Raw genomic sequence first — 57,671 nt, forward strand, 5'->3', positions numbered from 1 at the left:
ATTTCGTTTAACATATTCCCCTCCGTTTTTCATCTCTGGAGGGAATTTTATTGCACAAAGCGATCGCCTGAATCAATAACTAGCAACTTGGGTTATTACGGCGAGTTCACAGTTAGGTGTGAATGGTAATGTGCAAATCAATACCACTGGCATTGATCCAAATTCTGGCTTAGTCGAACTGCCAGCAAATGTAATTGATCCATCTCAGCAAATTGCCACAGGCTGCGCGGGTAGTGAAGGCAGTAGCTTTGTGGCAACGGGACGAGGTGGTGTACCGCAAAATCCTCTTCAGCAAGTGACGAGCGATCGCACCTGGGACGATGTGCGAGATTTATCTGCTTACCGAAAAACTGGCAATGTCATTCCCCAAAGGCATGTATCACCAAAGGTTCTCGTTGAAGCCACTTCTTGGCACCGTAACGCTGATGGCAAAATTGAATTAATAGCAGCTCCATTTCCTACCTACGTACAGCAATCATTAACCTGTGCTGCTTCAGCTAAGAGTTAACTACAAATAAGGTTAATAACAATTCCATTTTGGGAAACCTAAGTACACAGATTGAAATGGAGGCGGAGTGATGAAAGTAATTTCTGCTAGGTTCAGGTTCAGTTTGCTCGGTGGAATGTTAATATGTGGGATTTGGAATAGTTGTGCAAATGCTCAAGTAATTTCCGATGGAACTCTCAACACCACAATATCCCAAAGCGGCAATAACTTCACCATTACCAACGGCAGTCGTGTCGGCAACAACCTGTTTCACAGCTTCAGCCAATTCTCTATTCCTAGCAATGGTTCTGCATTCTTCAACAATGCCGCAGATGTGCAAAATATTTTTAGTCGTGTGACTGGGGGCAATGTTTCTAATATTGATGGTTTAATTACAGGCAACGGTAGTGCCAATCTATTTTTGCTCAATCCCAATGGGATTATTTTTGGAGGCAATGCCAAATTAAATATCGGCGGTTCGTTTATTAACACGACAGCTAATAGTATCAAATTTTCTGATGGGACTGAATTTAGCGCCATTAATCCCCAAGCTAACCCATTACTAAGTATTAATGTTCCCACTGGACTGCAACTGGGTAATAATCCTTCACCAATACAAGTCCAAGGTACAGGACATTTAGATATCGAGAGAGATTTTGCTCCTGTGATTCGCAATCCTAGCCCAACAAGATTGCAAGTACAGGCGGGAAAAACTTTGGCGTTGGTGGGTGGTAATCTGAATCTGAATGGCGCTACCCTGACTGCCGAAACAGGGCATATAGAATTAGGTAGCCTGGGAGGTGCAGGATTAGTTAGTTTAGTGCCAACCACTCAGGGCTATAAATTGGAGTATGGCAACGGGCAAAGCTTTGGTGACATTCAACTAGCACAAAAGTCACTATTAGATGTCAGTGGGGTAAATGCGGGTTCAGTTCAGCTTCGGGGACGAAATATTCGCTTGAGCGATGGTTCGTTAGTTTTAGCGCAGAATTATGGAAATCTTGCTGGTGGAGACATTCGTTTTCAGGCATCAGAAGCCATCGAGATCATTGGCGGAACATCCGCTACCACAATTCGGGGTGGGATTCGCACTGGTTCCTTGAGCACTGGAACTGGTGGGAATATAATTATCATCACTCCCCGGTTAACACTCCAACAGGGTTCAGGGATAGAGAACTCAACATACGGAGCAGCTGACAGTGGCAACATTCAGATTGAAGGCGCAGCAATAGAGATGCCCGGCTTCTCACCCCTGATGTCCATTGAAACAAACATTGTCACTGGCACATACGGTACTGGGTCAGCAGGTGATATCTCTATTAATGGGGATAGATTAGTAATGTCTTATGGAGCTTTATTGTCTTCATTTACGCATAGCAGTGGCTCTAGTGGTAAGGTGACAATTCGCAATCAAAATACCACAGTCACTGGGAAAACCCCTTATGGAATTCCTAGTAATATTAGTCTCACTAGCTTCGCGACCGGAAATACAAAAGATTTAATACTAGATACTGGAAAGTTACAAATCTTAGATGGAGGAGCAGTTGGTTCATTAGTATTGTATGCTGGGAATGGAGGAAATGTCAGCATTAATGCTAGGGAGGCGATCACAATTAGTGGTGGCAGTCCTAACACTTACAGTAGCCTCGCCTCATCTGTCATCCGTCCAAATCCACAATTGCGTCAGATATTGGGCTTACAGAATGTACTGACGGGAAATGCAGGTAGTGTTAGTGTTACCACACCAAACTTGATACTCAAGGATGGCGGTAGTGTGAGTGTTATGAGTCAAGGTACTGGTAATGGTGGCAATCTCAACATCACCGCAGATCGCATCCAATTAAAAAATCAAGGCTCAATCCAAGCACAGACAGAATCTGGTAATGGTGGCAACATTGGCTTACAAGTAGGAAATTTGTTGCTAATAAGCGATCGCAGCAATATTAGTGCCACAGCAGGCGGTAACGGTAATGGAGGTAATATCAATATCAATGCACCGATCATCGCCGGATTAGAAAACAGCGACATTATTGCTAATGCGGTGAAAGGTAGGGGGGGTAATATTCAAATCAGCACACAAGGGCTTTTCGGACTGAAGTTTCGTCCCCAACTGACACCAGAGAATGACATCACTGCTAGTTCCCAATTTGGGGTTAGCGGCACGGTTCAAGTCAATACTATTGGCGTTGATCCAAATTCTGGCTTAGTCGAACTGCCAGCAAATGTAATTGATTCATCTCAGCAAATTGCCACAGGCTGCACGGGTAGTGAAGGCAGTAGCTTTGTGGCAACGGGACGAGGTGGTGTGCCGCAAAATCCTCTTCAGCAAGTGACGAGCGATCGCACTTGGTCTGATATCCGCAACATCTCTGCATACCGGAAAACCCAAAAGGTACAGGCACAAATACCCCCAACCCCGAAAGTTCTTGTCCAAGCTACTTCTTGGCATCGCAACGCCCAAGGCAAAATCGAGTTAGTTGCAGATAAATCTCCTAGCTATGTGCAGCAACCATTAACCTGTGCTGCTGTTACCAAAATTTAATCATGTTATTAATTATGCCCTGAAGGGGAACTCTAATTTTAAATCCGTAAAGGAAGTTTTTGGTGATGAGAGCGATCGCTTTTCTATCTACACTCACAATCGGGTTCTTGAGTTCCGCTCTGGTACTACCAGCCATCGCTCAGGTGACATCGGATGGTACAACCAATACCATTGTCAACCCAAATGGTAATAATTTCACAATTATTAACGGGATTGAAAAAGGTAATAATTTATTTCATAGTTTCAGTAATTTCTCTGTGCCCACTGGTGGTTCAGCTTTCTTTAACAATGCCGCAGATGTGCAAAACATCTTTAGTCGCATCACTGGCGGTACTGTTTCCAACATTGATGGTTTAATTCAAGCCAATGGTAACGCCAATTTATTTTTACTCAATCCCAGTGGAATTATTTTTGGAGCCAATGCCAGATTAAATATTGGTGGTTCGTTTATTGGTACGACAGCCAATACCATCAAATTTGCCGATGGGGTTGAGTTTAGTGCCGTTAATCCCCAAGCCAAACCATTATTAAGCATCAATGTTCCGATTGGGCTGCAAATGGGCAACAATTCTGCTCCCATCAAAGCTCAAGGGGCAGGATATACAAATAGCGGGTATTTTATCACTCGACTTCCCGATTCTACAGAATTACAGGTAAAGCCTGGGAAAACCTTGGCATTGGTAGGTGGCAATCTGCAACTGAATGGGTTTATGTTGACTGCCCCACAAGGACAAGTCGAATTGGGTAGTACAAGCGGAATCGGACAAGTTAATTTAATCCCAAATTCACGAGGTTATACTTTGGGATATGACAATGGGCAAACTTTTGGCGATATTCAACTAACGCAAAAATCGCTCTTAGATGTCAGCGGTGTCAATGCAGGTTCGGTGGAGCTTCAGGGACGAAATATTCGATTCACCGATGCTTCGCTGGTGTTAGCGCAGAATTATGGAAATCTTCCCGGTGGAGACATTCGTCTTCAAGCATCGGCTGCGATCGATATAATTGGTACGACAAGCGATGCAACATTGTCGAGCGGGGTTCGTAGTCAAGCCTTTGGTATTGGAGCTAGTGGAAACATTGGCGTTGTTGCTCAAAAGCTTACCCTCCAACAGGGAGGAGTTTTGAATAACATAACCCAGGGAAATGCTCCCAGTGGTAATATCCAAATCGATGCAAAAACAATTGAAGTGTCTGGCTTTTCGCTCATAAACCCAACTGGCGTTGGTAACGGTGGTGTTAGTAACGTGAGCACTGCTAGCGATGGTTCTGGAATTGCTGGTGATGTCTTCGTCAATGGTGATAGTTTATTATTATCAGACGGAGCCTCATTATCTTCGGTTACATTTGGCAGTGGCTCTAGTGGTAAAGTTACAATTCACAATAAAAATACCACAGTTATGGGAGAAAACCCTTTTGGAGTTTATAGTTCCATTCTTGTAGGTACGTTTGCCACGGGGGATACCAAAGACTTGATACTGGATACTGGTAAGTTACAAATTTTGGATGGAGGAACAGTTGGTTCATCCGCATACTTTATTGGTAATGGGGGAAATGTAAGCATCAATGCTAGTGAAGCGATCGCAATTAGTGGTGGCAGTCGTAACAATAACAGTAGCATTAACTCGTCTGCCATCCGTTTAAATCCGCAATTGCGTCAATTCTTTGGTTTGCGGGATATACTGTCGGCAAATGCAGGTAATCTTAGCATCACTACACCAAATCTGATCCTGACGAATGGTGGTACAGTGAGCGTTACTAGTCAAGGTACTGGTAATGGCGGCATTCTCAACATCACAGCCGATCGCATCCAATTAAAAAATCAAGGCTTAATTCAGGCACAGACAGAATCTGGTAATGGTGGCGACATCGGCTTACGAGTTAGTAACTTGTTGTTTCTGCGCGACAATAGCCAAATCACCTCAACAGCAGGCGGTAATGGGAATGGGGGTAATATTAACATCGATGCACCCATTATTGTCGGATTAAATAACAGCGATATTATTGCCAATGCAGTCCAAGGAAAGGGTGGCAATATTCAAATCACTACTCAGGGAATTATCGGGCTGAAATATCGCCCCCAACTGACTCCCGAAAATGACATCACTGCCAGTTCACAATTTGGGGTCAACGGTACGGTTCAAGTTAATAATATTGGTGTTGATCCAAATTCTGGCTTAGTAGAACTACCAACGAATGTCACAGATTCATCGCAGCAAATAGCCACTGGTTGTTCTACAAACCAAGGTAGTAGTTTTGTCGCAACGGGACGGGGTGGTGTGCCGCAAAATCCCAATCAGCAAATAACGAGCGATCGCACTTGGTCTGATATCCGTGATATCTCTGCATACCGCAAAACCCAGAAGGTACAAGCACAAATGCCTGAATCTCCAGAGGTTCTTGTCCAAGCTACTTCTTGGCATCGCAACGCCCAAGGCAAAATTGAGTTAGTGGCAGATAAATCTTCTACCTATGTGCAGCAACGATTAACCTGTGCTGCTGTTAACAAAATTTAATCATGTTATCAATCATCCCCTGAAGGGGAACTCTAATTTTAAATCCGTAAAGGAAGTTTTTGGTGATGAGAGTCGTACCCTTTCTATTTATATTAATAAGTGGGTTGTTAACTCCAGGGATGATGCGATCGGCGATCGCTCAGGTGACATCGGATGGTACTAGAAACACCATTGTGAACCAAAATGGTAATAATTTCACAATTCTTAACGGTATTGAGAAAGGTAATAATTTATTTCATAGCTTCAGTAATTTCTCTGTACCTACGCGTGGTTCAGCGACTTTTGATTTAATTAACACACCAAATATTACTACCATATTTAGTCGGGTGACGGGTGGAAATATTTCTAATATTGATGGGTTAATTAGGACGCTTAATAGTAGTAATCCGGTGAGTTTGTTTTTGATGAATCCCGCGGGGATTGTGTTTGGGAAAAATGCCCGCTTGAATATTGGCGGCTCGTTTGTGGGAACGACGGCGAGTAGTATTAAGTTTGCCGATGGGACAGAGTTTAGTGCAGTAAATCCAACTGAGACACCATTGTTAACAATGAGTGTACCCATCGGTTTGCAGATGGGGCAAAATCCAGGAGCGTTGGCGCAGCCCAACCCAGGCATCGCAGTGCAAAATACCGGACATCGGTTAACTAGAGGACTTGTAACACCGATAGTTCAAAGCAGCAATCCAGTCGGATTAGCGGTGCAACCCGGCAATACCCTTGCTCTCATTGGTGGAGAAATAAACTTAGTCGGTGGGGTTATTGTGGCACCTTCGGGACACATTGAACTTGGTAGTAGCAAGACAGGGATTGTAAACATCGACACGACATCCAACCAATGGAAGTTTGACTATAGCAATATCTCCAAATTTGCAAACATTCAGTTGTCCCAGCAAGCACTGGTCAATGCGAGTGGTTCACCTGCGGGATCGCTACGGCTCCAAGGACAGGATATTAGGGTGTTAGAGGGGTCTGTTGCCCTTCTAGAAAATTTTGACGGTGCCGGATTAGGCAATTTAGTGGTTAATGCGAGTGGGACATTAGTTATGCGGCAAAAAGGAGTCTATGGGTTCCCGAACAGTCAATTGATTACCGACAATTTAGGCAATGGTAACGGCAACAACATCGCGATCTCTGCCCAACAATTGCAGATTCAAGATGGTGGCGAAATTACTGCGAGAACCTTTGGTGCGGGTATTGGTGGCGACATCAGCGTAAATGTCTCAGATCTGACAACGCTAGACGGATGGTCTGCTTTAGATCCGAGTCTGGTTAGTCTGATCGGTGTGAAAACCTTGGGATCTGGTAGGGGAGGTGATATTACAGTTTCAACCAATCAATTAAGGGCGACCAATGGCGGTGTAATTACCAATACTCCATTAGGCAAAGCGGCGGCAGGAGACGTTACGGTTCATGCCAATGACTGGATTGAGTTGATTGGGGAAAACCCTCTGGCTCGCATTCCGAGTGCGATCAGTTCTATTGCCGTTAGCCAAGGGAATGGGGGCAATCTCAATATTACGACTTCCAGGCTGACGCTGCGCGATGGCGGTGTTGTGAATGCCACTACCATAGAGACCTTCTTTTGCTGCGCCATGAAAGTATCATTACCACTACGGCGGGAGGAAGCGGTAAAGGTGGCAATATTACAATAAATGCACCAATCATTGCTGGCTTTGAAAATAGCGATATTGTTGCCAATGCCTTTCAAGGCAAGGGTGGCAATATCCAAATCATGACGCAGGGCATCTTTGGGCTGAAGTTTCGCCCCCAACTCACAACAGAGAATGACATCACCGCTAGTTCTCAATTTGGAGTTAACGGAAACGTGCAAATTACTAGGCCCAATGTTGACCCCAACTCTGGTTTAGTGCAATTACCAGAGAATATAACCGATCCATCCCAGCAAATTGCTACAGGCTGCGTTGACAGTGAAGGCAGCCGCTTTGTGGCAACGGGACGAGGTGGTGTCCCGCAAAATCCTCTTCAGCAAGTGACGAGCGATCGCACTTGGTCTGATATCCGCGACATCTCTGCATACCGCAAAACAGGCGAAGTGACAGTACAAATACCAGCACCCCCAGAAACTCTTATCCCAGCTACTTCCTGGCATCGCAATGCCCAAGGCAAAGTTGAGTTAGTTGCAGATAAATCTTCTACTCAGGTGCAATCATCTTTAAGCTGTGCTGCTGTCCCCAAAAGTTAATCATGTTATCAGTCATGCCATTTAGGGAACTCTAATAGCATCGGATAAAGCGAGGATTTTTGTATGAAGGCTATTCCCAAAACAACAAGCCTCTGGCTGAACTTATTTCTATCTACACTCACAACCGGGTTCTTAAGTTCCGCTCTGGTACTACCAGCCATCGCTCAGGTGACATCTGATGGTACAACTAATACCATTGTCAACCCAAACGGTAATAATTTTAATATTCTTAACGGTATTCAAAAAGGTAATAATTTATTTCACAGTTTCAGTAATTTCTCTGTACCTACGGCTGGTTCAGCAAGATTCGATTTAATTAACACACCAAATATTACAACTATATTCAGTCGGGTTACAGGTGGGAATGTTTCCAATATTGATGGATTAATTAGCACGCTTAATAGCAGTAATCCGGTGAGTTTGTTTTTGATCAATCCTGCGGGGATTGTGTTTGGGGCAAATGCCCGCTTGAATATTGGTGGCTCGTTTGTAGGAACCACCGCCAATAGCATCAAATTTTCTGACGGGATAGAATTTTCTGCCCAATCTCCCCTCTCTAACCCCCTACTCACCATCAAGATACCAATGGGCTTGCAAATGGGATCAAATCCAGGGGCAATATCCGTACAGGGAACGGGGCATCGTTTGGCTCAACCTTCATTTTATTCCCCGATTATTCAGCAGAACACCCCTACTGGCTTAGGAGTTAGCCCTGGGAATACTCTGGCGCTGATCGGCGGCGCGATCGCCCTAGAAGGGGGTATATTACTTGCACCTTCAGGACAGATTGAACTAGGCAGTCTCAGTAGCGGCAGTGTCGGTATCAACACCGGATTCCCCCGATGGAATTTCGACTATGCTAACGTTCAGCAATTTGCTGACATCCGTCTGTCACAACAAGCTCTAGTTGATGCCAGTGGCGCTCCAGCGGGGTCTGTGCATCTGCAAGGTAGAAATATCAGTTTGTTAGAGGGTTCTGTTGCCCGATTACAAAATTTGGGCGGGGCAGCACTGGGTGATTTAGTCATCAATGCCAGCGGTCTGTTAGAGATGCGGCAAGTGGGAACCTACGGATTTCCGAATAACTTACTCATTGCCGAGAACCTTGGAACTGGCACCGGAAGCAATCTGATCGTTTCTGCCCAACAGTTACAAGTGCAAGATGGTGGAGTCATTACCACAAAAACCTTTAGTGCTGGGGCAGGTGGTAATATGACCATCAAAGTGCTAGATTCTATTGATTTGGATGGTTGGTCTGCCATCGATCCAACCGTTGCCACTGCAATTGGAGCGGCCACTCTGGCGGATGGAGCTGGTGGGAATCTCACAATGGAGAGCAAGCAATTGAGGCTTGCCAATGGAGCCAGTATTTTAAACCTTACAGCTGGAACCGGATTAAGCGGCAATATCACCCTGAATGCCACTGAAAGAATTGAAGCTATTGGAGAAAATCCCATTATTTTTAGAACCAGTGCAATATCAACAACCACTCTGAATCAAGGTAATGGGGGAAACTTGATCGCGACAGCACCTCAAATAATGATGCTGGATGGAGGTGGTATTGGCACGAGTACCTTAGCAAGTGGTAATAGTGGAGATATCACAATCTCGGCTTCAGATGGTATGACAATCAACGGCGTTGCATTTGCCTCTGCTCAACCAAGTCGGATTGTAGCTAAAGCAGAATTGTTACCTGAAATTCAGCGCCAAGCTTATGGTTTACCGTCCTTTCCCACAGGGAATGCTGGAGCATTAATCCTAAGTACCCCACGGTTACAGGTGAGCGATCGCGCGATCATTGGGGTTGATAATCAGGGAGAAGGGAATGCCGGAAATCTGCAAATTAATGCTGATCGGGTGATACTTAATCATCAAGGTGTGATTACGGCTGCAACCAAATCTGGCGAAGGTGGCAATATTACCCTTAACCTGAAAGAGTTACTGTTCCTGCGACATAATAGCACCATCACCACTACCGCAAACGGAATCGGCAATGGTGGCAACACCACCATTAATGCTCCAGTAATTGTTGGTTTAGAAAACAGCGATATCATTGCTAATGCTTTTAATGGTAATGGCGGCAACATCAACATCACTACCCAAGGCATATTTGGACTTAAATACCGCGATCGCCTCACTTCTGAAAGTGACATCACCGCCAGTTCCCAATTTGGGGTGAGTGGCACGGTTCAAGTCAATACTGTCGGCGTTGATCCCAATTCGGGTTTAGTCGAACTACCCGCAAATGTCGCCGATCCATCGCAGCAAATTGCTACAGGTTGTGCGAACACTCAAGGTAGTAGTTTTGTGGCAACGGGGCGGGGTGGTGTGCCGCAAAATCCCAATCAGCAAATAACGAGCGATCGCATTTGGTCTGATATCCGCGATATCTCTGCATACCGCAAAACCGGAGAAGTCACGGCACAAATACCTAAATCTCCAGAAACTCTGGTTCAAGCTACAAGTTGGCGACGTAATGCTGATGGCAAAATAGAGTTAATAGCAGATAAAGTGACTACACAGATGCAACAAACATTAACCTGTGCGGGGATTTCCAGATAACATAATACTGTATTCAATTAGAAATCCCCTAAACAGAGTGATAGCTCTATGTCCTAGAGCGAGTTTAGTCTAGCTAAAGCCAAACAAGCTTTTGGCTTAACTACGTTAGAAAAACGCGATATTTTCGCTGCGGTTGCCGAATTAACTGCCAGTGATTTACTCACAGAGACGCTCAATTATAATCTAGCGATCGTCTTGGGCAGTAATAGTGAAAAAGCCCGTTCTGAATTAATTATTGCGCCAATTTTAGTTGATTTACGCCGACAATTAAATGAGCGTATTAGTTTATTTTCTGGGGTAGATTTTACTGTTGACGAAATCAAAGGATTAAACGGTACTTGTGATTTTATTATTACTAAATCTCCAGAAGTTTTGATTGTGACAGCGCCAGTAATTACGGTCGTAGAAGCTAAAAAAGAGAATATTAATGGGGGTTTGGGTGAATGTGCAGCAGAAATGGTCGCAGCCCAAATTTTTAATCAGCAAGCAGCAATAGAAATTAAAGCAATTTACGGAGCAGTAACAACAGGTAGCCTTTGGCAATTCTTGAAATTAGAAGAATAAATATTAACGATTGATTTGAGTGAATATTATCTCAAAGATGTGAATAAAATTCTCGGTATTTTAGCTAGTGGCATTTTTCTAGAAACACAAGCGACTGATATTTAAGACATTCAAGATGCTCATTCCACAGGTATCCCAAAGGGTAGAATTTCACAAATATGAACTCAGTTGAAAAGGGATAACTAGTACCTTTGGAGCAACTTTCGCTAACATTAAGCTGTGCGATATCTACGACGGGTGTTCGGTGACGCACTTGGTCTGATGCGCGCGATATCTCTATATACCGAATATACCGAAAAACCGGGGAAGTCACAGCCTAAATATCATCATCCCCAGAGGTTCTTGTCCAAGCTACTTCCTGGCATTGCAACGCCCAAGGCAAAATCGAGTAGAAAAGAAGGTGGTCATAGGTTAACCCGGAATGACACAGTGTTTTAATTCTATGCGATCGCCCGCGAGGTGATAGATCCCATTATGAATTGGGCAATATGACTCTATTGATATCTCAAATACTTTGACTGTGAATGTTCAAAATAAAATCTTGGTAATTATTTATGGCTTTCCGAATTAAACAAACTCGTTGGCTATATGTCAGCCTCAGTATTTTAAGTTTGTGTTTAGCATTTACCGTTACACCTGTAAGAGCATCTCCACCAGTAATAACAACAGTTCTCTCTTCTTCCCAACGGACTAACGGGCTAGAACAGGGACGGAACCTTTACCAATCGGGACGCTTTACAGAAGCTGTAACAGCTTGGCAAACGGCAGCACAACAGTACCATACCCAAGGCGATCGCCTTAACGAAGCTCTCAGCTTGAGTTATCTTTCACTGGCACAACAGGAACTTAATCAATGGCAAGCAGGCCAACAGTCTATTGAGCAAAGTCTGAAACTATTGCAAACCTCTATTCCCTCTGCTGATGCCATTCTTTGGGCACAAGTACTCAATACGCAAGCAAGTTTGCAATTGCACACTGGCAAAGCTGAAACCGCCCTCGAAAGTTGGCAACAAGCTGAAAAATTTTATGAGCAAGCAGGCGACAAAATGGGAAGCTTGGGTAGTCAAATCAACCAAGCACAAGCTTTGCAAAGTTTAGGATTTTACCGCCGTTCTAAACAACAGTTGGAGGTGCTGACTCAAAAACTCCAAGGGATGCCGGATAATGAAATCAAAGTTAGCGGATTGCGATCCCTTGCTTTAGCCTTGGAAATGATTGGCGACTCTGGCAACAGTCAACAGATTTTAGAGCAAAGTTTAGCAATCGCTGAGAAAGTTGCAGCTAAACCCCAATTAAGTTCTATCCTTACAACCCTGGGTAAAACTGCCGTTGACTTGGAAAATCCAAATGCGGCATTTGATTACTTTGAACAGGCTCAACTCTTAGCCACCAACCCAGGCGATCAGTTACAAGCGCGTTTAGCTCAGTTCAAACTTTTCCTAGATTACGATAAACCTGAGTTGGCTACCCCACTTGCACCGCAACTACTCCAACAACTTCGAGAACTGCCCACCAGTCACACCTCCCTCTACGCCGCGATCAATTTTGTTGCCACCCTGAATCGCCAGTCAAATCCTGACCAAATCCTACCGATGAAAGATTTGGCGCAACTGATGGCAGTCACAGTCAAGTCTGCACAGCAAATCCAAGATGCTCAAGCAGAAGCTTATGCACTGCATCAGTGGGGAAAACTCTATCTTCGTACACAGCAGGTATCTGAAGCACAGCAATTAGCTCAGAAATCTCTCGATATTGCCCGTCAACTCCAAGCTAACGATATCATTGCTCAATCTGCTTGGCAGGTGGGACAGTTGTATAAGCAACAAGGCGATCGCTCCAAAGCAATTACTGCGTATACAGAAGCAGTCAATGCCTTAAAAGCACTGCGGGGGGATTTGGTGGCTATCAACCCTGATGTCCAGTTCTCTTTTCGCACCAGTGTAGAGCCTGTCTACCGGCAACTGGTTGATTTACTTCTAGAGAATCAACCGAGTCAAGCAGAACTGATCCAAGCTCGTGAATTGATTGAGGCACTGCAAATTGCGGAACTCGATAACTTTTTTCGGGAAGCCTGTTTAGATAGAACTCAACAGATTGATCAGGTTGATCCCACTGCAACCATCCTTTATCCGATCATCCTGCCAGATCGTTTAACAGTAATCCTCTCGAAAGCAGGGCAACCACTGCGTTCGTATGTGACTCACAAATCTCAAGCTGAAATTGAGCAGACTTTAGACAATTTTTTGGTTGCTCTTAACCCTGTCTCGGATTCCAAAGACCGCAATCGATTCTCCCAACAGATTTATGATTGGTTGATTCGTCCAGCCGAAGCAGATCAAGCATTCATTGATACTAAGACATTGGTGTTTGTTTTGGATGGTCGATTGCGGAACATTCCCATAGCAGCTTTATATGACAGTAAGCAATATCTGATCGAGAAGTATGCTGTGGCGCTCTCACCAGGATTGCAACTGATGGCTACGCGATCACTTAATCAAAATCATCTCAGTGCGATCGTCGGTGGCATTAGCCAAGCTCGTGCTGGCTTTAGTGCTTTACCCGCAGTGGAATCAGAAATCAAACAAATCTCCAAGGCGGTGCCGTCTAGGATGTTGCTGAACCAGCAATTCACCAGTCAAGCCCTTGCTGAACGGGTGAAATCCAGTAGCGCCAGTATTGTCCACCTAGCAACCCACGGACAGTTTAGTTCTCGCCTGGAAGATACCTTCTTGCTCACTTGGGATGGGCAAATGAACGTTAAGGAGTTATCTGAACTCCTGAAAAATCGGGGTAGCGATCCATCGAAAGCCATCGAGTTACTGGTACTAAGTGCTTGCGATACAGCAGCAGGAGACGATCGCGCCGTCCTGGGACTGGCGGGTTTGGCTGTCAAATCCGGCGCTCGCTCAACGATCGCCACTCTATGGCCTGTTAAAGATCAGGCAGCCGCAATCCTCATGACTCGCTTCTATGACCAACTGCGACAACCCAAAATTACTAAAGCCGAAGCATTAAGACAAGCACAAATTAGCCTAATTCGCCAAACTGATTTCCACGATCCGTTCTTTTGGTCTGGCTTTGTTTTAATCGGTAACTGGAGTTAAGTACGTAAAAGCACGGTTTCTATCACAGAAAAATAATGCTGTTTTTTTACATCCTATTCGCTAAGGTTCGCCTATACTACTAGTATAATGTTCCCTGATTTGACTCTTGCCTGGACTTATTCTTTGAGCTTCTGGCCAGAGTCAAAGGAAAGGTCTTTTGTATCACATTTCAATTAGATTAGGTCAGACATCATGAAACGTCGATATTTAGCTACTACATTTAGCGTCATCGCTCTGATCACTAGCAGTGCCTGGACTAGTGCCGATGCTATTACATTTACCCCGCCCACCAACAGCGGCTCTCCTAGTCAAGCAACGGGAGGAGCTTCTCGCGGTAGTATGTTTACTCCTAGTGCCGGGCAAGGTGCGCCCAGACAAGCAACGGGAGGAGCTTCTCGCGGTAGTATGTTTACTCCTAGTGCTGGGAAAGGTGCGCCCAGACAAGCAACGGGAGGAGCTTCTCGCGGCGACCTCTTTACACCTGCTGCTGGGAAGGGGACACCTCAACAAGCAACTGGAGGAGCTTCTCGCGGCGACCTCTTTACACCTGCTGCTGGGAAGGGGACACCTCAACAAGCAAGTGGGGGTGCTTCTCGCGTGGGTACTTACTACTTGAATCCATCGACTGTAAGTACAACACAACCAGCAGCACTAATCGCCCTGTTGCCCCAAAACTTCTATGGCACAACAGTATCTGAACGTCCCACAATTCTGGTGTATCTCCCGGCTTCCAATGCCCAAGAAGCCGTGTTCAGCCTCAAAGATGAAGCTGGCAATATGCAACATCAGATGAAAATCCCAGTTGGGGGGAAAGCTGGGGTAATTGCGATCAAATTACCAGCCAATGCACCTGCTTTAACAGTTGGCAAAAACTATCAGTGGTTCCTAGCAGTGAAAGTAGATGGACAACTCAGTCCGAGTACGCCTTACGTCGATGGTTGGGTTAAGCGCATCCAGCCCAGCCCTGAGTTGGCAACAGCAATGCAAGAGCAAGATGCTCTGAAGCGGGCTACTATTTTGGGTAAAAATGGTGTTTGGTATGACTGTGTGGCAACACTTGCAACGGTATATACCGCCCAACCTAGCAATCCAACCCTCCGCAAACAATGGGAAGAACTTCTGTCCTCAGTGAGTTTGAAGGAGATTGTAACAGCGAACTTATTAGCATCTACTAACTAATGTCAGGTTAATCCTAGTCAACGTTGACCGAGATAACTGTATGGCAAAAATATGTGGGTGGCGCAGATTCCAGGCTTTTATCCAACGCACTCGTAGCGTTTTGATTATTACTCCCAGCGTTGCCTTGACGGTTATGGTTGGGCAATCGTTGGGACTTTTCAATTTACCGGAATGGAAAATTCGTGACGAATGGGTTCGTCAGCGATGCCAAGGGCGGGCTACGCCAACGCCCCTGACGATCGCTAATGAGATTGTGATTGTCACAATCGATGAGCGCGATATCCAATCGGTGCATAAATGGCCAATTCCAGACTGGGCGCTGGCACAATTACTAGAAAAAATCCGGGCGCAGCAGCCTAGAGCCATCGGATTGGATCTCTATCGAGATTTACCAGAAGGAAATGGACATGAGCAACTTGTTCAAGTCTTGGGCAACACTCCTAATTTAATCGGAGTTGAGAAAATTACCGGTGAACGCGTCAATCCCCCACCGGAATTGAAAAAAAAGGATCAGGTAGGATTAGCAGATTTAGTGTTGGATGGCGATCGCTTTGTGCGTCGTGCGCTCCTGACAGCTGAAGATGCCAAAGAGCAAAATACCATTAAAGCCGGACTGGCAACCCTTGTAGCCCTTAAGTACCTCGAATCTGAAAGAATTAGCTTAGAAAGCATTGACCCCAAAAAGCAAAAGTTCCGGTTGGGCAAGGAAATTTACCTGCCACTGCAAAATCAAGAAGCAGGTTATACCGATGCCGATTTAGGAGGCTATCAAATTCTGCTCAACTGGTACGGAACGGATGCTGCATTTCGGACAGTTGCCATGCGCGATGTGTTAACAGGGAGAATTCCGGCAGATTTGATGCGCGATCGCATGGTATTTATTGGATCAATCGCCTCCAGTACCAATGATTTCTTCAGCACACCCTTCTCTTCTTGGGTATCTGCTCAAAAACCGACTCCAGGTGTGGTTATTCATGCCAATATTGCTCATCAACTAGTACAAGGGGCAAAAACCGGAAAATCCAGCCTACACGGTGTTTCTGGCATTTCTCTATCACTCTGGATTGTTTTTTGGTCTATCATCGGTTCTGGGGGCAGTTGGTGGTTAGCTAGTGCGCGTACCGGGCGACGGATTCCCGGCGGCAAAATTCTTTGGGCAACTGTAGGCATCAGTGGAGCCTGTGTATGGGGTGGCTATGGGATGTTTTTGCATGGTGTTTTAATTCCGGTAACACCCGCCTTAGCCGCGTTTATTGCTAGTGTGATTGCGACAACGAACGCCTATAAACAGCAGAAGTTAGAACAAATAAATCGCCAACTGGAAATTGCCAACAGTCAACTATTAGATTATTCCAAAACCCTGGAGACAAAAGTCGAAGAACGAACTCATGAATTGGTTGAGGCAAAGCTTGCTGCCGATGCTGCCAATCAAGCCAAGAGTGAATTTCTCGCCAATATGAGCCATGAACTACGCACACCTCTCAATGGCATCCTTGGTTTTGCCCAAGTACTAGAACGATCGCCAAACATGACAGCTAAAAACCTGGAAGGAGTCGGCATTATCTACCAATGCGGATCACACCTGTTGATGCTGATCAATGACATTCTCGATCTCTCGAAAATAGAAGCGAGAAAATTGGATTTGGTTTTAACCAATGTGCATCTGCCCAATTTCTTACATGGTGTGACTGAGATTTGTGGTATCCGGGCCCAACAGAAAGGGATTGGATTTAATATCTTAATTAGCGATCGCCTACCACTTGTGATTGAAGTCGATGAAAAACGGCTGCGGCAAGTGTTGATTAACTTGCTGGGCAACGCGATCAAATTTACAGATAGCGGTGGCGTAACGTTCAAAGTAGAGTTATTAGAGACTGGGCAAGAATCTTCCCAATCTCCAATCGCCAAGATTCGTTTTCAGATTGAAGATACAGGTATTGGGATGTCACAAGACGAACTTGAAAAAATCTTTTTGCCCTTTGAGCAAGTGGGTGAAGCAAGACAACGATCTGAAGGTACTGGCTTGGGATTGGCGATTAGCCACAGAATTGCGGCATTGATGGAGAGCCAAATTCAGGTGCAGAGTCACCTGGGCGAAGGAAGTCTGTTTTGGCTAGATTTGACAGTAGCAGTCCCACTTGTTCATGACTGGCATGGAGAAGCGATGTCTACGACGGGCGTAGATGCAGCCCCAATTCCCCAGAAAATTACCGGGTTTTGGGGTAGTGCGCCTCAGATTCTCATTGTTGATGACGATTGCACCCACCGTTCCATGTTGACCAGTATGCTGCAAGAAATTGGTTGTCGAACCCTGGAAGCGATTGATGGCAAAGATGGTCTACAGGTGGCAACTGAACACAATCCAGATGTGATTCTGCTCGATTTAGCTATGCCCAATATGGATGGTTTTGAGCTAATGGTTCACCTGCAAGGGAATCCGCAAACCCGTTCTATTCCCATTATCGTCTCTAGTGCCAACGTCTCTGAGTCAAATCGCCATCGGAGTGTAGAGGCAGGGGCAACAGCATTCCTGCCCAAACCCCTCCAGATCGAGGAACTACTCAATAAATTGCGATCGCTGTTGAAAGTAGAGTGGATATATGCCCAATCTTCGCCTCAGCAGCCGTCTCCCAAAGGTGAGCAGGTAACTGGTAGTGAATGGGTTCTACCATCCCAGGATGTTTTACAACAACTCTATCATCTGGCAATGATGGGGGATATCTCGGCGATCGAGGGAATGTTAGGAGAGCTAATTGAGCAAAATAGTCAGCTAGCTCCCTTCGGGGCAGAGTTGAGTAAACTCACTGCCAGTTTCCAAACCGGAAAAATCCGTAAGTTCCTCAAATCATTTGTCACAACGGAGTTAAGTCCATGATCACTGTTCCTCTCTCCAAGCCCATATATATTTTGTTGGTGGATGACAATCCTAATAATCTCAAGGTGCTATATGAAGCGATTCAGGGGTGTGGCTGGAAAGCGCTCATGGCAACAGATGGAGAGTCAGCGATCGAACAAACAGAATATGCCCGTCCCGATCTCATTCTCTTGGATGTGATGATGGCAGGTATTGATGGATTTGAAACTTGTCGCCGGCTAAAAACTAATCCCATCACTCAGAATATTCCGGTAATTTTCATGACTGCCCTCTCCGATTCTACAGACAAGGTGGCAGGACTGGAAATAGGTGCAGTTGACTACATTACCAAACCGTTTCAACAGGAAGAAGTCATTGCCCGTTTAAAGTTACACCTGAAAATTTCCCTTCTCACCCGCACATTAGAAGAACGTGTGCAAGAGCGCACCGCAGAATTAACTCAATCTTTACAGCAGTTACAACAAACCCAACTACAACTGATCCAGAGTGAGAAAATGTCCACTATCGGGCAGATGGTTGCAGGTATTGGTCATGAGATTAATAATCCGGTTGGTTTTGTGAGCGGAAATTTATCCTATATTGAGGAATATGTAAATAATCTGCTTCGGCTAGTGAGCCTGCAACAGCAGAAACTACCGCAGCCAGACCCGGAAATTCAAGAGCTTGTTGAAGAAATCGACTTGGAATATCTAGTAGAGGATCTGCCGAAACTAGTGGCATCAATGCACCAGGGAATTACGTGTCTTAAAGATATCAGCCTCTCTCTGAGAACTTTTGCTCGCACAGATATCGCATCTCAGGTGGAGTTTCAGATTCACGAAGGAATCGATAGCGCCTTAATGCTGTTGAAACATCGACTCAAAGGCAAGGGCGATCGCCCTAAAATTGAAGTTGTAACACAATATGGTGAGTTACCTGCAATCAGTTGCTATCCCGGACAACTGAACCAGGTGTTCATGAATATCATCGCCAATGCCATTGATGCATTTGATGAACTCAATCAAAACCACTCTTATCAAGAGATTGCTGCTTACCCGAACATCATCACCATTATCACATCGGTTGATCTTCAGCAACAAACCGTCACAATATGCATCCAAGATAACGGCCCCGGTATGCTTGCTGAGGTGCAAGCTCGAATTTTTGAGCAATCTTTCACAACCAAGGCTGTGGGCAAGGGAACGGGGCTGGGATTAGCTATAAGCTACCAAATTATTGTCGATAAACACAATGGACAAGTAAACTGTTTGTCAATGCCTGGCGAAGGAACAAAGTTTATTATTACTCTGCCCATGTAACATCTGCATACACTGATTTTTACCACCTCATAATAGCGAGTAATGGCTTTGCCAAAACTTACCCCACGTTAACCTTGATCTTAATTCTAAGACTCAAATATCTTTATTTAACTATTAAATCTCATCTAAGTTGAGAACCGTAGTTTTTGCCCTCACCCAAAATCCCTCTCCCAGATATGGGAGAGGGATTTTGAAATTCTGGCTTCCCTTCTCCCAGATTTTGGAGAAGGGGTTGGGGGATGAAGGCAAATCCTTTTATTTCAAAATGTTGAGCTTTATTTAGCGTTAGAGAATTTTTTGGCTCGCTGGGAATGCTAAAGATAGCACCTCATTGTCCTTTTATTTGACAGTGGTGGATACTACCTATTAGCTTCATGTCCACTTCACCCTACCACTCAGTCCTAGAAAAATGATACCTGTCCTTCCCGGTTACAACTTTATTGAAGCTCTGCATGAAGGTGTCAATACCGTTATTTATCGCGCTTCCAAGCAGTTAGATCAAACCCTTGCGATCATTAAAGCCTTTAAAGCCGAGTATCCCAGCCTCGAAGAACTAACCCGACTAAGACATGAATATAAAATATCACAGATAATAGTAGATATAGAAGGAATTGTCAAGTCCCTAGCTTTAGAAAATCATCATAATGGTTTAGCCCTAATTTTGGCAGACTTTGGTGGAGAATCTCTGAAAAAGTATATTAGCGATCGCCAATTGTCATTAACCGAATTTCTCACAATAGCCATTCAGCTAGCGTCCACTCTCACTCAACTGCATCAAGCCAAGATTATTCATAAAGATATTAAACCTGACAATATCGTTATTAATCCAGAAACCGGGCAAGTTAAAATCATCGACTTCAGTATTGCATCGCGTTTAGAAAAAGAAAATCAAAATATCAGCAATCCCAATTTACTAGAAGGCACTCTCGCCTATATGTCACCGGAGCAAACCGGACGAATGAATCGGTCAATTGACTACCGTACCGACTTCTATTCTTTAGGCGTTACCTTTTATCTAATGCTAACAGGTTCGCTACCCTTTAATGCCGCTGACCCTCTGGAATTTGTTCATTGCCATATTGCAAAAACACCAATACCGCCTCAAGAGTTAAATCCCAAAACTCCCTCAGCAGTTTCTGACATTGTAATGAAATTGTTAGCTAAAACTGCTGAAGATAGATATCAAAGTTCTCTAGGACTAAAAGCTGATTTAGAAACCTGTCTGACTCAGTTGCAAACGGATGGCGAGATTTCCCACTTTATTGTCGGTCAGCTAGATTCATATAGCCAATTTTCCATCCCGCAAAAACTCTATGGACGGGAAATAGAAGTTGCTACTTTGTTAGAAGCATTTGATCGCGTCAGTTCTGGGACTACGGAAATGATGCTAGTTTCTGGTTACTCAGGTATCGGTAAATCATGCTTAGTTCACGAAGTTCATAAACCGATTGTGCGCCAGCGAGGTTATTTTATATCCGGGAAATTTGACCAGTTCAAGCGGAATATTCCTTTTGCTTCCTTAATTCAAGCATTCCAAGATTTGATGCGTCAGATGCTAACGGAAACCAATGACCAAATAGCTGTTTGGAAATCAAAACTAATAGATGCCCTCGGCATCAACGGTCAAGTAATTATCGATGTTATTCCCGAAGTAGAACGGATTATTGGCCCGCAGCCAGCAGTTCCTCAATTAGGTCCATCTGAATCAGAAAACCGATTTAATCGGGTGTTTCAACGATTCATTCATGTATTTAATCAACCCGAACATCCGCTAGTTTTGTTTCTGGATGACTTACAGTGGGCGGATTCAGCTTCCCTGAAGCTTATCCAGTTAATTATGACCGACCCAGATAGCCAATATCTATTGCTAATTGGTGCGTATCGAGATAACGAAGTAAGTACCACTCATCCCTTGATTCAGACCTTGGAGCAGATTCAACAGACTGGTGCGATCGTAAATAACATTATCCTTCAGCTTTTGGATATCGCTCATGTCAAGCAGTTAGTGGCCGATACTCTTCGCACTGAAATTTTAAAGGCAAAGCCACTGGCTGAGTTAGTTTTTCTAAAAACCCAAGGCAACCCATTTTTCTTAACTCAGTTACTCAAATCTCTTTATCAGGATAGCTTGTTATCGTTTAACTTTGAGCGCGGTTTTTGGGAATGGGATATTGAGGTTATTAAGGTAGTTAATATAACTGATAATGTTGTTGAATTGATGGTCAGTCAAATTCAAAAGCTATCTGCTAAAACGCAGAATGTGTTAAGGTTTGCCGCCTGCATTGGAGACAAATTTAGTTTAGATATGTTGGCGATTATTAATAAAACATCTCAGTCAGAAACAGCAGCAGATTTGTGGTCAGCTTTGGAGTCAGGTTTGGTTCTACCGCTAAACAATTCATACAAAACACCGCTCGTTTTTGACTGCGAACAAATGGAGACTGAGAACAGGCCATCGCCCATTACTCATAACTCATCACCCATCACCTATAAATTTTTACACGACCGGGTGCAGCAAGCTTCTTATTCTCTCATCCCAGATGACCAGAAAAAACAGACTCACCTAAAAATTGGTGAATTACTACTAAAACATACCTCAGAAACGGACATTGAAGAAAACATCTTTGAGATTATCAACCAACTAAATATTGGTGCTGAATTCATCACTCAACAGCCTCAAAAAGATAGACTGGCTCAACTCAATCTTATAGCTGGACAGAAAGCGAAAGCAGCAACAGCATATGAATCATCTGTTAAGTATTTAAATGCAGGTTTGGGACTCCTTGCAGCAAATAGTTGGGAGTGTCAGTACAACCTAACACTCAACCTCTATGCAGAAACAGCAGCAGTAGAATTCCTCAACACCAACTTCGAGCGAGCAGAAATGCTTTCTGATGTAGTTTTGGTACAGGCAAAAACCCTGCTTGATCGAGTCCAGGTATCCGAGACAAAAATGCAGTTTTATATTGCTAAAAACCAAATGCAAGCCGCGTTAAATACCGGGCTGCAAGTGTTGAAAATGCTAGGGTTACCTTTATCAGTTAAACCCCCAAGGAGATTGACGAGATTGAATTTAGGAGGGAAACAGATTGAGGATTTAGCAGAATTACCAGAAATGACTGATGCTTATAAATTAGCTGCACTGCGAGTCTTGATAAATCTGATTCCTCCGGTTTATATTACAGCTCCTGAACTTTATCCACAGGTTGTTTTTAAAATGACCAATCTCTGTCTCAAAGATGGAAATTCTCCTTTATCAGCTTATGCATATGTACTTTATGGAATGTTCCTATGTGGCGCTTTTGAAGACATGGATTCTGGCTATAAATTCGGTCAGCTAGGCTTAAAGCTATTGAATCAATTCAATGCTAAGGAAATGACGGCGAAAATCTATGAAACATTTAATTATTTTATCAGGCATTGGAAAGAGCCAGCTATTAATACTATAGAACCGTTGCTTGAGGGTGTCCAAAGAGGGTTGGAAACAGGAGATTTAGAATATGCTTCTTATTCGGCTTGTTTTTATTGTACGCATTTGTTTTTTATAGGTGAAAATCTAGAAATAGTTCTCCAGAGACAGGCACACTATATCGCTTTAATGCAAAAAAACAAGCAAGAGTTTCAAACAATTTATGCTAAGATAATTCGACAAACAGGTTTAAATTTAATTAAAAAAGCGGCGGAACCATATCGATTAATCGGCGAAAGTTTTGATGAAAATCAAATGTTGCCAATTCTGATAAATAGCAATAATTATATGGCTATTTATCCTATCTATGTTTCTAAATTGATTCTAGGTTATTTATTTAAAAATTACGAGCGCGCTGCTGAGGATGCCTTGCTGGCAGAAAAATACGAACAAGGCGGACGAGGGCTGATGTACAAAGCCGAACACAAGTTCTATTCCTCTCTGACTCTTCTGGCTTTATATCGCACCGCATCAAAAAGCGATCGCCAACAATATCTCAGCCAAGTGGCAGCGCATCAGAAAAAAATGAAGCAATGGGCGTTGCATTCTCCTGCCAACTATCAGCATAAGTACGATTTAGTAGAGGCAGAAAAAGCGCGAGTATTAGAACAAGATATCAAAGCGATCGCGTTTTATGACCGAGCAATAAATGGAGCCAGAGAACATGGATATATTCAGGAAGAAGCCCTAGCCTCGGAACTAGCAGCAGAGTTTTATTTTGCATCTGGCAGAGAGAAACTTGCTAATATCTATCTCAACGATGCCTACTATGGATATGGTCGCTGGGGAGCAAAGGCAAAAGTCAAAGACTTGGAAAAAAGATATCCTCAACTATTTCGGATATCAAAGCGAGAAATCGTCAGTACGGACGTGACTCGGATAATTAGCTCTACGGCTGAAAGTGCTTCAGATTTGCTAGATTTAGCCACAGTTATCAAAGCATCTCAAGCCCTTTCTGGAGAAATACTTTTGGGCAAGTTGCTATCTAAATTAATGACAATTGTGCTAGAAAATGCTGGCGCTCAAACAGGCTACCTAATTTTAGAAAAATCAGGAGAGTTGCTGATAGAAGCATCAGGAGGAGTAGACAAAAACGATATAACTGTGCTACAAGGAATCCCAGTATCAACTAGTCAGCAGCTACCAATTTCCTTGATTAACTATGTAGCCCGAACCAGAGAAAATGTTGTACTAAGCGATGCGACTTGTAAGGGAACATTTACTACAGATACATACATACTTTCTCATCAACCCAAATCCATCTTATGTACACCGCTCATCCATCAAGGAAAACTTAGTGGTATCCTTTATTTAGAAAATAATCTCACTACTGCCGCATTTACATCAGATCGCTTAGAAATCTTACAAATGTTATCTTCTCAAGCGGCGATTTCTATAGATAATGCTCGTCTTTATAAAGACTTAAAATTAGCCAACACTAACTTAGAAGCCAAAGTACAAGAGCGAACTCTAGAGTTACAGGAAAAAAATGTGCATCTGCAAAAAGCAGAAGAAACTGCACAATCTGCCAACCGGGCTAAGAGTGATTTCCTCGCTAACATGAGCCATGAACTGAGAACACCACTCAATGGCATTTTGGGTTACGCCCAAATCCTCAAACGAGACAAAAGTTTAACCAACTCACAAAAAGATAATGTGGGTATTATTTATCAGTGTGGCGACCACCTCTTGAACCTAATCAATGACATTTTAGACCTCTCAAAAATTGAAGCGAGGAAAATGGAACTCCATCCAACGGATTTCCATTTTCCAGAATTTCTACAAGGCATTGCCGAAATCTGCCGTATCCGCGCTGACCAAAAAGGTATTTGCTTAATTTTTGAACAAATTACTCAACTTCCTACAGGTGTCAAGGCTGATGAAAAACGGTTGCGTCAAGCTTTGATTAACTTACTGGGCAATGCCGTTAAGTTTACCGAAACTGGAGGCGTAGCTTTCAAAGTCGGCTATCACGAAGATAAAATTCGCTTTCAGGTGGAAGATACAGGAGTTGGTATGGCACCAGAGCAATTAGAAGAGATATTTTTACCGTTCCAGCAGGTAGGAGATCACAGTCGCAAAGCAGAAGGAACGGGATTGGGACTGGCAATTACCCGCCAATTAGTTCAGATGATGGGTGGCAAAATCCAGGTGAAGAGTACTTTCGGGAAAGGGAGCATTTTCTTCTTTGATTTAGATTTGCCTGAAGTTTCTCAATACGCTGATATTCTTAAAGAAGAACAACGAAATATCAAAGGTTTTAACGGTTATAAACGGAAAGTTATCGTGGCAGATGACAGACCAGAAAATCGCTCAATTTTGGTCAAGATGCTGTCGCCTTTAGGATTTGAAATTGTGGAAGCGATAGATGGTCAAGATTGTTTGAATAAGGCATCTGAATGGAATCCAGATTGTATCTTAATGGACTTGATGATGCCTCAAATGAGTGGCTTGGAAGCTACTCGTCGGCTGAGGCGATCGCCTCAGCTAAAGAATGTGATCGTGATTGGTACTTCTGCCAGCGTTTTTGATTTCGATCTCAACAAAAGTAAAGAGGTAGGTTGCAATGATTTTCTACCTAAGCCAATCCGGATAACAGAGCTTTTAGAAAAGCTACGGCTTCACTTAGAACTGGAATCGATTTATGAAGAGGGTGAAAGTCAAGTATCTACAGGGAATAAACAAGAAAATTCTCAACAATCATTGCTAGCTCCCTCGGCGGAGGAAATTGCCGCTCTATTGAATTTAGCAATGAAAGGCGATCTCAAAGGTATTGTGGAGCAAGTTATTCACTTGGAAGAATTGGATGTTAAATATGCACCTTTTTATTTAGAGTTGCGTCAATTAGCTAAAGGTTTTCAAGTTAAAAAAATTCGTGAACTTCTAAAAAAGGTAGGGGCAAATTAATGAGTATTTCAAACATTGAAAATGGTATTATCCTAATAGTTGATGACAACCCTACCAATTTAGGAGTGTTATTCGATTTCTTGGTTGATTCTGGCTTCCAAGTATTGGTGGCACAGGATGGCGAGGATGCAATTGAGCAGATCGAATATGCTCTTCCCGATCTAATTTTGTTAGATGTACTCATGCCCGGAATGGACGGGTTTGAAACTTGCCAGCACTTGAAAGCTAAAGAATTAACTAAAGACATCCCCGTGATTTTTATGACGGCGCTTTCTGAGACGGTGGATAAGCTCAGAGGGTTGAATCTTGGGGCAGTGGATTACATCACTAAGCCGCTTCAACATGAAGAGGTTTTAGCCCGTGTCAAAATCCATTTAAGTATCCGAAATCTGAGTAAGAGACTGCAAGAGCAAAATGTGCATCTGGAGCAGGAGATTCAAGAGCGAACTAAAGCAGAGAACGCTTTTTTAAAACTGACATCTGAGTTAGAAGAACGGGTGGAAGAAAGAACGGCTGCACTTGGGCAATCTAATCAGCTGCTGCAACAGGAAATCCAAGAGCGCATTTTTACAGAGCAAGCATTGCAAGAATCAGAAGCACGCTATCGAGAACAAGCCAATCAGCTAGAACTTGCCTTTCGCCAACTTCAAGAAACTCAAAGCCAACTGGTTCATAGTGAGAAAATGTCCAGTCTGGGACAACTGGTGGCAGGTGTCGCCCATGAAATTAACAATCCCATCAACTTCATCTATGGGAATCTGACACACGCCTATCAATATACCCAAGACTTGTTCAAACTCTTGAACCTCTATGCCAAATATACTCCCTCACCGCTACCTGAAATTCAGAAGCTGACTGAGGCAATAGATTTAGAATTTCTGAGTCAAGACCTGCCTAAATTGCTCAGTTCGATGAAGGTTGGGGCTGACCGCATCCGCGAAATTATTCAGTCGTTACGGATTTTTTCCCGCGTAGATGAAGCCCAAATGAAGCCAGTGGATATTCATGCTGGGCTAGATAGCACGCTGCTGATTTTGCATAATCGGTTTAAAGCCAGTTCTAACCAACTAGGTATTCAACTGGTTAGAGAGTATGGCGACCTACCACTTGTGGAATGTTATGCAGGACAACTCAACCAAGTGTTTATGAATATATTAGCGAATGCAATTGATGCTGTGGAGGAGTATGACAAAGATCGATCGCCCCAGGAAATTTACTTTTGCCGCAGTACGATTCGGATTCGCACCGAAGTAACTGACAATGAGTTTGTGACTATTTGGATTGGCGATACTGGCCCCGGTATCACACAGGAAGTACGCGATCGCCTATTTGACCCCTTCTTTACAACAAAACCCGTAGGTAGAGGCACTGGTTTAGGCTTGTCGATTAGTCAAGAAATTGTTGTCTCCAAACATGGTGGTCAGATAACGTGCCTTTCAGCACCTGGGCAAGGGACAGAGTTTATGATTAAAATTCCGATGCGATCGCATCCTCTAGAATTGGCTTTGGCGACACCCTACCATTTTGGCTGCGATTAGTTTAGCTGAACCAGAAAGGGTTAACAATTCAAAATTAAAGATATTTTATATGTAACGTTCTCTCCCGTTATACCCGAAGGGTTAAGGGGAGCTTCTGATTTAGATGTGAAATGATCTACTTAGTAATGTATAATAAATCCCAAGAGTTCAGGGTGCTTGTCAAATATTAAACTACTTGCTGGTACTGCCAAAGCATGTTGTATGTCTAAATCTGCAATCACCGTTACCGTCAAACTGTTTGCTGCTTATCAAGAAGCCTTTAGGGTTTCGGAACTGGTGCTGGAATTTCCCAATGGTATGCCAGTCAAATCAGTATGCGATCGCCTCATAGTTGAACACCCCGAACTCTCCCAATGGCGTGACATCACCCGTTTTGGGATTAATTTAATATTTGTCGAACCAGATACCCTACTTCAAGATGGGGATGAAGTCGTGCTGATTCCACCAGTTAGCGGCGGCTAGCAAAATAGTTAGGAGTTTGGAGTTTGGAGTTAAAGATTCAAAACTTATAACTCTTCACTTGCTATTCGACTTAGCAGTTAGCTTTACTAAGTGATCTAACTCTTGCTGCATCTGACTAACAACTAATTCATAACATTCATTGACATAGTGGCGATCGCTGGCTGCTTCTGAACCATAGCGTTCAAATACAATTGGCGGACAAACCCGCGTGTACATGGGCACAGGTAATGGAATGTTGGGCAACGGTCCAATTGCTAATCCCCAAGGCAGTCCGAGATAGATCGGAAAAACTTCTGGATCAATGCCAAATAGCCAAGGCATCCCCCACTCATGAAGTTGCTGCATAATTTTGTAGCAGTCACCGATCACAATCAGCGTATCGTGAGCACCCCAGGAAATCACAGGCACAATCGGCACATTTTCCCGCAACGCTAACTTGATAAATCCTTGCCGCCCCGCAAAATAGATTTTATTACGTAAATAATGCGGTCGGAAGACATCTTCGGCTCCACCTGGATAAACTAGCACACTAGCTCCAGAGCGCAAAGCAGTGTAAGCCATTTTCGGATGAGCGATGATTGCTCCAGCCTTGGCGACCAGTTGCGCTAGTGGTGGGCTAACCTGCCAAGCTTTGGGATGCATTAAACCATAAACGGGTTGCTCTACACCAAATCGTCGAAACCAGTCGTACATTACCATTGTCATATCGGGTGCAGCGAGTCCCCCGTTATGCGAACCGACAAATAAGACTTTTTCTTGGGGTGAAATATTATCCCAGCCACTAGTTTGAACTCGGAAATAGTAGTGATAGAAAAAGCCCAACAGGGGCATCAAAGACTCTATGAACTTTGGATCTCGCTCATCCAAAGACCAACCGGATTTTTTGTTTAAGAGATGTTGCTTTTTTGACATCGATGCATTTTAACAGGATTGGCAAAGGTCAAACAATCCTTCTTAGTACAGTTTTGCGTAAAAACGTAGCGTTTTTAATGCAGAATTCAAGTATTTGAACCACATCTGTCGTAAGGGTATAGCAATGCTGTGCCCTTACTGCGTGGTCTATTTACCCGAAAATAGCTGTAATGCAGGGGAAGACATTAACATTCCAAGGGAATGCATTGGCATTGCATTGAGATGCATTAACAATGCAAGCTGATGTATTAACATTGCCAGCCTACGCATTAACAATGCCATCCGACACGTTAACAATGCCAGCCTACGCATTAACATTGCAAGGTATTGCCAAATTTAATTTCCTATAAATTTATGAAATGATCTATTTAGCTTTCATCGCTCTTTTGCTTCTGCTTGACTAGCCAAGCAGAAAGCAGAGCGATCACTATACCAGCCACAATAAAACAATAAATGTAACCGAAGTTATCTACAATCTTACCAAATACTGCCGCGCCGATTCCCTGTCCCACAAACAGGTTGAAAACGAACAGCGAAACAGCAGTACCTCGTGCTTCCGGGGAAAGCTCAGTGGCTTGGGTCTGGAGGGTGTTGTGCATCATATAAAAGCCCAATCCCATTAAAATAGTTAAGGGGATAAAAAGTATCCAGTTTTGTAACAATGCGATCGCTAAGAAGCTGATAGACATCAAGCCTCCTCCCACGCCCATTAAACCAATTTCACCCAGTCGCCTGACAAACCATTTAACTGAGCGACTGTAAATCAGTCCACCCAATCCAAAAGCACTGAGCATAAACCCGATCGCTACATAACTTAGACTATAGCGATCGCGCAGAAATGCGCCGACGTAAGCAAATGCCCCAAATAGGCAAAAACCTTCCACAAACACCCCGATAATTACAGTCCGGGCGATTGGTTGGGTCAATAGTTGGTAATAAGGTCGAAATGTGATGCCATCTACGCGACTTTGGGGACGATGCCCATCGCTAAGATGGCGCATTCCCCGCCATAAAAGTCCAGCAATGGCAAGGGAGACGATCCCAAATAGGAGAAAGATATCACGCCAGCCAATATATTCTCCAAAGATGCCGCCCAAACTACCGCCGAGGATTTGACCCAGCACTAGCGCACTTAAATACTTGCCGATTGCAGCTTGGCGTTCTTCATAAGGAAAGTTGTCACCAATATAAGCTAGGGTGACGGGGATGATCCCAGCAGCAGCCATCCCTGTGAGAAACCGCAGTAAGGTAAGTAAGACGATATTTGACACAAAGGCACAAACAGCCGTACCGATAGCAAATGCTGCCAGTGCGACTGTAATTACCTTAATTTTGCCAATGCGATCGCCTAGTGGGCCATAGACTAACTGAAATAATCCGTAGGGAATCGTATAGGCCGAGATAATCACCGCAGCACTGCCAACGCCCACTTTAAACTCGTCAGCAATAATGTGCAGCAGGGGGTCAATCACCCGTGCATCAGCAATCACCATGAAGGCAGCAGCGCCCAACAGTCCTAATGAGACGGGTGTCTTGCCTGCTATATCCTTTGCTAACCTGCCCACTCCTATGTTCTCCTCTAGTTTGAGTTTTCGCACTTTTAGAATAGACTTTTTGCAGAAGGGGAAGGGCTGAGGAAGTAAGAGAGGAACTCTTGTTTTACTCCTTCTCTGTTTCCCGTTCTTCGGTAATTTATATTTAGAAAAAAAAGCGTGCGAGTCGTCATGCAAATAGAGCAGCCTTTTAGAATTAATGCCCCCCAACCAGACAAGCTAAAACAATTCTTTCCCAAACCTTTAATTATCCTAAGCCCAGTTGCTGGTTGGAATGGTTTTTATTTTGCCTACTGATGTGGGTATTTTTCCGGTTGAAGTGCGGAATGTGGGATACAAGGTTTACTCAATCAACATCAAGAACTTCTCTTTGTGATTGAGTCTCAAGCTCTGGCATCCCAATTAGACAGCTAGGGATTGGGTTGCCATCTTGCATAAATTTATTCACTCCTGTGCATAAACCATGGCTCCCTACCTCTATAGAACCCGTTTAGCTGATGTTTTGGAAATGGCGCAGTCAGTAACTCGTGGCTTGCGATCGCCTATTATCCTGTTTACTTACTACAACCCAATTTTAAATCTGGGTGTGCAGCAGTTCCTCAAGCAAGTTGCAAATTCCGGAATCAAGGGTTTAGTTGTACCCGATTTGCCCTTAGAAGAGTCAGGTCATTTGCTCCAGTTAGCTGATGCGGTGGGGGTTGAAGTCACATTGTTAGTGACTCCTAACAGTTCCCCAGAGCGTATTCAGGCGATCGCTCGTCAATCCCGTGGATTTATCTACTTAGTAAGTGTCACAGGTGTCATAGGTATGCGTTCCCAGGTGCAAACGCGGGTTAAGGATGTACTCAGTGAAATCCGTAGTGTGACAAACAAGCCCATTGGTGTTGGTTTTGGCATCTCTAGCCCAAAACAAGCTTATCAGATGAAGGAGTGGGGAGCAGATGCTGTGATTGTGGGTAGTGCCTTTGTACAGCGCTTGGGTTGGCGTTGGTGGCGGTTCCAATGCGATTGGGCTGTTCCATGAGTTTCTCGGGGAACCATCTGTAGGCCTGATCGGCATTGAGGCGGCGGGTGAAGGACTGGATACTGAGAAACACGCCGCAACTCTGACACTTGGTCGCGTCAATGTTTTACACGGAGCAATGAGTTATCTTTTGCAAGATGAGGATGGTCAGATTATTGAAGCCCACTCTGTCAGTGCTGGATTAGATTATCCCGGTGTAGGTCCCGAACACAGTTATTTTAAGGACACTGGACGTGCTGAATATTACAGCATCACCGACCAACAGGCATTGGCAGCATTTAAACGCCTTTCACAATTGGAAGGAATTATTCTAGGACTTACGCATTGACAAAATGGTAAAATAATGAGTTGAGATTCGTTTACACTAGATGCCAGGTAAATTTTTTTTCTACGTATAATATATTTAGTATATTATAATGCCGTTTTATACTCAATTTACGTAGAAAGCCTGAAGAGTAAATCTAATGGAATAATAAAGTTTTTCAAGAGATTTTATATTTTTATGAATTGCCTTGCTGGCTATACTACCTCCAATGCTTAGTTTTAGGAAATTTGCAGCTTACTTAGCAAACTAAGCTGTTAGCTTGACTAATCGATGAGGTTAAGAGAGACTAACTAAATACTGACGTGGCTGCTTATAAAATTAATAATTTTTGTAAAGATTATGAGATATATATGTTGAAAGATGGAACAGTTATTTAACAAAATAGCAAGTTTCTATCTAAGTAAAAATGTTCCTACGGCTATATTTGTAGCCTTCTGCTAAGGCAGTAGAATTTAAGCGTACTTATCGTGGTTGGCCAAGAGCATGGAGACATTAGAGTTCATAATCTATCCAGACGGTCGGGTACAAGAAAAAGTCACTGGCATTGTGGGTGCTTCTTGCGCTGAGGTTACAGCAGCAATAGAGGCGCAGCTGGGGCAAGTACTTAATCATGAGCCAACCTCAGAATATTTCGCCGCTCAGGTGCAGCAATCTAATCTGGCGAATGCACACACCACTTACAGCGATTGGTAAGTTTTCACAGTAGTTTAGTGTTATTAAATCAAAACCACCATGTCACACTTTAGCCAAATTAAGACTCAAATCCGTAACCTTGATTCTTTGAAAGATGCTTTGACTGAATTGGGCGTAGACTGGAAACCAGGACCACGGGAAGTACGTGGCTATCGCGGTCAAACCCATCCTGCGGAAGTTAGTATTGAGCAGGAAAATGGCTACGACATCGGCTTTAGATGGAATGGCAAGGAATATGAACTGGTGGCTGACTTGCAATATTGGCAACAAGACCTGTCTGTGGACGGATTTTTGCGCCAGGTAACACAGCGCTATGCTTATCAAACAGTTGTGAAAGAAACCGCTCGTGTTGGTTTTCAAGTCTCTGAACAAGAAAAAAATGAAGATGGTTCAATTCGTCTGGTAGTACAACGCTGGAGTGCGTAATGGCTGATTTTCTGCCGTCGCCGGAAGAACAAGAAGATAATCGTTCCGGTTTGGAACCAGAATTAGGGGGTTTTTTACGGGATGCCCCAGAACGTTCTGGTTTAGAACCGGAATTGGGCGGTTTGCTGCGCCAAAATGGTGTTTATGTTGACGAAATCACCTGTATTGGTTGTAAGCACTGCGCTCACGTTGCGCGTAACACCTTTTACATTGAACCAGATTACGGGCGATCGCGCGTGGTTCGGCAAGATGGGGACTCTGAGGAAATTATCCAAGAAGCAATTGACACTTGTCCGGTTGATTGCATTCATTGGGTTAATTACACTGAACTGAAAAACTTAGAAGAAGAGCGCAAATATCAGGTAATTCCTATAGTGGGTTATCCGGTAGAACATGCAGTTGCTGCTAGCGAACGTCGGCGTAAAAAGCAAAAGTTAAAGACCAAAAAATCCCGTTATTAAGATAAAAACGTTAAATCAATTTGAAGAAGAATTCAGGAGCGGAGCCGGAGACGCTCCGCCGAGGCATCTTGATTCTGACCGGAGAAAGTATCTAAATACGACAATCCCAAGCATCAAGACAGGCATGAGAAAAACCTGAAACGCAAACAACAAAAATTAGCTCGTAAACAGAAAGGGAGTAATTCCAGAAATAGGTATAGAAAAGTTGTTGCTGCATTGTACGAACGAGTTAGTAATTCCAGGCAAAATTTTCTACATAAACTTAGTTATAAGTTGGTCAGCGATAGGCAAGCTGTCATAGTAGAGAATCTTCATGTCAAAGGCATGGTATGCGCTTCGCGCACGCTACGCGAACGTAATCATAAATTGGCGAAAGCAATATCTATCTGATTGTGGGTGGGGAATATTCATCAACTTTTTAGCTTATAAGCTAGCTCGCATTGGTGGGAAGTTAGTTGAGATTGATAGGTGGTTCCCTAGCTCCAAGCTTTGCTCTAATTGTTTCTATCAAGTGAGTGAGAGACAAGAGGATATCCGTGAATGGACTTGTCCTCATTGTAATACTCATCACGATCGTGACGGTAACGCCGCGCAGAACATCAGAGCAGAGGGTATCAGAATGATAAAGGCGGAATCTTTTCTGCCGTCTCTGCTGTAGGAGGGGAGATAAGTCCTACTCTTGGGCGAAAGTCTAAGTTTAGGCACTCCCCCGTGATCACAGAAGCTCAGACTTCAGCCGAAGGCAAGTCTGAGTAGTTCACTTAACAGCATCAGATTTCATCTGGTTTTCCAGACTAAAGCTATGTCTGATCACAACACAAAGGAGGATTAACAATTCAAAATTAAAGACAATTTCAGACAAGAATTTAAACCCCGACTGAAATTAAGCGGAGTCGGAGACACCGAAACTCCGAGCTACGTGTAATGGTACAGGTCTTCAACCCTTCGATTTCCGATCAGACTGCAAAGATGTAACTAATATGAAGTGAAGTGCAAAAACCTAGACTCTTTTTTGATACTATATAAGACTAAACTTTTTAAATATTGATTGACCTATGAGCAAAGGTACCCTGTTTGATAAAGTTTGGGACTTACACACCGTTGGTACACTTCCCTCAGGGCTGACGCAACTATTTATCGGGCTTCACCTAATTCATGAAGTCACCAGTCCCCAGGCTTTTGCAATGTTACGCGAGAGGGGTCTAAAAGTACTTTTTCCTGAGCGTACCGTCGCTACAGTCGATCATATTGTGCCGACAGAAAACCAGGCGCGTCCCTTTGCCGATAGCTTGGCAGAAGAGATGATCCAGGCGCTCGAAAATAATTGTCAAGAAAATAACATAACTTTTTACAATATCGGTTCTGGTAGTCAGGGTATAGTTCATGTCATCGCTCCAGAACTTGGGCTGACCCAGCCAGGAATGACGATCGCTTGTGGAGATAGCCACACTTCGAGTCATGGGGCATTTGGTGCGATCGCATTTGGTATTGGTACTAGCCAAGTCCGCGATGTTCTCGCTTCCCAAAGTCTCGCCCTTTCCAAGCTGAAAGTCCGCAAAATTGAAGTTAACGGCACTCTCAACCCTGGAGTTTACGCCAAAGATGTAATTTTACATATCATCCGCACACTTGGAGTTAAAGGTGGTGTGGGCTATGGTTACGAATTTGCAGGTACGACCTTTGAACAAATGAATATGGAAGAGAGGATGACTGTCTGCAATATGGCGATCGAAGGCGGTGCGAGATGTGGCTATGTCAATCCTGATCAAGTCACTTACGATTACCTCAAAGGCAGAGATTTTGCCCCCAAAGGTGCAGATTGGGATCAAGCAGTAGCTTGGTGGGAATCCATCAAGAGCGATGCTGATGCCCAATACGATGATGTAGTGATATTTGATGCTGCTGAAATTTCTCCAACTGTCACCTGGGGAATTACTCCCGGTCAAGGTATCGGTGTCAACCAGTCAGTGCCTCAGCCGGAAGAACTGCTGGAAGAAGACCGATTTATTGCCGAAGAAGCTTACCGCTATATGGATTTATATCCTGGTCAACCGATCAAGGGTACTAAAATAGATGTCTGCTTCATTGGTAGTTGCACCAACGGTAGGATTAGTGATTTGCGGGAAGCTGCGAAAATCGCCAAAGGTCGTCACGTTGCAGAGGGAATCAAAGCCTTTGTTGTCCCTGGTTCAGAAAGGGTGAAGCAAGAGGCGGAAGCTGAAGGACTGGATAAAATCTTTCAGGAAGCCGGATTTGAATGGCGTGAACCGGGATGTTCCATGTGCCTAGCTATGAACCCCGACAAGTTACAAGGAAGACAAATCAGCGCCTCTTCCTCTAACCGTAACTTTAAAGGAAGACAGGGTTCATCTTCCGGTCGGACATTGTTAATGAGTCCGGCGATGGTCGCCACTGCTGCAATTAAAGGCGAAGTTTCTGATGTGCGCGAGTTCGTGTAATTTTAAAGGGCATTGGGCAAAAGGAAGTTGTGAACGCTGAAAAAGCAGTGCGAAATCTTCCAGCAGGGAGTTATTTGGGTGATAGGTAAAGTTTATGGTCAGTGAAGTTAAAACAGTTTCAGGGCATGGTATACCCTTAGTGGGCAATGATATAGATACCGATCGCATTATTCCCGCGCGATATTTGAAAGCCGTAACCTTTGATGGGTTAGGCGAAGGCGCGTTTATTGATGACCGCAAAGCACTCAAAGGTGAACATCCCTTTGACCAACCCCAGTACCAAGGGGCGAAGATTTTAATAGTAAATAGAAATTTTGGCTGTGGCTCATCACGAGAACACGCACCCCAAGCGATCGCAAAATGGGGAATCCAAGCTTTAATCGGTGAAAGCTTTGCAGAAATTTTTTTCGGTAACTGTGTAGCAATGGGTATACCTTGTGTGATAGCCGATGCTGTTACTGTTAAACAACTGCAAGAGTTAGTGGCTGCCAATCCCCAAGCCGCCGTGACAGTAAATCTGGAAACTTTACAAGTGCAAATTGGTAATTACACTGCCCCAGTTGCGATCGAAGAAGGCACCAGAAGCACATTTATTTCTGGGACTTGGGACGCTTGCGGTCAGTTGGTGGCGAATGCTAACCAAGTTCGGGCAACGGCTGCAAAATTACCCTACGTGAGTTGGGGCAATTTTGCCGCGAGTTAGCATTCTCTCGTTCCCTGGCTCTGCCGGGGAAAGCTCTTTTGTCAAGCGAAGAAAGCAATAATAAGAGTTTTCAGTTGAGTCCAATACAGACCTAATCCCCAATCCCTTCCCAACAAAGGAAGGCTACCGTGTAAACACAAGTCTCTGTTGACGCAATTTACGGTTTATGGAATAGCCCAAAGAAACCTCACCCTGGTTTTGCTTGTGCAAAACTTGTCCCTCTCCTTACTAAGGAGAGGGATTAAAGTCAGGACAGGGTGAGGTTTTTCTTTTGTTTTGGGTAATTCGATGACTTGTGTGTACACCGTAGCCTTCTAGGAGAGAGGAATCGAAGTGAGGTCAAAACTGGACTGCACCGAAGGGAGAAGCACTATAGGAGTTTTCAGTCTGCAAATATGCGCCCCAAGAAAGTTACTATTTCAGACCAAGCAGAGGTGGTAGCACTAGAATCATAACGATAACCGTCGTCGCGCATGAAAGTATGTTCTCCTTCATACAAAAAAACTTTGTGAGGTATGTTAACACTCTCAATTGCTCTAATTATGGTTTGGCGATCGCTTTCTGGGATATGAGGATCAAGAGTACCGAATACCATTAGCATCTCGCCTTTGATTTCACTCACCCGCTGGATTGTATTGGCTACCTCTTTACCCAGTTTACCACTGGGAATACCAGTCGGGTAACAGCAGACACAAGCCCGAATTTCGCTTTTAAATGCGGCGCGGAAAGCTAAATGTCCACCAATACAAAAGCCTAGAGTGCCTATTTGATTTGGAGAAACTGTACTCTCTGTTTTCAGAAATTCAATCAGAGTAAGGCAATCGGCATCATAATCAGCTACGGAGGTTCGACGAGCATCGTCATTACCCCGCATCCTTCCAAGATCGTCTGGCTCAATTACTAGTCCAACTGGCTCAATTCGGTGAAAAATTTCTGGGGCTGCTACTACATAGCCGTATCCTGCTAAGTAGTTAGCTAGACGAATCATTGGATCACCTAACTGATAAATATCACTGTAGAAGACAATACCAGGGAATTTTCCTGCTGCTTTGGGAGCCGCTACATAAACACGCATTAAGCTGCCATCTACTCTTAACTCAACATTGCGCTTAGTGATTTGCACTTTTTTGTCTCTGTGTTCCGCTTGCTGTCATTAAAGCAGCCTACTGCCGTCAGGCATTCATCCGCATTTACAAAATACCCAAAGGTTTTTCCAGCATCAGGATAGGCTACTAACTGTCAATGAAAGAAAGCAATGGCGTTGCATATTTGCGGGATGATTTTATTAGTTTTGTGAGACGGGCAACATGAGCCTCCCTTGTATATCGGGGCGCTCATGTTGCCCACCCTACAAGAATCATCCCTTGATTCAGTAACGCCAAAGCAATAATAGGAGTTTTCAGTTTGCAAATCACCCCACCCTAACCCTCCCCTTATAAAGGGGAGGGAACTAGATTTCCTGTTTCCCCCCTTTGCAAGGGGGGACTAAGGGGGGTAATTCGACTTGTGTGTACACTGTAGCCTTTCAGGAGAGAGGCTTTGAATCTTACTCCCCTTCCCTTGCATTACGGTGGTGTACACAAGTATCACCAGCATAGGTTTCAACTCTTCTAGTTGTTTCGTAGGGTGCGTTATGGAGACGCCAAAATAACAAATGAGTCCGCCGAAATAACAAATGAGTTCGCCGAAATAACAAATGAGTTCGCCGAAATAACAAATGAGTTCGCCGAAATAACAAATGCCTTCGCCGAAATAACAAATGCCTTCGCCGAAATAACAAATGCCTTCGCCGAAATAACAAATGCCTTCGCCAAAATAACAAATGAGTCCGCCAAAATAACAAATGCGTTGGCTAGCAAGAACCGCAGGCATCGCCATGATTGCAACAATTTAGCTTTGACGCGGGAGCGTAACGCACCCTTCTCCTATCGGAGACGCTACGCGAACGGGTGACGCTCCTGTGTCGCTAACGCTGCGCTAACAGCAGTCGCCTGCTCCGGGAAACCCTCCCGCAGCGCTGCTTCACCGCAAATCTTTGGTGGATGAAGTTTTTCCGACTTGTGTGTACACCGTAGCTTCCCTTGCTCTTAGGGGGCTGGGGTTAGGTCTGTATTGGACTCAATCCAGAAGCGCTATATATCATTGTCAAGATGTGAAAGAACGTAGAATTGACGCAACGGTATCGTTATTTTCGAGATGTGAAAGAACGTAGCCGATAATTAGCAATCCGCCTGTTAAGTTTGACAACTTGGTATAACAAAAATGACCCGCCAGAAAAGAAATTTGTCAGCAGGATTTTCTTACCACATTACTACGCGCTGCAACAACCGCGAATTTAACTTGGCGCGGCGGGAATGCCGGGAAGTCTTCTTATATGCAATCAAAAAAGGTTTGGACAAATATGGCTTCAAACTTTATGCGTTGTGCATCATGTCGAACCACGTCCACTATCTCATAGAACCAGCCACCCCAGAAGATTTGCCTAAAATCATGCATTTTCTCAATTGGTACACAGCCATGTGCTTTAACCGAATGCTCAATCGCACAGGGCACTTTTGGGAGGCGAGATATTATAGCTGTGGGTTTCCACCCACGGATACTAAGCGAGCATTAAATACTCTACGCTACATTCATGGCAATCCCAAAGCTGCTCAAATGCGACGCAGTTTTTTCTACGATTTCAGTAATTACGGCACTTATGACCAATTGACTGTTGATGGATTGACTCAATGGCATCCGGCTTTTCTAGAACTGGGTAAAAGTTTAGATGAATGTGCCAAAAAATATCGGGGGTTTTGTCAAAGGTATAAACCGAAAGCAAAACCAGCCAGACTTTCTTGCTGGGGAAGTAAGTTGCTAGCTGGCCATAAAATTAGCCGGAATAAGCGCAAGCACAAATGCTCACCTGGTCAACTGACAACATCGAGCAGTGCCAGGTATCGGAATGCCCAGAAATGGCAGCAGTTTTAAAGAAGTTTGTTCTAGCTAATAGAGCGTTTGACGCAAGTTGGATGAATGAGGTATGATTCTCTAAGATCCTGTTTTGTTTAAAAAAAAAACAATGGAATAGAATATTTTTTTTCTCCATTAAAAAAATTTTCCACAAAATATTTTAATTTAATTAACCGTACAAAAGGCGCGTCCCACCCCCCCCTTTTCGGATCGCATCCTGACAATTTTCAAATGGTTTCGTCGGGAGTGGTGGATGTGTTTTTCGTCGGCACACTTTGCTTCATAATAATCCAATAGTAATTTTCTTATTCCCTGATTAGAGTAACAGATCAGAAAACGCTTGTCAACTGCTTTTAAAACGCTATGTTGCTGCTTTTGACAACATCTTCTTTTCCCACTTTTTTCCGTATTTCCAATAATTAGTAAAGGGGATAGATGACATTCGCTTGTGGCGAAGCACCCATCCCCAAATAGCTGCCCAGATGATGAACCGGTATCTAATCATCCCAGTATCAGCCAAGATATATCGATTGTCACTGGGATAGATACTGATTTACAAAATATCTACGAAAAAATAGTTACACAATTACTTTTGTTTACCCCTGCCATCGCCAATAGCGCTGTCCCGTAAGCAGCTTCTGTATACACTGACGCTACTACAGGAACCTGCAAATAACGCGCCCTAATTGCAGTCCAAATATCATTCGCCGCGCCACCGCCAGCAGTATAAACCCGGCTCAACTTGTCTGCACCCATTTGCTGTAATAATTCATACCCTCGCGCTTCTATCCGGGTAATACTTTCTAACAACCCATGCAAAAATTCCACTGGATGATCTGGGCGTGGTTCCAAACGTGGGGGTAAATTGGGATCATTAATGGGAAAGCGATCGCCTACTTTCAATAATGGATAATAATCTAAAACGCTAGCTTTTGATGCATCAATCTCCCGGCTAAGGCTTTCTAACTCAGTATTTGTGAAAAATTGCTTGAGTACTGCACCCCCAGTATTAGAAGCACCACCAGTCAGCCACAAATCACCGAAACGATGGCTGTAAATTCCATATCTGGCATCTTCTACACGGGTACGACTTAATAACTTTAGTACCAACGTTGAACCAAGGGAAGTCACCGCTTCACCAGGTAATTTTGCCCCACTGGCGAGAAAAGCCGCAATACTATCAGTTGTACCAGCACATACCAGACAATCACTGCAAAAACCGAACTTATTCGCAATTTCAGGACGCAATTGGGCAATTGGAGTCCCAGGTGGTAAAACTTTGGGTAGCTGAATCGGTATTTGCAACTTTTCTAGCCATTCTGGGTATTTCAACTCTTCCACGTCATAACCCAGCTTTAAAGCATTATGGTAATCGCTAATCCCCAACTGTCCATGTAGGAGAAACGCCAGCCAATCTGCTTGATGCAGGAAATATCTAGCTTCACTAAAAGAGGGTAATTGCCTCATCCACAAAAGTTTGGCTAGGCTGGAGGTGGCACTCAACACAGTATGATTAGGGGGTGCTATATTCCTCAAATGCTCTAGTACCAATGATCCCCGCGCATCGTTATACATCAATGGTGCATCTGTTGGATTGCCAGTAGCATCGACCAGCAAGACAGTAGAAGAAGTACCATTAATGGCGATCGCTTTAATTCCTCGCCGCAATTGGTCAGGTATTTGTTCCACCAGCACAAACAAAGCCTCCTGCCAAATTTTTGGCATCACAGGGGCTGGTGAGTCCTGGAAGGGATATCGCACCTCAGTTTGGATATAAGAAGTTTCCTCGTCAATCACCACGCCGCGTGCGCCAGATGTGCCGAAGTCGATACCCAAATACAAATTCATATTTTTATAAATTTTTTTAATCGAGAATAACTAAGAACTGCTGATTAATAACTGCTTTTGTTGCATCTTGTAACAAGATATTCCCCAATCCGGGCAAAACAAGGAAAAGTAGTAAACGAACTGTTCAAAATCTATTCACGTTAGGAGGTTTTCAGCCATGCCTATCTTAGATACTCTGTACATCGCTCAGATATCTTCCATCTCAGATACTCAAGTCTACATCGCTCTAGTTGTGGCGCTGATCCCAGGAGTTCTAGCTTGGCGATTAGCCACAGAACTTTACAAATAACACTACGGTGTGACACAGTTAAAAAGCTAATAATCCTGGCAGTACGGGGTGCAATTTCCAGACCTTGTGGCTTTATGTCATAAGTAGTTAGAAATCTTGCACTTGCGTAAGCCAGGTTATTTTTTAACTAATACAACACTTGTAGCAATTTCCCAAAAATGGAGTAATATGACAGCTAAATCAAGCATTTAGGAGTGCTGAGTGCCCAGGAAGAAGCAGTTAGTCAGAAGTAGTACTGATGAATCTTCCCATTCTAAGGCGAGGCACTCGCTACTAGAAACTGATTTGATACTGAGTGGGATTATTGCTATTTTTACTCAGCATGGGCTAAACGCCCCGCTAGCGCTAACAGCACTCGGAACTCAGCACTCTTCAATAGTGCTTCTCTTCACTAAGCGAGGTTAATTTTTAGCATCATGAACGCGATTCAACCGTCCAGACCACCGTTACAACCTATACAAAAACCCCGGGTCATTTCTCGACCAAAGCGGCATCTTCGTCAACGTTCTTACCAGGTGATGGCACTGGAAAGCACAGCTAAAATAGCGGTTAATCTGATCATTACAACCGTTGCAGCATCTGCCTTCGCACAACTTTTGTCTTATAAGTTGTTACAGCAAGAAAAGTTGCGAGAAATTAGTACTGACGTCAAGCTGATGGAAGGACATGTGAATGCTTTGCAGACGGAATTTAGCCGTAACTTCGATCCTCAGCAAACTAAAACTATTATGCAACAACAAGGATACCGATTTGATCCGAGCCAGCGTCGGGTTGTGTTGATGAATCAGGATCGCCGAGAAGATGAACAAACAGAGTCATCACCCTAAGACAAATAGCGACTTTGGGATTATTCAGGTTTCTTGTGATTCTGGTTACGTAAAAACAGGGTGTTAATTTATATTATTCCTAATAAATAATATTGATACAGCGTCGCTCCAATTCAAAATGAAAAATCTACCAACTAGGACGCTGATCAGGTAGCAGCTCGTTTAGCCAATTTTCGAGTTTTAAACGCAAGCAATAACCAGTAATATCCTTACTGTTGTCGAGAGAGGGCAGTAGAGTGAGGGCGCGACGATAATCAGCGATCGCATAATTCCAGTCACCCCAAAGATGGTAAGTCCTACCGTGTTCAGCCCAGATATGACCTTTTAGTTGACCGAAAAGCAGTGCGATCTCAAAATTCTCAATTGCCTCCTCATATTGCCCCAAGTCACGCCAGGTAATGCCTCGATTAATCCACGCCCGGACATGGGAAGGATTAAAATCAATCGCTTGATCGTAGTCGGCAAGTGCTGCTGCTAATTCTCCACAAGCAGCGTAGTAATTTGCTCGGTTATTATAAGCACTAGCCAAATTGGGATTAAGTTTGAGGGCGGTGTTATAGTCACAAAACGCTTTTTCTATTTCACCACTTTGGAAATAAATCAGCCCTCGATTGTTGTAATCAACAGCATTGTGGGGATGGCGAGAAATTAGTTGGGTTAAAAGTGCGATCGCTTCAGTATAATTTCCTTGTTTAGCCAACCTCAAAGCAAAAGAGCGTAAGTAGCTATCCCCTAAACTAGATTCGCTGCGATCGTTTTTCCGATATTCTTGGGCTTTATTTGTATTATTTATTACATATTTGTATTGCTTATTTTGCTGGTCATCGTCAGCTAAAAATGAGTGAATATTCATCTTTCCCTGCCTGAAATACCTGCTTTGTGAAATCGAATGCTGGTTTTGTATCGCTAGTGGTTTTACCACTGCCTCTATTCTTAAGGTATTTAGGGTTACATGAAAGCCATCTTAAGAGAGAACTTAACTTAGTGCACCAGTAGAAATCTACGCCTTAAAGAAACAATTGATCCTCAAACCTAATCATGAATACTTCATCGCCAAGGTGAATTCCAGAAATAGGAGAGTCAATCTCAAAGATTAGTCAATTGTCACTCCTGGGCCTAAAGGCGTGAGGATTCTTGATTCATGGGGATTCCAACGAATTTACCCTTACTCTTGCATCTTGACCGTGTGCCCCACGGCTACAAGTCCCCTTTGGAGAACTACTTGAGCGGCTGCATTCAAAGTTAAACTAAGCGATTCCCTCACGAGAACCGCTCGTCTACAAAACCGGACGTGAGACTTTAGACCTCATCCGGCTCCTCAATGATTTGGCGCTTGTCATGCGTACCTGTAACCGAACCATCATCGGTTGTTTTCGTATCGTGGCAGTGTCTATACAAAATCTGGAGATTTTTGTACTCGTCTTTACCTCCCAAGATTTTGGGGATTATATGGTCAATCTGTCAGCTTTACCTCCTTTTCACCCCGCTTTACGGATTGATGGCTAGTCGCTACCGTAGTGGTGATGCTATCACCACTGCACCTGTGGGGAGGGACTTCTCTGATTAGAGTCACCCTCATGGTCATTCAGTTGTCATTGGTAAAGGATTTTAAAGTGCGAACTCTACCCGAATGGGTTACTTTACCAGCGCCAGCCATCCCTCCTTACGGATTTAGGCTGAACGAATCGCACTCCCTGTCAGTTGTGTAGCCGCAATTTGAACAATTATGAATACGCTCTGACAAATCTTTTTTACCTGTCACCATGAGGCAGTTTGGGCAGATTTGGCTTGTTTTACGACTATCTACTTTTTGAAAATAGACACCACGCTTAAAACAAATCTGATCCAAAATACTGAAGAATTGACAAAAGCCCTGACCCCAGTTTTCCGGTAGAATGCCAACAAGCCAGATGAGAAAAAGGACAAGGGGACAAGGAGAATAACTCATGCCCAATGCCCAATGCCCAATGCCCCAATCGCTAGATTTAATTTTTAACTTTTGAGAAATTTTCCGATGACAACTGCAATTTCCTATCCCAATGCCCCTGATTTAGCAACCGATGATTACATTGTTATCGGCTTGGCAACCTGCTTCGTCAAAGAAGATGGAGAAGTTTATCAAATCGAAGTTATAGAACCGATTCCCTCTGCGGCTTTGGAAGCGCTGTTAAAAGGCATTCCTACCTCCTATAAGCTCGCTTATGCAACAACTTTGGGATCTGTGCTGGATGGCGATTCACAACTGGCGCCAGATGGCTTCCCAGAGTCGGCTCAGTTTGGAGAGGAATTTGTGCCACGGGCATTTGCAGCAGCTCGTACCTACAAGCGTCGTGAATCTGCAAAATCCCTGATTCCCTTAGGTACAAATTACACCGATTTTAAATATTCCATTGAGCGCAAGCGGGTATTAAATGCCGCTAGAATTGTCACTAAAGAAGACAACGTTAAACAGCATTCTCACACTCACAAAGTTCTTTAAGTAATTATGCTCAAACTTTACGGCGGCGCTCGGAGTCGAGCGTCAATTGTTCATTGGTATTTAGAGGAACTAGGAGTTCCCTACGAATTTGTCAAGCTCGATATGCAGGCGGGTGAACATCTCCAGCCTGCATATTTAGCAATTAACCCAGTTGGTAAAGTTCCAGCAATTGTTGATGGGGATTTTAAACTTTGGGAATCTGGAGCAATTTTGCTGTATCTTGCCGATAAGTATGCTAAAACTCCACTTTCACCACAGGAACGCGCTGTATTTTCCCAATGGGTGTTGTTTGCCAATGCTACCCTTGGTCCAGGAATTTTCGTAGAAGCAAGTCGGGAGCCGGAAATGCCCCGCTTGTTGACTCCATTAAATGAAATTTTCAGTAAGCAACCTTTTTTACTTGGCAATGAGTTTACTGTTGCTGATGTGGCAGTAGGGTCTATTCTGAATTACATTCCCATCATGCTGAAGCTAGACCTCAGCTCCTACCCAGCAGTGTTGAACTATATGAAGGAGTTATCTGAGCGTCCAGCATTTCAAAAAAGTATTGGCAAAGGGGCTTGATTGTAGTCAACTTAAACCTCGGCGAATGGAATGATACTGTTGGTCAATTTTCGCGGGGTTAAACCCCTCACCCCTAAAACCCTAGTTTAGTGTCGCTTTCCCGCCCTGCAATAAAGTGCTGGCTAATAGCTAAAGTACGTTGAAACGCACTGAAATTCCAGAAATTAAGATGGATTGGGGTTGATGGGTTAGACCCCATATCAATTCGCCAACAGTATCATGGAATTTGCAGCTACACAAACAAAGCCCACCTCCGTGGGCTAAGAGAAAATTAAGGTTTTTTAACCCGCGCGGGCGGGTAAAGCCTCGTGTAGACGCGGTTTCTAACCGCCCTTTTAGCGTTAAGTTAAGTACCGTGGATTATATCCAAACAAAAAATCTTCACAAAACTTAGTTTGGATAGGCACTGCCACAATGTAAATCTTTTAACGATAGTTTGTAAATTGTAAAGCTACTGGGTAGTCTTCTTGTTTCAGTCGCTGCATGACAACTTGTAAGTCATCTTTAGATTTGGCAGAAACCCGCACAGCATCCCCTTGGATTGAAGCTTGTACCTTTTTGAATTCGTCGCGAATCAATTTGGAAATTTGTTTGGCAATTTCCTGACTGATGCCTTTTTTGAGTTTAATTTCTTGACGCACGCGATTACCACTGGCTGATTCAACTTTGCCAAAATCAAAGATTTTCTGAGAGAGGTTACGCTTGGCGGCTTTTTCCCGCAGGATGTCGTGTATAGAATTTAAGGTAAACTCGCTGTCAGTACTGACATTAATGTTTTGTTCGACTAACTCGACAGTAGTTTGAGTATCTTTGAGGTCATAACGACCTTTGATGTCTCGTATAACTTGATCGACAGCGTTAACCAACTCTTGTTGGTCAAAGTCGCTCACAATGTCAAAGGAAAAAGTAGAAGCCATAAAACATTTTGGATTTTAGATTTTGGGTTTTAGATTCGGGATTGAGAACAGACAAGGCAGAGGGGAAAAGTAAATTCTCCCTCATCTTCCCACTCCCCATTACCTCTTATCCCCAGAGGGGGCCCCACCTTCCCCACTCCCCAATTAACTACTAGCTTGGATAATACTCAATAAAATGAGAGTGATAGAGCTAAGGATGCCAATGCCAAACATCAGCGATCGCAAAAGGGGTATATTCAAAATATAAAAAATTGAGTATAGCAAACGGGCTACTACAAAGGCAATCGCAGCTACTTGTGCTGTAGAAGAATTTACACCAGTCACATATGCCATCAATGCGGCTGCGGCAAACACCATAAACGCTTCAAAGGTGTTCTGATGTGCCCAAGTAGCCCGTTGGGCATAAGGTGGCAATTTATCAAACATAGCGCGAGGAGTAGAAAACATTTCATACCCAATACGCGCACGGGCATAAGCTACCAGCAAAAATGGCACATAAATTAGAACGGCAGCAGCAGCGATCGAGTACAAAAAAATTATCATTACTTATTAGTCATTGGTTATTAGTCATCAGTCATCAGTCATCAGTCATCAGTCAAATATAAAGGACAAATGACAAATGACAAATGACTAATCAAAGTAGAAGAGAGTCACCACTTTTCTTTGTTCTTCCGCATCTTGACAAGTTTGTAACAAAGTCCCACTGTCGTGAAACGCAAAGCAAATCAGTTGCTGGCAACGAGAGACAATTTCCTTGTTGCACAGGTAACTAGCTTCAGCAAGGGACAGATTATCATTATTGGTATTTTCCACTAAATGCATTACCTGTTCTAGTTGCTGGCGCGATTCCAAGGGCTGGCGTTCCAGGCTTTGGGGTAGAATCACCGTTAACAAATTCGGATCAGCCCGCGTTGCTCCCCGGATGGCAGCTGAATTTGTACCTATAGCACCAGAAGTAATGATTCGATTACCCGATAAAACTAGGGCATATGTCATCATTTCAATAAGATTCTGATGCGTAATCGGAACGTGACGAGAACCCAGCAAAGCAATTCTTTTAGAACCCGTTTGCTGTATTGTCGCCAGTTCTTGCGCTAATGTATCGAGGTTAATAAGGTCTGTTGATTGGGTCAAAGATGGAGATAATCCAATTAAACGACCCACATATTTTACCAAACAGCGTGTAGGTGTGAGGCAAACCTGAGTTAGACATTGCTACAATTTTTCGATTGTTTGGATTACTTGATCACACCAAGCCAGCCAATCTGTTTCATAAGTAATGCCATTCAGGAGAGTCAAATACTGAAATTTTGCTGATTTTGGGAGTTCTTGCGGATTCTGAAAGCATTCTTGTTCTAAATCCTTGTACGTAGATAATTTTTTTAAGTGGGCTTTTTGGTGACGCTCTAGCTCTGCCAAGATCATCTCGTTAGAAGCAATATGGCCAGCAAAAATTTTAACAAGCAAATCATCTTTAATTGGTGTGGGTTCACAAGGTTGAGCAATCCACTCTTTGAACTGCTGTTCTCCCAACTCTGTAACCCTGTAGAGCTTTTTATCTGGGCGTCCTGCTTGGACAATCGACTCGCAACTGATCCATCCTTGATCTTCTAGCTTCGACAACTCTCGATAAATCTGCTGGTGACTTGCTGACCAGAAAAAGCCTACAGAGCCATCGAATCGTTTTGCTAAATCATACCCACTACAAGGCGCGTCAACCAGAGCAGCTAATATTGCGTGCGCTAATGCCATAATTTTTAATTCACTACTTGACATATGCAACTAATTGCATAATAATGTTTATATGCAACTAATTGCATATTAACCTGAAACAACAAGGAGTGAGTAATAGATGCCTCAAGTAATACCAGGAAGATTTACAGCCGAGATTAATGAACCCTTTGTTGTGTTTTTGATTGGGATGCGAATTAATAAATTATTCGCTTTCTCGAAATGGATTCCGATTGCAACGGCGATGTCGCCCATGCTACGAAGCCTTTACCAGAATCCTGAAAAAGGGTTTTTAGGGGGAGAAACTTTTGTTTACTGGCGAGGAGTAGGACTAATTCAGTATTGGCGCTCATTCGAGGATTTGGAGCATTTTGCCAGAAATCCAGCTGATGCACATCTAAAAGCTTGGCAAAGGTTTAATCAAGCCATTGGTGCTGATGGCAGTGTCGGCATTTGGCACGAAACTTATTTAATCGAACTGGGAAGATATGAGGCGGTTTACGGCAATATGCCTGTGTTTGGATTAGCTGCTGCAACTAAGCATGTCCCAGCTATGGGGCGAAGGGAAACAGCACGCCGTCGCCTGGGAGGTGACGGCGAACCAGCTGTACCCTCACCAGCAATACAGCCTCCTAACTGATAACTGAGCATAGATGCTCTTAATTGTTTAGGTTGATTGAATCTAAGACAATGCCGCTGCGGGAGTTAAACCCAGTTTAGATAACAGGCGCTCAATGTCAAAATGCTCAGACATCAACTGGCGAATGCACTGAACCTTAATTGGCTCGTGGAGCCGGACTTGCCCGAAAGTGCGGTTAACAATTTCTACAGTGGTGAGGGTGTCTAAGTCAACAGATAAAATGGGGATTTCTAGTTCTTCAGCGCGACTGAGAATGAACGGCGGCGGGGGTAGTTGCCCGGTGAGAATTAAACATTGGGTAGAAGTTTCCAAAGCAGCTTGCTGAATTTCCACACGATCGCCTCCTGTTACTACTGCCATATTCCGGCGTTTGCGGAAATATTTCACGGCTGAGTTGACATTCATCGCTCCAATTGCCAGACTTTCCACCAATAAATCTAGGCGGTCATTGCGACAGAGAACATCAGCCTTTAACTGTTTGACTAGTTCGCTAACACTGACGCTGCGGAGCAAAGCGCTATTTGGCAGCATTGCTAGCACCGGAATCCCCTGCTGTTCCAAAAATGAGCGCAAGAGAGTGTCAACGGCTTCTAGTTGGGTGACAGGAATATCATTGATCACAACTCCGATCAAGCGATCGCCCACACGCCCTTTCGCAGCCAATAGCGCCTCAACCGAAAGTAACGATTTATAGCGAGCTACTAACAGCACAGCAGCATCTAATACTTCAGCCATTTGCAGCAAAGACAAGTCAAACAAATTGCCTTCGGACAAATCACCAGGCCCCTCCAGTAACACCAAATCTCCTTGGGACATTTGTAAATATTGCTGTATTAGGGACTGCTGATAATCGGTTTTGTCTTCCCCCAGTAAGCGCTTTTGCACATTTAGTTCATCCAAAGCCAGCATTGTAGGTGCAACGCGGTTTGTCGGCAAATTGAGGCTAAGAGCAATGAACTGGACATCTTCCTCAATTACGGTTCCACTAGACGAATTCAAACACGTACCGAGCGGTTTACCGTAGGTAATATCCAGTCCTTTTTGCTGTAGCTGATCAGACAAACCCAGAACAGTTGCAGATTTACCGCTATAAGTCTCGGTTGATCCAATCAGCAAATATTTAGGGGATTTTGGCACACATGCACTCCTAATTTCAAAAGTCAGAAGAACCCAGCTAGGTGTTTCCTAATTCTAGTTCCTTCTGGCAAAAGCTCTCGCTCTCACAAATTAAGGTTTCCCAGAATTACCTTTTGAATAAGCAGGGGTAGGGCGAGAGGTAATTTTCCTTGTGTCGGCTCTGCTAACCTGTATGCCTACTCTTCAAGCCTTGTCATTACCAACAAATACCAAACTAACAACTTCGTTGCTATAGAGCCTAAGTCAGTTCAAACGGACTCAATTAAGTAGGTAGGCGTAATTAAATATAAGATCAAACGTCACCCTCAATCCCTCTCCTTACTAAGGAGAGGGAAGCCGGAGGCAGGGTGAGGTTTTATATTTAATTTGACGCACTTACTTAAGTGAGTTTGAGTCACTAAAAATTGACTTATGCTACGCAGCTATCTGTATTGTCCGTATTTTGAGCGCAAAATTGCTTTTATGGATATGAATTTTAAGCAAATATAAACTTGTCAATAGTAATATTGAGTAATTTTTGAATTTATGATTAATCTTGTTGACTTATATTATTATTTTGTGAGATTATAAATACATAAGTACATAAGTATTTCCGCTTATAATTTCATAAATTTTACAGGTTTTAAATAAAATTTAGTGAGCTTTGAGGATTGCATCGTCCAGAAAGTTGAAATCTTTTTATGAGACTTCATTACTATGATGTGCTGGAGTAGAGGAAAAATCCTCTATTTTCCATTGGCTAAATGCTCTCGATTCTTTTTCTTTGAGATTGCAATAGCGGGTTAATTTATTTAATTTCAAACGCTGGAATTTAAGCGGATTTATGTCAATAAATCACCATTTGTAAAGGTAAAAATGGAAATAGTTACTGCTGAAATAAAATCTCTCGAAAGTCAATTTTTAATTAATCTTGTTCAAGAGCTTCAAGATAGTTTAGTTCAAGGTTGGCAAGATTTTAATACAAGTGAAAACCTGAAAATATTTAGCGGATTTTTTGAATTTATTTTCAAGGCTGGATTCGACGAAAGCCAGTATAGGAGAGTAATACCTAACCCTGCCTATGACAATAGTGCTAGATTAATTGGCAAGCCTTTTTTGGAAACTGCAAGGAAATTTGAAATTCATTTTGATGAAACTTTTCCTGGAAGCTTTTCTGAATCACAAGAAGCACAGAAGGAAGGTTTTGAAGTTCGCACGTTTAAGCTAAAAGCTTTTTATCAAAATAAACCTTTATGCCTATTCTTACTGAAGTTTCCTCATTATCATGAAAAATTTGGCTTTCCACTCTCACCAGAATTAGAAATTCTAGAGTTGTATTGATTGCAGAAAAGACCCAAGTCAGTCAAAAAGCCTAAATCTGGGTTAACTAAATAGCTGCGATCGCAGCTATTTTTGGTAATTTTAAAAAATATTTAATTTTATCTAAAATAACCTGGTTATTGAAAGTCAAAATAGCCTAGTTGCAGAAGCAAGCTATGCCCATTACGGATGAATTGCCACTACCAAGTGCTGCGATCGCAGATGAAAAGCATTCAGAGCTTTCCTCAAAAGCCCAACACCTGCTTTGATTTTTCAAGTACTTCTTTGGGGCGAAATGGTTTCGTTAGATATAAATCTGCACCAACCTCAATTCCTTTTTGTTTATCAAATTTCTGCCCCTTAGCTGTCAATATCACAATGTAGATATCAGTCATTTGCAGGTCGTGTTTAACAATGTGGCAGACTTGTAAACCATTCATTTTAGGCATCATCACATCGAGAAAAACCAGGTTTGGTTTTTCAGCTTTAATAGTTTCGAGAGCTTCTTCTCCATTTCTAGCAGTTAGGAGTTCAACGCCTTCATCTTCTAATGCTTCTAGGGCTTGTTCCATCAAAATCAAGATATTGGGTTCATCGTCAACAATCAGAATTTTCTGGGTCATACAATTTTAGATTTTAGATTTTAGATTGACTCATAGCAATCAAGTCACTGCTTCTGTCATTTAATTTACGATGTTTGGATTTTAGATCTATTCTCGCGTTTAAATTCGGGAGCAAATCTTCTCTACCAGAGGCTATGCGCCAAGGGGACGCTCTCGCGTTCAGACATTTTTAAATTTGGGATTTTGAATTTCAATTCCATTATCCAAAATTTAAACATCGTAAATTCGATTAGCGATCAGACAGGATGATGAAGAATACATTCTCCAAGTCTTTCTCAAAGCGTAGGGCTTTCACCATGTCGGCTTCTTGAGACAAAATAGAATCGATGATGATCATGTCAGGTTTGGCTGATCGAGCTTTATTGATACCTTCTTGCGGATCGGAGGCTTCAATCACGCTGTATCCCTGAGTTTGTAGTACATCCGATAGGGTTTTTAAGGTTGAGGCATTTTTATCCACAACCAATACCTTTTTACTGGAAGTACCTTGGGAAAGCAATGAGCCAATTTCGTTGAGGAGTTTTTCTGGGTCAATGGGCTTGGTAAGATAGCGATCAATGCCAATGTGGTAGCCCCGTTCTTTGTTTTCAATAATTGACAGAATAATGATCGGAATGTCTGCGGTGTGGGGATCATTTTTGAGGACGGCTGCCACATCAAAGCCATTGATTTGGGGCATCATCACATCCAAGAGAATCAGGTCGGGACGGGCTATTTTGATTTGATGAATCGCATCCACGCCGTCTTTCGCTTCCCGAACATTATAGCCTTCGGTTTCCAGTTGTTGACGGAGCAATTCCCGAATATTAGCTTCATCATCCACTACCAGAATGGTTTTGCTGTTTTGATTCAGCACAGGGTTTGTGGTGATGATGTGTTCTTTGAGTTGTTTGACTAGCGCATCCAGATTCAGACTGCTACTGGTTTTGCGATCGCTGGCAGCAGTAGGAATGATGAATGAGAATGTGCTACCCTTACCTGGTTCACTCTCAACCCAGATTTTACCGCCGTGATGATCGACGATTTGTTTACAGATGGGCAGTCCTAGCCCTGTGCCTTTGGGTTTGTCGGTGAGGGTGTCGCCAACTTGGCGGAATTTCTCAAACACTTTTGGCTGGTCTTCAGCTGTAATGCCAACGCCTGTGTCGATGACGCTGATGCAAACACCTTCGTTCTCTTGTTTAACCCGGCAGATCACAGAACCAGATTCAGTGAATTTAACGGCATTGGAAATCAGGTTGATCAAAACTTGCAGCAGACGATTGCGATCGCCTACGATTTGAGGCAGTCCAGGTTCAATCTCGCACACCAACTGCAAGCCATTGGTTTCAAACAATCCGGCGGTGGAATTGGTTGCCCAATCGAGTAATTCGCTGGGATCGAGAGGCTGCATCTGCCATTCCACCTTACCTGCTTCCATCTTGGCGATATCCAGGACATCATTAATCAAAGATGTCAGCCGTTCTGCTTCCGACACAATAATGTTGAGATTGTCACCCACCCGCTTAATCGTTTTCTGAAGCTTACGATCTTCGGTAGAAAGCATTGGGAAGACATCGGTTTCCAGCTTTTCTTTAATGATCGATGCAAAACCGAGGACAGAAGTCAGTGGTGTCCGCAACTCGTGGGAAACCGTGGAGATGAAATCAGTTTTCATCTGATCGATCTCTTTTTCAGCCGTAATATCGCGGATCAGAATTACCGAGCCTAGCCACCTCGCCGCCTCACTCTTAGAGGCTTCTTTGAAGATGGTGGTTGCTAGAGCTTGACCGACCCGGCCTGCTGCTAAATTAATCTCAGCAGTGAATATCTCTCGGGACTGTTTGTGGGTCTGCTTTACCAAATCGGCGATTTCAGCTTGAGAAATTTCTCCGCAGTCTTTTCCTTTGATGTCAATGTCGCCAAGCTGGAACATTTTTAGCAGCGCCGGGTTAAAGCGGGTAATTTGGCCGATGGTGTTAGTTACCAATAACCCATCTGCTAGATTGTCAATAATCGCAGTCAGGTCAGCAAATGTTGCTTGCAGTTCTGTGTCTGCCTGTTGCCGTCGTAAGTGGGATAGGGCCAACAGCCAGGAACCCACCCCAATCAACCCAGTCAAAATAATGTCGAAAAGCAGGAGTCGATTAAAAGAACTTTGCGATCGCGCATTTAAGATCGCAGAGGGGACAAGAGTCACAATTTTCCAATGGTAAGATTTGGCATCCACCTTCCCTTGACTGGAATCGAAGGCGCTGGTCGCCCCCGTGCTGGATTGAGCTTTTTGAACTTCCAGTAGCGGATATAGGGTTTTGAAGGTGAATAACCCATCAGCCGTTTGAAACTGTCCCGACTCTGTTGTGCCTATTTGCTGCCAGACTTTAGGAAAGGCTTTTGCAAAGGTCTGATCTTTGCGGTCTTTGTACATAAAGCCCCACTCATTCTCTGGCTTTAGTCCTTTAAGCCAGTAACCATCAGCATTTAGTAGCAGCATTTCGCCTAAAGTTGTCGAGTTTTCTTTTTGCAGATTCTGGATAAATTTCTCACCTAGATAGTTCAGCACAACGATGCCGCGTTTTTGCCCCTGAGAATCAAATACGGGGGTACCAAAACGGATCATTGGTTTGAGCGGTTGTTCAATCTTGCCCCGCTCAATATTTAGATCCAGAGGCGAAACAAAGACCTCGCCTGATTTCAGGGGTAAGGTGTCCTTAAACCAGTAACGCTTTGCCTGGACTTGCAGTTTTTCCTCAGGAACAATGCTGGGCTGACCTTGATTCAAGTTTACTCTGACAATTTCTTTGCCAGTTGTGTCAAGAAAGCGAATCTGGTCATAAACTTGCTTCTGCTCAGACATGGAAAAATACTATTTAGCGATCGTCTGCCTCAACTCCAGTGTTTTAGTTGCATCCACAGGTCGGTTGAGCATGAACTGTAGCTCGTTTTGGGTAGTCAGAAACATCAAGTCAGACTTAATTAAATTAAAGTCTCTAGCAGCTATTTTGGTTTGCATATCAACGTTATGGGTTTCGTTGATGGAAATTGCGCCCCGTTCAGCTTTACTCTCTGCCTGGTGAATGATCATCAGCACCCCCCCAACCAGGACGGACAGTGGTAAGAAAGTGATCAGGAATTGCTTGAGGATTCCTCGGTCAGCGATTTTCAAGAATTCAGAGTTTTTTAGCATTCTTCTTGGTAACTCTTAAATTAAGTTTGTTTACTAAAAGACTTATATTTTTTTGTCCTGGCGAATTATTATCCAAAACCAAATTCTGGGTCATAGGGATTACTGTTCAGATAGCATAATAAAAAATACATTTTCCAACTCCTTCTCAAACCGTAGGGTTTTCACCAAATCGGTTTCTTGAGACAAAATAGAATCGATGATGATCATGTCAGGTTTGCTTGACAGGGCTTTATTGATGCATTCTTGCGGATCGGAGGCTTCAATCACGCTGTATCCCTGAGTTTGCAGTACATCTGATAAGGTTTTTAAGGCTGAGGCATTTTTATCTACAACCAATACCTTTTTACTAGAAGTGCCTTGGGAAAGCAGTGAGCCAATTTCGTTGAGGAGTTTCTCTGTGTCAATGGGCTTGGTAAGATAGCGATCAATGCCAATGTGGTAGCCCCGTTCTTTGTTTTCAATAATTGACAGAATAATGATCGGAATGTCTGCGGTGTGGGGATCATTTTTGAGAACGGCTGCCACGTCGAAGCCGTTGATTTGGGGCATCATCACGTCCAAGAGAATCAGATCGGGACGGGCTATTTTGATTTGATGAATTGCATCCATGCCGTCCTTTCCTTGCCGAACGTTGTAGCCTTCGTTTTCCAGTTGTTGACGGAGCAGTTCCCGAATGTTAGCGTCATCATCCACTACCAGAATGGTTTTGCTGTTTTGGTTCAGCACAGGGTTTGTGGTGATGACGTGTTCTTTGAGTTGTTTGACTAGCGTATCCAGATTCAGACTGCTACTGGTTTTGCGATCGCTGGCAGCAGTAGGAATGATGAAGGAGAATGTGCTACCCTTACCTGGTTCACTCTCAACCCAGATTCTACCACCGTGATGATCGATGATTTGTTTACAGATGGGCAGTCCTAGCCCTGTGCCTTTGGGTTTGTCAGTGAGGGTGTCGCCAACTTGGCGGAATTTCTCAAACACTTTTGGCTGGTCTTCAGCTGTAATGCCAACGCCTGTGTCGATGACGCTGATGCAAACACCTTCGTTCTCTTGTTTAACCCGGCAGATCACAGAACCAGATTCAGTGAATTTAACGGCATTGGAAATCAGGTTGATCAAAACTTGCAGCAGACGATTGCGATCGCCTACGATTTGAGGCAGTCCAGGTTCAATCTCGCACACCAACTGCAAGCCATTGGTTTCAAACAATCCGGCGGTGGAATTGGTTGCCCAATCGAGTAATTCGCTGGGATCGAGAGGCTGCATCTGCCATTCCACCTTACCTGCTTCCATCTTGGCGATATCCAGGACATCATTAATCAAAGATGTCAGCCGTTCTGCTTCCGACACAATAATGTTGAGATTGTCACCCACCCGCTTAATCGTTTTCTGAAGCTTACGATCTTCGGTAGAAAGCATTGGGAAGACATCGGTTTCCAGCTTTTCTTTAATGATCGATGCAAAACCGAGGACAGAAGTTAGTGGCGTCCGCAGTTCATGGGAAACTGTGGAGATGAAGTCGGTCTTCATCTGGTCGATTTCCTTTTCTGCTGTCACATCCCGAATCAGCAACGCCGAACCGAAGCAGGCAGAGGGTTCCTTTTCAGCCGTCTTTTTGAAAATGGCGGTCGCCACTGCCTGACCAATGCGTTCCTTCGTCAGTGCAACTTCGGCAGAGAACATCTCTTTGGGATGGGATTGGGTTTGTTCAATCAAGCCTGCCAACCCGGTGATGGGCAGTTCTCGGTAGTCACCTTTCAGGGCGGTGGCTGTCAATCCATACATGGCTAAAAAGGCAGGATTAAAGTGGGTGATTTGTCCTGCGGTGTCTGCCACTAATAAACCATCTGCTAAGTTATCTAAAATGGCATTTAATCCCTGCGCTTCTGTTAGGGTATTTTGCAGGGCAGCCGTCCGCTCGACAACTTTAACTTCCAGTTCTTGATTCAGTTGCCGCAGAGAGATTTCTGCTTGTTTGCGGGCAGTGATGTCGGTATTGATTTCCAGCATGGCGCAGGGTTGACCGGATAAATTTCGTTGCAAAGTCCAACGGCTTTGAACGGTAATGGATCTGCCATCGCGCGTGATGTGTTCTAGTTCTCCTTCCCAAGTGCCCTGCCAGAGAAACTCTGGTAGAAGTTCTTCTAAAGGTTTTGGAAAGGTTGATTTCAGAAATGTGTGGATGTATTGGCCTTTCACGAAATCACGAGTCCAGCCATAAAGTCTTTCTGCACCTTGATTCCAGTACAAAATTTTGTCGCTCATGTCGCGGACAATAATCGCATCGCTGGAATGATTCAACATATCCATGAGACGCTGATTTTCGGCTTCTGCCTGTTTGCGATCGTGAATATTGGTGCAGGTACCAATCCATTCGCGGATGCTACCGTCTGCTTCCAAGAGGGGGGCACCACAGACAGAGAAGTAGCGGTATGTGCCATCCTTGCCACGCAGCCGATATTCGGTTTGGTAGAGACCTCGGTTCGCCACAGCAGCATTCCAAGCTTCTGTGGAGCAGGCACGGTCATCGGGGTGAATTAGATCAATCCAGCCCCAACCCTCAACTTCAGCTTCGCTCTGCCCCGTATAGGCCATCCAGGTGAGCATTTCACTACTTATTCCCAGTCCTTCCGGGGTAGCTCCCCAGATGATCTGTGAAGTAGCAGTTACTAATGAGCGATATCGTTCTTTAAGACGCTGATTTTCGGCTTCTGCCAGCTTGCGATCGTCAATATCGGTGCAGGTACCAATCCATTCTCGAACGCTACCGTCTGCTTCCAGTACGGGGGTGCCACAAACAGAAAAGTGGCGGTATGTGCCATCCTTGCCACGCAGCCGATATTCGGTTTGAAAGAGACTCTGATTCGCCACAGCATTACTCCAGGCTTCGGCGGTGTGGGTACCGTCATCGGGGTAAATCGAATCGAGCCAGCCCCAACC

General features: G+C 43.8%; 39 protein-coding genes and 7 pseudogenes (1 of these 46 running past the window's edge). 29 read left to right on the top strand and 17 right to left on the bottom strand.

The window, feature by feature from the left end; genetic code table 11:
* Positions 1-94: 94 nt before the first annotated feature.
* The 14 genes and pseudogenes from V7K36_RS05610 to V7K36_RS05675 all read left to right on the top strand — a co-directional run.
* A pseudogene (locus tag V7K36_RS05610) lies at positions 95-508 on the top strand (hypothetical protein); the annotation flags it as partial.
* A gap of 70 nt (positions 509-578) precedes the next feature.
* Positions 579-3,029, top strand: coding sequence for an S-layer family protein (locus V7K36_RS05615; protein ID WP_335113900.1), 2,451 nt, complete (start codon positions 579-581; stop codon positions 3,027-3,029).
* A 65-nt stretch (positions 3,030-3,094) separates the two neighbouring features.
* Positions 3,095-5,545 carry an S-layer family protein gene (locus V7K36_RS05620; protein ID WP_335113902.1) on the top strand — a complete coding sequence of 817 codons (2,451 nt, stop codon included), beginning with the start codon at positions 3,095-3,097 and terminating at the stop codon, positions 5,543-5,545.
* A 65-nt stretch (positions 5,546-5,610) separates the two neighbouring features.
* Positions 5,611-7,748, top strand: a pseudogene (locus V7K36_RS05625) (filamentous hemagglutinin N-terminal domain-containing protein).
* Between the two features lie 63 nt (positions 7,749-7,811).
* Complete coding sequence (locus V7K36_RS05635; protein ID WP_335113908.1) at positions 7,812-10,310, top strand: S-layer family protein; 2,499 nt, start codon at positions 7,812-7,814, stop codon at positions 10,308-10,310.
* Between the two features lie 57 nt (positions 10,311-10,367).
* Positions 10,368-10,979: pseudogene (locus V7K36_RS05640) on the top strand (hypothetical protein); the annotation flags it as partial.
* Between the two features lie 143 nt (positions 10,980-11,122).
* Positions 11,123-11,263, top strand: a pseudogene (locus tag V7K36_RS34005) (S-layer family protein); the annotation flags it as partial.
* Positions 11,264-11,428: 165 nt separating this feature from the next.
* On the top strand, positions 11,429-13,978 hold the full coding sequence (locus V7K36_RS05645) for a CHAT domain-containing protein (protein WP_335113910.1): 2,550 nt from the start codon (positions 11,429-11,431) through the stop codon (positions 13,976-13,978).
* A gap of 192 nt (positions 13,979-14,170) precedes the next feature.
* Positions 14,171-15,157 carry a DUF928 domain-containing protein gene (locus V7K36_RS05650; protein ID WP_335113912.1) on the top strand — a complete coding sequence of 329 codons (987 nt, stop codon included), beginning with the start codon at positions 14,171-14,173 and terminating at the stop codon, positions 15,155-15,157.
* A 40-nt stretch (positions 15,158-15,197) separates the two neighbouring features.
* Positions 15,198-18,032, top strand: coding sequence for a CHASE2 domain-containing protein (locus V7K36_RS05655; protein WP_335113914.1), 2,835 nt, complete (start codon positions 15,198-15,200; stop codon positions 18,030-18,032).
* Complete coding sequence (locus tag V7K36_RS05660) at positions 18,029-19,330, top strand: hybrid sensor histidine kinase/response regulator (RefSeq protein WP_335113916.1); 1,302 nt, start codon at positions 18,029-18,031, stop codon at positions 19,328-19,330. The genes V7K36_RS05655 and V7K36_RS05660 overlap by 4 nt, the downstream gene beginning before the upstream one ends.
* A 409-nt stretch (positions 19,331-19,739) precedes the next feature.
* Positions 19,740-25,706, top strand: coding sequence for a hybrid sensor histidine kinase/response regulator (locus tag V7K36_RS05665; RefSeq protein WP_335113917.1), 5,967 nt, complete (start codon positions 19,740-19,742; stop codon positions 25,704-25,706).
* Positions 25,706-27,244, top strand: a complete 1,539-nt coding sequence (locus tag V7K36_RS05670; RefSeq protein WP_335113919.1) for a hybrid sensor histidine kinase/response regulator — start codon at positions 25,706-25,708, stop codon at positions 27,242-27,244. Before V7K36_RS05665 ends, V7K36_RS05670 begins: the two co-directional genes overlap by 1 nt.
* 201 nt (positions 27,245-27,445) lie before the next feature.
* Positions 27,446-27,706, top strand: a complete 261-nt coding sequence (locus tag V7K36_RS05675) for a MoaD/ThiS family protein (protein WP_335113921.1) — start codon at positions 27,446-27,448, stop codon at positions 27,704-27,706.
* 54 nt (positions 27,707-27,760) lie between these two features.
* Here V7K36_RS05675 and V7K36_RS05680 read toward each other — a convergent pair whose 3' ends face one another.
* Both V7K36_RS05680 and V7K36_RS05685 read right to left on the bottom strand, forming a co-directional pair.
* Positions 27,761-28,618 (bottom strand): lysophospholipid acyltransferase family protein, encoded by an 858-nt coding sequence (locus tag V7K36_RS05680; RefSeq protein ID WP_335113923.1) that lies wholly within the window; start codon positions 28,616-28,618, stop codon positions 27,761-27,763.
* 368 nt (positions 28,619-28,986) lie between these two features.
* Positions 28,987-30,183 (bottom strand): MFS transporter, encoded by a 1,197-nt coding sequence (locus V7K36_RS05685; protein ID WP_335113925.1) that lies wholly within the window; start codon positions 30,181-30,183, stop codon positions 28,987-28,989.
* A 472-nt stretch (positions 30,184-30,655) separates the two neighbouring features.
* Here V7K36_RS05685 and trpA point away from each other — a divergent pair.
* From trpA to leuD, 8 genes and pseudogenes are all read left to right on the top strand, one after another.
* Positions 30,656-31,150, top strand: a pseudogene (gene trpA, locus V7K36_RS05690) (tryptophan synthase subunit alpha); the annotation flags it as partial.
* Positions 31,151-31,157: 7 nt separating this feature from the next.
* Positions 31,158-31,514: pseudogene (locus tag V7K36_RS05695) on the top strand (tryptophan synthase subunit beta); the annotation flags it as partial.
* A gap of 489 nt (positions 31,515-32,003) precedes the next feature.
* Complete coding sequence (locus tag V7K36_RS05700) at positions 32,004-32,213, top strand: DUF2997 domain-containing protein (RefSeq protein ID WP_335113927.1); 210 nt, start codon at positions 32,004-32,006, stop codon at positions 32,211-32,213.
* Between the two features lie 39 nt (positions 32,214-32,252).
* Positions 32,253-32,639: a DUF1257 domain-containing protein gene (locus tag V7K36_RS05705; protein ID WP_335113929.1), complete on the top strand. Its 387-nt coding sequence runs from the start codon at positions 32,253-32,255 to the stop codon at positions 32,637-32,639.
* Positions 32,639-33,100, top strand: coding sequence for a ferredoxin (locus tag V7K36_RS05710; protein ID WP_335113931.1), 462 nt, complete (start codon positions 32,639-32,641; stop codon positions 33,098-33,100). The genes V7K36_RS05705 and V7K36_RS05710 overlap by 1 nt, the downstream gene beginning before the upstream one ends.
* A gap of 81 nt (positions 33,101-33,181) precedes the next feature.
* Positions 33,182-33,856, top strand: a pseudogene (locus tag V7K36_RS05715) (RNA-guided endonuclease TnpB family protein); the annotation flags it as partial.
* A gap of 299 nt (positions 33,857-34,155) precedes the next feature.
* Positions 34,156-35,559, top strand: a complete 1,404-nt coding sequence (gene leuC / locus V7K36_RS05720; protein ID WP_335113933.1) for a 3-isopropylmalate dehydratase large subunit — start codon at positions 34,156-34,158, stop codon at positions 35,557-35,559.
* Positions 35,560-35,653: 94 nt separating this feature from the next.
* Positions 35,654-36,262: a 3-isopropylmalate dehydratase small subunit gene (gene leuD / locus V7K36_RS05725; RefSeq protein WP_335113935.1), complete on the top strand. Its 609-nt coding sequence runs from the start codon at positions 35,654-35,656 to the stop codon at positions 36,260-36,262.
* 382 nt (positions 36,263-36,644) lie between these two features.
* On the opposite strand, the gene V7K36_RS05730 is transcribed toward leuD, so the two are convergent.
* Positions 36,645-37,385 (bottom strand): dienelactone hydrolase family protein, encoded by a 741-nt coding sequence (locus tag V7K36_RS05730; RefSeq protein ID WP_335113937.1) that lies wholly within the window; start codon positions 37,383-37,385, stop codon positions 36,645-36,647.
* A 362-nt stretch (positions 37,386-37,747) separates the two neighbouring features.
* Positions 37,748-38,140: a hypothetical protein gene (locus tag V7K36_RS05735; RefSeq protein ID WP_335113939.1), complete on the bottom strand. Its 393-nt coding sequence runs from the start codon at positions 38,138-38,140 to the stop codon at positions 37,748-37,750.
* Positions 38,141-38,524: 384 nt separating this feature from the next.
* Between V7K36_RS05735 and V7K36_RS05740 the strand changes: the two genes are divergently transcribed.
* On the top strand, positions 38,525-39,232 hold the full coding sequence (locus V7K36_RS05740) for a transposase (RefSeq protein WP_335113940.1): 708 nt from the start codon (positions 38,525-38,527) through the stop codon (positions 39,230-39,232).
* 546 nt (positions 39,233-39,778) lie between these two features.
* Here V7K36_RS05740 and V7K36_RS05745 read toward each other — a convergent pair.
* Positions 39,779-41,062, bottom strand: coding sequence for an FGGY-family carbohydrate kinase (locus tag V7K36_RS05745; protein ID WP_335113942.1), 1,284 nt, complete (start codon positions 41,060-41,062; stop codon positions 39,779-39,781).
* Positions 41,063-41,261: 199 nt separating this feature from the next.
* Here V7K36_RS05745 and psaM point away from each other — a divergent pair, with 199 nt between their 5' ends.
* Both psaM and V7K36_RS05755 read left to right on the top strand, forming a co-directional pair.
* Positions 41,262-41,351 (top strand): photosystem I reaction center subunit XII, encoded by a 90-nt coding sequence (gene psaM / locus V7K36_RS05750; RefSeq protein ID WP_040630342.1) that lies wholly within the window; start codon positions 41,262-41,264, stop codon positions 41,349-41,351.
* 416 nt (positions 41,352-41,767) lie between these two features.
* Positions 41,768-42,178 carry a hypothetical protein gene (locus V7K36_RS05755; protein WP_335113944.1) on the top strand — a complete coding sequence of 137 codons (411 nt, stop codon included), beginning with the start codon at positions 41,768-41,770 and terminating at the stop codon, positions 42,176-42,178.
* 127 nt (positions 42,179-42,305) lie between these two features.
* Here V7K36_RS05755 and V7K36_RS05760 read toward each other — a convergent pair whose 3' ends face one another.
* The 3 genes from V7K36_RS05760 to V7K36_RS05770 all read right to left on the bottom strand — a co-directional run bounded on the left by V7K36_RS05760 (position 42,306) and on the right by V7K36_RS05770 (position 44,126).
* Positions 42,306-43,031, bottom strand: coding sequence for a tetratricopeptide repeat protein (locus tag V7K36_RS05760; protein ID WP_335113946.1), 726 nt, complete (start codon positions 43,029-43,031; stop codon positions 42,306-42,308).
* A gap of 446 nt (positions 43,032-43,477) precedes the next feature.
* On the bottom strand, positions 43,478-43,612 hold the full coding sequence (locus tag V7K36_RS05765) for an HNH endonuclease (RefSeq protein WP_335113948.1): 135 nt from the start codon (positions 43,610-43,612) through the stop codon (positions 43,478-43,480).
* Between the two features lie 229 nt (positions 43,613-43,841).
* Positions 43,842-44,126, bottom strand: a complete 285-nt coding sequence (locus tag V7K36_RS05770) for a zinc ribbon domain-containing protein (RefSeq protein WP_335113950.1) — start codon at positions 44,124-44,126, stop codon at positions 43,842-43,844.
* A 66-nt stretch (positions 44,127-44,192) separates the two neighbouring features.
* Between V7K36_RS05770 and V7K36_RS05775 the strand changes: the two genes are divergently transcribed.
* Positions 44,193-44,657, top strand: a complete 465-nt coding sequence (locus V7K36_RS05775; RefSeq protein WP_335113952.1) for a hypothetical protein — start codon at positions 44,193-44,195, stop codon at positions 44,655-44,657.
* Positions 44,658-44,663: 6 nt separating this feature from the next.
* The gene (locus V7K36_RS05780) at positions 44,664-45,221 is read left to right on the top strand and encodes a glutathione S-transferase family protein (RefSeq protein WP_335113954.1); all 558 of its coding nucleotides are present in this window, start codon (positions 44,664-44,666) and stop codon (positions 45,219-45,221) included.
* Positions 45,222-45,646: 425 nt separating this feature from the next.
* Here the strand turns inward: V7K36_RS05780 and V7K36_RS05785 are convergent, their stop codons facing one another.
* From V7K36_RS05785 to V7K36_RS05800, 4 genes are all read right to left on the bottom strand, one after another.
* Entirely contained in the window at positions 45,647-46,138 is a 492-nt protein-coding gene (locus V7K36_RS05785; RefSeq protein ID WP_334829302.1) for a YajQ family cyclic di-GMP-binding protein, read from the bottom strand.
* Positions 46,139-46,282: 144 nt separating this feature from the next.
* On the bottom strand, positions 46,283-46,681 hold the full coding sequence (locus tag V7K36_RS05790) for an MAPEG family protein (RefSeq protein ID WP_335113956.1): 399 nt from the start codon (positions 46,679-46,681) through the stop codon (positions 46,283-46,285).
* Between the two features lie 87 nt (positions 46,682-46,768).
* Positions 46,769-47,272 (bottom strand): DNA recombination-mediator protein A, encoded by a 504-nt coding sequence (locus tag V7K36_RS05795; protein ID WP_334829356.1) that lies wholly within the window; start codon positions 47,270-47,272, stop codon positions 46,769-46,771.
* A gap of 81 nt (positions 47,273-47,353) precedes the next feature.
* The gene (locus V7K36_RS05800) at positions 47,354-47,890 is read right to left on the bottom strand and encodes a PadR family transcriptional regulator (RefSeq protein WP_334947498.1); all 537 of its coding nucleotides are present in this window, start codon (positions 47,888-47,890) and stop codon (positions 47,354-47,356) included.
* 100 nt (positions 47,891-47,990) lie between these two features.
* Here V7K36_RS05800 and V7K36_RS05805 point away from each other — a divergent pair, with 100 nt between their 5' ends.
* Positions 47,991-48,509 carry a DUF4188 domain-containing protein gene (locus V7K36_RS05805; RefSeq protein ID WP_335113958.1) on the top strand — a complete coding sequence of 173 codons (519 nt, stop codon included), beginning with the start codon at positions 47,991-47,993 and terminating at the stop codon, positions 48,507-48,509.
* 42 nt (positions 48,510-48,551) lie between these two features.
* Here the strand turns inward: V7K36_RS05805 and V7K36_RS05810 are convergent, their stop codons facing one another.
* Positions 48,552-49,646, bottom strand: coding sequence for a phosphotransacetylase family protein (locus tag V7K36_RS05810; protein ID WP_335113960.1), 1,095 nt, complete (start codon positions 49,644-49,646; stop codon positions 48,552-48,554).
* An 855-nt stretch (positions 49,647-50,501) separates the two neighbouring features.
* Between V7K36_RS05810 and V7K36_RS05815 the strand changes: the two genes are divergently transcribed.
* Entirely contained in the window at positions 50,502-50,966 is a 465-nt protein-coding gene (locus tag V7K36_RS05815) for a hypothetical protein (RefSeq protein WP_334947486.1), read from the top strand.
* Between the two features lie 224 nt (positions 50,967-51,190).
* On the opposite strand, the gene V7K36_RS05820 is transcribed toward V7K36_RS05815, so the two are convergent.
* The 4 genes from V7K36_RS05820 to V7K36_RS05835 all read right to left on the bottom strand — a co-directional run.
* Positions 51,191-51,568 carry a response regulator transcription factor gene (locus tag V7K36_RS05820; RefSeq protein ID WP_335113962.1) on the bottom strand — a complete coding sequence of 126 codons (378 nt, stop codon included), beginning with the start codon at positions 51,566-51,568 and terminating at the stop codon, positions 51,191-51,193.
* Between the two features lie 229 nt (positions 51,569-51,797).
* Entirely contained in the window at positions 51,798-54,404 is a 2,607-nt protein-coding gene (locus V7K36_RS05825; protein WP_335113964.1) for a response regulator, read from the bottom strand.
* Positions 54,405-54,413: 9 nt separating this feature from the next.
* Positions 54,414-54,734: a hypothetical protein gene (locus V7K36_RS05830; protein WP_335113966.1), complete on the bottom strand. Its 321-nt coding sequence runs from the start codon at positions 54,732-54,734 to the stop codon at positions 54,414-54,416.
* 99 nt (positions 54,735-54,833) lie between these two features.
* Positions 54,834-57,671, bottom strand: partial view of a PAS domain S-box protein gene (locus tag V7K36_RS05835; protein ID WP_335113968.1) — the 3' portion only. 552 nt of this gene lie beyond the right edge of the window; the window shows 2,838 of its 3,390 coding nt (coding positions 553-3,390); the start codon falls outside the window, past its right edge; it ends in the stop codon at positions 54,834-54,836.

The organism is Nostoc sp. (genome assembly GCF_036919555.1).
GTDB lineage: Bacteria > Cyanobacteriota > Cyanobacteriia > Cyanobacteriales > Nostocaceae > Nostoc.

Excerpts from the sequence above, each read along its gene's own strand:
- V7K36_RS05615 (WP_335113900.1), top strand. The coding sequence starts at position 579 with ATGAAAGTAATTTCTGCTAGGTTCAGGTTCAGTTTGCTCGGTGGAATG.
- V7K36_RS05620 (WP_335113902.1), top strand. The coding sequence starts at position 3,095 with ATGAGAGCGATCGCTTTTCTATCTACACTCACAATCGGGTTCTTGAGT.
- V7K36_RS05635 (WP_335113908.1), top strand. The coding sequence starts at position 7,812 with ATGAAGGCTATTCCCAAAACAACAAGCCTCTGGCTGAACTTATTTCTA.
- V7K36_RS05645 (WP_335113910.1), top strand. The coding sequence starts at position 11,429 with ATGGCTTTCCGAATTAAACAAACTCGTTGGCTATATGTCAGCCTCAGT.
- V7K36_RS05650 (WP_335113912.1), top strand. The coding sequence starts at position 14,171 with ATGAAACGTCGATATTTAGCTACTACATTTAGCGTCATCGCTCTGATC.
- V7K36_RS05655 (WP_335113914.1), top strand. The coding sequence starts at position 15,198 with ATGGCAAAAATATGTGGGTGGCGCAGATTCCAGGCTTTTATCCAACGC.
- V7K36_RS05660 (WP_335113916.1), top strand. The coding sequence starts at position 18,029 with ATGATCACTGTTCCTCTCTCCAAGCCCATATATATTTTGTTGGTGGAT.
- V7K36_RS05665 (WP_335113917.1), top strand. The coding sequence starts at position 19,740 with ATGATACCTGTCCTTCCCGGTTACAACTTTATTGAAGCTCTGCATGAA.
- V7K36_RS05670 (WP_335113919.1), top strand. The coding sequence starts at position 25,706 with ATGAGTATTTCAAACATTGAAAATGGTATTATCCTAATAGTTGATGAC.
- V7K36_RS05675 (WP_335113921.1), top strand. The coding sequence starts at position 27,446 with ATGTCTAAATCTGCAATCACCGTTACCGTCAAACTGTTTGCTGCTTAT.
- V7K36_RS05680 (WP_335113923.1), bottom strand. The coding sequence starts at position 28,618 with ATGTCAAAAAAGCAACATCTCTTAAACAAAAAATCCGGTTGGTCTTTG.
- V7K36_RS05700 (WP_335113927.1), top strand. The coding sequence starts at position 32,004 with ATGGAGACATTAGAGTTCATAATCTATCCAGACGGTCGGGTACAAGAA.
- V7K36_RS05705 (WP_335113929.1), top strand. The coding sequence starts at position 32,253 with ATGTCACACTTTAGCCAAATTAAGACTCAAATCCGTAACCTTGATTCT.
- V7K36_RS05710 (WP_335113931.1), top strand. The coding sequence starts at position 32,639 with ATGGCTGATTTTCTGCCGTCGCCGGAAGAACAAGAAGATAATCGTTCC.
- leuC (WP_335113933.1), top strand. The coding sequence starts at position 34,156 with ATGAGCAAAGGTACCCTGTTTGATAAAGTTTGGGACTTACACACCGTT.
- leuD (WP_335113935.1), top strand. The coding sequence starts at position 35,654 with ATGGTCAGTGAAGTTAAAACAGTTTCAGGGCATGGTATACCCTTAGTG.
- V7K36_RS05735 (WP_335113939.1), bottom strand. The coding sequence starts at position 38,140 with ATGGCGATGCCTGCGGTTCTTGCTAGCCAACGCATTTGTTATTTTGGC.
- V7K36_RS05740 (WP_335113940.1), top strand. The coding sequence starts at position 38,525 with ATGACCCGCCAGAAAAGAAATTTGTCAGCAGGATTTTCTTACCACATT.
- V7K36_RS05745 (WP_335113942.1), bottom strand. The coding sequence starts at position 41,062 with ATGAATTTGTATTTGGGTATCGACTTCGGCACATCTGGCGCACGCGGC.
- V7K36_RS05755 (WP_335113944.1), top strand. The coding sequence starts at position 41,768 with ATGAACGCGATTCAACCGTCCAGACCACCGTTACAACCTATACAAAAA.
- V7K36_RS05760 (WP_335113946.1), bottom strand. The coding sequence starts at position 43,031 with ATGAATATTCACTCATTTTTAGCTGACGATGACCAGCAAAATAAGCAA.
- V7K36_RS05770 (WP_335113950.1), bottom strand. The coding sequence starts at position 44,126 with ATGAGTTATTCTCCTTGTCCCCTTGTCCTTTTTCTCATCTGGCTTGTT.
- V7K36_RS05775 (WP_335113952.1), top strand. The coding sequence starts at position 44,193 with ATGACAACTGCAATTTCCTATCCCAATGCCCCTGATTTAGCAACCGAT.
- V7K36_RS05780 (WP_335113954.1), top strand. The coding sequence starts at position 44,664 with ATGCTCAAACTTTACGGCGGCGCTCGGAGTCGAGCGTCAATTGTTCAT.
- V7K36_RS05785 (WP_334829302.1), bottom strand. The coding sequence starts at position 46,138 with ATGGCTTCTACTTTTTCCTTTGACATTGTGAGCGACTTTGACCAACAA.
- V7K36_RS05790 (WP_335113956.1), bottom strand. The coding sequence starts at position 46,681 with ATGATAATTTTTTTGTACTCGATCGCTGCTGCTGCCGTTCTAATTTAT.
- V7K36_RS05800 (WP_334947498.1), bottom strand. The coding sequence starts at position 47,890 with ATGGCATTAGCGCACGCAATATTAGCTGCTCTGGTTGACGCGCCTTGT.
- V7K36_RS05805 (WP_335113958.1), top strand. The coding sequence starts at position 47,991 with ATGCCTCAAGTAATACCAGGAAGATTTACAGCCGAGATTAATGAACCC.
- V7K36_RS05815 (WP_334947486.1), top strand. The coding sequence starts at position 50,502 with ATGGAAATAGTTACTGCTGAAATAAAATCTCTCGAAAGTCAATTTTTA.
- V7K36_RS05820 (WP_335113962.1), bottom strand. The coding sequence starts at position 51,568 with ATGACCCAGAAAATTCTGATTGTTGACGATGAACCCAATATCTTGATT.
- V7K36_RS05825 (WP_335113964.1), bottom strand. The coding sequence starts at position 54,404 with ATGTCTGAGCAGAAGCAAGTTTATGACCAGATTCGCTTTCTTGACACA.
- V7K36_RS05830 (WP_335113966.1), bottom strand. The coding sequence starts at position 54,734 with ATGCTAAAAAACTCTGAATTCTTGAAAATCGCTGACCGAGGAATCCTC.